At 41.7% G+C, this 57,671-nt stretch carries 51 protein-coding genes, 8 tRNA genes, 4 pseudogenes and 1 other annotated feature (2 of these 64 running past the window's edge); of the genes and pseudogenes, 59 read left to right on the top strand and 4 right to left on the bottom strand.

Annotation, left to right across the window (positions count from 1 at the left end):
• From C7E02_RS12725 to C7E02_RS12670, 12 genes and pseudogenes are all read left to right on the top strand, one after another.
• On the top strand, nt 1-546 hold the 3' end of the coding sequence (locus tag C7E02_RS12725) for a THUMP domain-containing class I SAM-dependent RNA methyltransferase (protein ID WP_105309733.1). It extends 609 nt beyond the left edge of the window; 546 of the gene's 1,155 nt are visible here — the last part of the coding sequence; the start codon falls outside the window, past its left edge; its stop codon occupies nt 544-546.
• A gap of 23 nt (nt 547-569) precedes the next feature.
• A complete protein-coding gene (rdgB, locus tag C7E02_RS12720) occupies nt 570-1,193 on the top strand; it encodes an RdgB/HAM1 family non-canonical purine NTP pyrophosphatase (RefSeq protein WP_105309732.1) in 624 nt (207 codons plus the stop codon).
• Nucleotides 1,194-1,266: 73 nt separating this feature from the next.
• A complete protein-coding gene (locus C7E02_RS12715) occupies nt 1,267-1,746 on the top strand; it encodes a metallophosphoesterase (RefSeq protein WP_029732501.1) in 480 nt (159 codons plus the stop codon).
• Between the two features lie 169 nt (nt 1,747-1,915).
• A tRNA-Pro gene (locus C7E02_RS12710) sits at nt 1,916-1,990 on the top strand.
• Nucleotides 1,991-1,997: 7 nt separating this feature from the next.
• Nucleotides 1,998-2,068 (top strand) — tRNA-Gly (locus C7E02_RS12705).
• A 66-nt stretch (nt 2,069-2,134) separates the two neighbouring features.
• Nucleotides 2,135-2,205, top strand: a tRNA-Gly gene (locus C7E02_RS12700).
• Nucleotides 2,206-2,253: 48 nt separating this feature from the next.
• Nucleotides 2,254-2,327: transfer RNA gene (locus C7E02_RS12695), tRNA-Arg, on the top strand.
• A gap of 71 nt (nt 2,328-2,398) precedes the next feature.
• Nucleotides 2,399-2,472: transfer RNA gene (locus tag C7E02_RS12690), tRNA-His, on the top strand.
• Between the two features lie 14 nt (nt 2,473-2,486).
• Nucleotides 2,487-2,558, top strand: a tRNA-Gln gene (locus tag C7E02_RS12685).
• Nucleotides 2,559-2,565: 7 nt separating this feature from the next.
• A tRNA-Lys gene (locus C7E02_RS12680) sits at nt 2,566-2,638 on the top strand.
• 56 nt (nt 2,639-2,694) lie between these two features.
• Nucleotides 2,695-2,775, top strand: a tRNA-Leu gene (locus C7E02_RS12675).
• Nucleotides 2,776-2,895: 120 nt separating this feature from the next.
• Nucleotides 2,896-4,851: pseudogene (locus tag C7E02_RS12670) on the top strand (bifunctional metallophosphatase/5'-nucleotidase).
• A gap of 190 nt (nt 4,852-5,041) precedes the next feature.
• On the opposite strand, the gene C7E02_RS12665 reads toward C7E02_RS12670, so the two are convergent.
• Nucleotides 5,042-5,914, bottom strand: a complete 873-nt coding sequence (locus tag C7E02_RS12665; RefSeq protein WP_105309731.1) for a hypothetical protein — start codon at nt 5,912-5,914, stop codon at nt 5,042-5,044.
• Between the two features lie 251 nt (nt 5,915-6,165).
• On the opposite strand from C7E02_RS12665, the gene C7E02_RS12660 reads away from it, so the two are divergent.
• Nucleotides 6,166-7,149, top strand: coding sequence for a radical SAM protein (locus C7E02_RS12660; protein ID WP_105309730.1), 984 nt, complete (start codon nt 6,166-6,168; stop codon nt 7,147-7,149).
• Nucleotides 7,149-8,018, top strand: coding sequence for a DMT family transporter (locus tag C7E02_RS12655; RefSeq protein ID WP_105309729.1), 870 nt, complete (start codon nt 7,149-7,151; stop codon nt 8,016-8,018). Before C7E02_RS12660 ends, C7E02_RS12655 begins: the two co-directional genes overlap by 1 nt.
• Nucleotides 8,019-8,131: 113 nt before the next feature.
• Here C7E02_RS12655 and C7E02_RS12650 read toward each other — a convergent pair whose 3' ends face one another.
• On the bottom strand, nt 8,132-8,401 hold the full coding sequence (locus C7E02_RS12650) for a glutaredoxin domain-containing protein (RefSeq protein WP_005338570.1): 270 nt from the start codon (nt 8,399-8,401) through the stop codon (nt 8,132-8,134).
• Between the two features lie 474 nt (nt 8,402-8,875).
• Nucleotides 8,876-9,466, bottom strand: a complete 591-nt coding sequence (locus C7E02_RS12645; protein WP_105309728.1) for a TlpA family protein disulfide reductase — start codon at nt 9,464-9,466, stop codon at nt 8,876-8,878.
• Between the two features lie 448 nt (nt 9,467-9,914).
• On the opposite strand from C7E02_RS12645, the gene C7E02_RS12640 reads away from it, so the two are divergent.
• The 16 genes and pseudogenes from C7E02_RS12640 to C7E02_RS12565 all read left to right on the top strand — a co-directional run bounded on the left by C7E02_RS12640 (nt 9,915) and on the right by C7E02_RS12565 (nt 23,126).
• The gene (locus C7E02_RS12640; protein WP_021841943.1) at nt 9,915-11,300 is read left to right on the top strand and encodes a dicarboxylate/amino acid:cation symporter; all 1,386 of its coding nucleotides are present in this window, start codon (nt 9,915-9,917) and stop codon (nt 11,298-11,300) included.
• A 3-nt stretch (nt 11,301-11,303) separates the two neighbouring features.
• Nucleotides 11,304-11,798, top strand: coding sequence for a hypothetical protein (locus C7E02_RS12635; RefSeq protein ID WP_105309727.1), 495 nt, complete (start codon nt 11,304-11,306; stop codon nt 11,796-11,798).
• 20 nt (nt 11,799-11,818) lie between these two features.
• Nucleotides 11,819-13,324, top strand: coding sequence for a hypothetical protein (locus tag C7E02_RS12630; RefSeq protein WP_242978817.1), 1,506 nt, complete (start codon nt 11,819-11,821; stop codon nt 13,322-13,324).
• Nucleotides 13,325-13,628: 304 nt separating this feature from the next.
• Nucleotides 13,629-14,915 (top strand): aminotransferase class I/II-fold pyridoxal phosphate-dependent enzyme, encoded by a 1,287-nt coding sequence (locus C7E02_RS12625; protein WP_105309725.1) that lies wholly within the window; start codon nt 13,629-13,631, stop codon nt 14,913-14,915.
• Between the two features lie 323 nt (nt 14,916-15,238).
• Nucleotides 15,239-16,444, top strand: coding sequence for an ATP-binding protein (locus tag C7E02_RS12620; protein WP_105309724.1), 1,206 nt, complete (start codon nt 15,239-15,241; stop codon nt 16,442-16,444).
• A gap of 212 nt (nt 16,445-16,656) precedes the next feature.
• Nucleotides 16,657-16,806: a 50S ribosomal protein L33 gene (gene rpmG, locus C7E02_RS12615; RefSeq protein WP_005332089.1), complete on the top strand. Its 150-nt coding sequence runs from the start codon at nt 16,657-16,659 to the stop codon at nt 16,804-16,806.
• A gap of 21 nt (nt 16,807-16,827) precedes the next feature.
• Nucleotides 16,828-17,034 (top strand): preprotein translocase subunit SecE, encoded by a 207-nt coding sequence (gene secE, locus C7E02_RS12610; protein WP_005338558.1) that lies wholly within the window; start codon nt 16,828-16,830, stop codon nt 17,032-17,034.
• Nucleotides 17,035-17,061: 27 nt separating this feature from the next.
• The gene (gene nusG, locus C7E02_RS12605; RefSeq protein ID WP_005332091.1) at nt 17,062-17,577 is read left to right on the top strand and encodes a transcription termination/antitermination protein NusG; all 516 of its coding nucleotides are present in this window, start codon (nt 17,062-17,064) and stop codon (nt 17,575-17,577) included.
• Nucleotides 17,578-17,639: 62 nt separating this feature from the next.
• The gene (gene rplK / locus C7E02_RS12600; RefSeq protein ID WP_005338556.1) at nt 17,640-18,065 is read left to right on the top strand and encodes a 50S ribosomal protein L11; all 426 of its coding nucleotides are present in this window, start codon (nt 17,640-17,642) and stop codon (nt 18,063-18,065) included.
• A 147-nt stretch (nt 18,066-18,212) separates the two neighbouring features.
• Nucleotides 18,213-18,905, top strand: coding sequence for a 50S ribosomal protein L1 (gene rplA, locus C7E02_RS12595; RefSeq protein ID WP_005338554.1), 693 nt, complete (start codon nt 18,213-18,215; stop codon nt 18,903-18,905).
• A gap of 135 nt (nt 18,906-19,040) precedes the next feature.
• Nucleotides 19,041-19,187, top strand: a sequence feature (ribosomal protein L10 leader region).
• A gap of 45 nt (nt 19,188-19,232) precedes the next feature.
• On the top strand, nt 19,233-19,769 hold the full coding sequence (gene rplJ / locus C7E02_RS12590; RefSeq protein WP_005338552.1) for a 50S ribosomal protein L10: 537 nt from the start codon (nt 19,233-19,235) through the stop codon (nt 19,767-19,769).
• Nucleotides 19,770-19,858: 89 nt separating this feature from the next.
• Nucleotides 19,859-20,233 carry a 50S ribosomal protein L7/L12 gene (gene rplL / locus C7E02_RS12585; RefSeq protein ID WP_005338550.1) on the top strand — a complete coding sequence of 125 codons (375 nt, stop codon included), beginning with the start codon at nt 19,859-19,861 and terminating at the stop codon, nt 20,231-20,233.
• A 383-nt stretch (nt 20,234-20,616) separates the two neighbouring features.
• The gene (gene rbsK / locus C7E02_RS12580) at nt 20,617-21,501 is read left to right on the top strand and encodes a ribokinase (RefSeq protein ID WP_005338548.1); all 885 of its coding nucleotides are present in this window, start codon (nt 20,617-20,619) and stop codon (nt 21,499-21,501) included.
• 87 nt (nt 21,502-21,588) lie between these two features.
• A complete protein-coding gene (locus tag C7E02_RS20490; RefSeq protein ID WP_081472130.1) occupies nt 21,589-21,708 on the top strand; it encodes an RbsD/FucU domain-containing protein in 120 nt (39 codons plus the stop codon).
• Nucleotides 21,709-21,817: 109 nt separating this feature from the next.
• Nucleotides 21,818-22,093, top strand: a pseudogene (locus C7E02_RS12570) (substrate-binding domain-containing protein); the annotation flags it as partial.
• 19 nt (nt 22,094-22,112) lie between these two features.
• Entirely contained in the window at nt 22,113-23,126 is a 1,014-nt protein-coding gene (locus tag C7E02_RS12565) for a LacI family DNA-binding transcriptional regulator (RefSeq protein WP_105309723.1), read from the top strand.
• A gap of 127 nt (nt 23,127-23,253) precedes the next feature.
• Here the strand turns inward: C7E02_RS12565 and argH are convergent, their stop codons facing one another.
• Nucleotides 23,254-24,984, bottom strand: coding sequence for an argininosuccinate lyase (gene argH, locus C7E02_RS12560; RefSeq protein WP_105309722.1), 1,731 nt, complete (start codon nt 24,982-24,984; stop codon nt 23,254-23,256).
• Nucleotides 24,985-25,321: 337 nt separating this feature from the next.
• On the opposite strand from argH, the gene C7E02_RS12555 reads away from it, so the two are divergent.
• The 29 genes and pseudogenes from C7E02_RS12555 to C7E02_RS19820 form a co-directional block, all read left to right on the top strand.
• Nucleotides 25,322-25,852, top strand: a complete 531-nt coding sequence (locus C7E02_RS12555) for a TRAP transporter small permease (RefSeq protein ID WP_105309721.1) — start codon at nt 25,322-25,324, stop codon at nt 25,850-25,852.
• Nucleotides 25,853-25,857: 5 nt separating this feature from the next.
• On the top strand, nt 25,858-27,174 hold the full coding sequence (locus C7E02_RS12550) for a TRAP transporter large permease (protein ID WP_105309720.1): 1,317 nt from the start codon (nt 25,858-25,860) through the stop codon (nt 27,172-27,174).
• 14 nt (nt 27,175-27,188) lie between these two features.
• Nucleotides 27,189-28,205 carry a TRAP transporter substrate-binding protein DctP gene (gene dctP / locus C7E02_RS12545; RefSeq protein WP_105309719.1) on the top strand — a complete coding sequence of 339 codons (1,017 nt, stop codon included), beginning with the start codon at nt 27,189-27,191 and terminating at the stop codon, nt 28,203-28,205.
• A gap of 27 nt (nt 28,206-28,232) precedes the next feature.
• Nucleotides 28,233-28,622, top strand: a complete 390-nt coding sequence (locus tag C7E02_RS12540) for a GrdX family protein (RefSeq protein ID WP_105309718.1) — start codon at nt 28,233-28,235, stop codon at nt 28,620-28,622.
• A gap of 24 nt (nt 28,623-28,646) precedes the next feature.
• Entirely contained in the window at nt 28,647-29,933 is a 1,287-nt protein-coding gene (locus C7E02_RS12535; protein ID WP_105309717.1) for a glycine/sarcosine/betaine reductase component B subunit, read from the top strand.
• 10 nt (nt 29,934-29,943) lie between these two features.
• Complete coding sequence (locus tag C7E02_RS12530) at nt 29,944-31,245, top strand: glycine/betaine/sarcosine/D-proline family reductase selenoprotein B (RefSeq protein WP_105309716.1); 1,302 nt, start codon at nt 29,944-29,946, stop codon at nt 31,243-31,245.
• Nucleotides 31,246-31,254: 9 nt separating this feature from the next.
• The gene (locus C7E02_RS19220) at nt 31,255-31,425 is read left to right on the top strand and encodes a hypothetical protein (RefSeq protein ID WP_158683033.1); all 171 of its coding nucleotides are present in this window, start codon (nt 31,255-31,257) and stop codon (nt 31,423-31,425) included.
• Between the two features lie 311 nt (nt 31,426-31,736).
• Nucleotides 31,737-35,609 carry a DNA-directed RNA polymerase subunit beta gene (gene rpoB / locus C7E02_RS12525; protein ID WP_005338542.1) on the top strand — a complete coding sequence of 1,291 codons (3,873 nt, stop codon included), beginning with the start codon at nt 31,737-31,739 and terminating at the stop codon, nt 35,607-35,609.
• A gap of 14 nt (nt 35,610-35,623) precedes the next feature.
• The gene (rpoC, locus tag C7E02_RS12520; RefSeq protein ID WP_022278959.1) at nt 35,624-39,298 is read left to right on the top strand and encodes a DNA-directed RNA polymerase subunit beta'; all 3,675 of its coding nucleotides are present in this window, start codon (nt 35,624-35,626) and stop codon (nt 39,296-39,298) included.
• Nucleotides 39,299-39,729: 431 nt separating this feature from the next.
• Nucleotides 39,730-39,972 (top strand): Fur family transcriptional regulator, encoded by a 243-nt coding sequence (locus tag C7E02_RS12515; protein ID WP_005338537.1) that lies wholly within the window; start codon nt 39,730-39,732, stop codon nt 39,970-39,972.
• A 19-nt stretch (nt 39,973-39,991) separates the two neighbouring features.
• Nucleotides 39,992-40,204, top strand: a complete 213-nt coding sequence (locus C7E02_RS12510) for a FeoA family protein (protein ID WP_005330360.1) — start codon at nt 39,992-39,994, stop codon at nt 40,202-40,204.
• 13 nt (nt 40,205-40,217) lie between these two features.
• A complete protein-coding gene (locus C7E02_RS12505; RefSeq protein WP_005338535.1) occupies nt 40,218-40,436 on the top strand; it encodes a FeoA family protein in 219 nt (72 codons plus the stop codon).
• A gap of 34 nt (nt 40,437-40,470) precedes the next feature.
• A complete protein-coding gene (gene feoB, locus C7E02_RS12500; protein ID WP_105309715.1) occupies nt 40,471-42,657 on the top strand; it encodes a ferrous iron transport protein B in 2,187 nt (728 codons plus the stop codon).
• Between the two features lie 99 nt (nt 42,658-42,756).
• On the top strand, nt 42,757-42,978 hold the full coding sequence (locus tag C7E02_RS12495) for a FeoB-associated Cys-rich membrane protein (RefSeq protein ID WP_105309714.1): 222 nt from the start codon (nt 42,757-42,759) through the stop codon (nt 42,976-42,978).
• Nucleotides 42,979-43,157: 179 nt separating this feature from the next.
• The gene (locus tag C7E02_RS12490) at nt 43,158-45,533 is read left to right on the top strand and encodes an endonuclease MutS2 (protein WP_105309713.1); all 2,376 of its coding nucleotides are present in this window, start codon (nt 43,158-43,160) and stop codon (nt 45,531-45,533) included.
• A gap of 24 nt (nt 45,534-45,557) precedes the next feature.
• Nucleotides 45,558-46,262, top strand: a complete 705-nt coding sequence (locus tag C7E02_RS12485) for a response regulator transcription factor (protein ID WP_105309712.1) — start codon at nt 45,558-45,560, stop codon at nt 46,260-46,262.
• A gap of 32 nt (nt 46,263-46,294) precedes the next feature.
• Nucleotides 46,295-47,707: a sensor histidine kinase gene (locus C7E02_RS12480; RefSeq protein ID WP_105309711.1), complete on the top strand. Its 1,413-nt coding sequence runs from the start codon at nt 46,295-46,297 to the stop codon at nt 47,705-47,707.
• Nucleotides 47,708-47,768: 61 nt separating this feature from the next.
• Complete coding sequence (locus tag C7E02_RS12475) at nt 47,769-49,049, top strand: S1C family serine protease (RefSeq protein WP_105309710.1); 1,281 nt, start codon at nt 47,769-47,771, stop codon at nt 49,047-49,049.
• 109 nt (nt 49,050-49,158) lie between these two features.
• Nucleotides 49,159-50,100, top strand: a complete 942-nt coding sequence (locus tag C7E02_RS12470) for a 3'-5' exoribonuclease YhaM family protein (RefSeq protein WP_005338523.1) — start codon at nt 49,159-49,161, stop codon at nt 50,098-50,100.
• A gap of 110 nt (nt 50,101-50,210) precedes the next feature.
• Nucleotides 50,211-51,605 carry a 23S rRNA (uracil(1939)-C(5))-methyltransferase RlmD gene (gene rlmD, locus C7E02_RS12465; protein ID WP_105309709.1) on the top strand — a complete coding sequence of 465 codons (1,395 nt, stop codon included), beginning with the start codon at nt 50,211-50,213 and terminating at the stop codon, nt 51,603-51,605.
• Nucleotides 51,606-52,025: 420 nt separating this feature from the next.
• Nucleotides 52,026-52,163: pseudogene (locus C7E02_RS20485) on the top strand (helix-turn-helix domain-containing protein); the annotation flags it as partial.
• A 4-nt stretch (nt 52,164-52,167) separates the two neighbouring features.
• Nucleotides 52,168-52,869: a class I SAM-dependent methyltransferase gene (locus C7E02_RS12455; RefSeq protein ID WP_105309708.1), complete on the top strand. Its 702-nt coding sequence runs from the start codon at nt 52,168-52,170 to the stop codon at nt 52,867-52,869.
• Nucleotides 52,870-52,947: 78 nt separating this feature from the next.
• Entirely contained in the window at nt 52,948-53,661 is a 714-nt protein-coding gene (locus C7E02_RS12450; RefSeq protein WP_105309707.1) for a lantibiotic protection ABC transporter ATP-binding protein, read from the top strand.
• Nucleotides 53,654-54,385 (top strand): lantibiotic immunity ABC transporter MutE/EpiE family permease subunit, encoded by a 732-nt coding sequence (locus tag C7E02_RS12445; protein WP_004853398.1) that lies wholly within the window; start codon nt 53,654-53,656, stop codon nt 54,383-54,385. The genes C7E02_RS12450 and C7E02_RS12445 overlap by 8 nt, the downstream gene beginning before the upstream one ends.
• Nucleotide 54,386: 1 nt before the next feature.
• The gene (locus C7E02_RS12440; protein WP_005330844.1) at nt 54,387-55,127 is read left to right on the top strand and encodes a lantibiotic immunity ABC transporter MutG family permease subunit; all 741 of its coding nucleotides are present in this window, start codon (nt 54,387-54,389) and stop codon (nt 55,125-55,127) included.
• A gap of 14 nt (nt 55,128-55,141) precedes the next feature.
• Nucleotides 55,142-55,804, top strand: coding sequence for a response regulator transcription factor (locus C7E02_RS12435; RefSeq protein ID WP_105309706.1), 663 nt, complete (start codon nt 55,142-55,144; stop codon nt 55,802-55,804).
• Entirely contained in the window at nt 55,792-57,168 is a 1,377-nt protein-coding gene (locus C7E02_RS12430; protein ID WP_105309705.1) for a sensor histidine kinase, read from the top strand. The genes C7E02_RS12435 and C7E02_RS12430 overlap by 13 nt, the downstream gene beginning before the upstream one ends.
• A gap of 125 nt (nt 57,169-57,293) precedes the next feature.
• Nucleotides 57,294-57,464, top strand: a pseudogene (locus tag C7E02_RS19825) (helix-turn-helix domain-containing protein); the annotation flags it as partial.
• A gap of 142 nt (nt 57,465-57,606) precedes the next feature.
• On the top strand, nt 57,607-57,671 hold the 5' end (the start) of the coding sequence (locus C7E02_RS19820) for a CD1845 family protein (RefSeq protein WP_242978815.1). It continues 211 nt past the right edge of the window; 65 of the gene's 276 nt are visible here — the first part of the coding sequence; the start codon lies at nt 57,607-57,609; its stop codon lies off the right edge, out of view.

Genomic DNA, 57,671 nt, shown 5'->3' with positions numbered 1-57,671 from the left:
ACATTTCCGATTGAAGCGGCTATGATGGCAGCCAATATTGCTCCGGGAATGAATCGTTCTTTTACAGCTGAATCTTGGATGAATATTATACCGAAAAAGGTCTGGTATGACACGATTGATGAGGCAAATGATTTGATTCAGGATGATGTCAAGGTGGACATTCAGGGATACGATCTGGACAGTTCTGTAATTAAGATCGCAAGACGCAATGCCAGAGAGGCGGGAGTGGATCATCTGATACATTTTCAGGAAAGAGACGTTAAAGATCTGCATCACCCGAAAAAATATGGTTTTGTGATTACCAATCCACCGTATGGTGAGCGATTGGAGGATAAAAAGGATCTTCCGGCCCTTTACAGAGCATTTGGTGAGAGCTTTAAGCATTTGGACAGCTGGTCTGCCTATATGATAACTTCTTATGAAGAAGCTGAACGATATTTTGGACGCAAGGCGGATAAGAATCGTAAGATTTATAATGGAATGTTGAAGACTTATTTCTATCAGTTCCTTGGACCGAAACCGCCAAAAAAGCTGAGGGAGAAGTAGGAAAAACCAGAGGAGAATTGAAGATGGACACAATTATATTTGCGACAGGTAACAAAAATAAAATGATAGAGATCCGTATGATTCTAGCAGATCTTGGCTGCAAGATCTTGTCCCAGAAAGAAGCCGGAATCCAGGCGGATGTAGTAGAGGATGGACAGACATTTGAGGAAAATGCGTTAATTAAGGCGACGACGATCGCGGATATTGCACGGAAGATGCCGGAGTATAAAAATGCAGTTGTTCTGGCGGACGATTCCGGATTGGAAATCGATGCGCTGAATAAAGAACCGGGAATCTATTCGGCACGCTATATGGGTGAGGATACGTCTTATGATATTAAGAACCAGGCGCTGATAGACCGGCTTGAGGGAGTGCCGGATGAGAAGCGTACGGCAAGATTTGTATGTGCGATAGCGGCGGCGCTTCCAAACGGAAGTACGGAAGTTGTACGAGGAACGATGGAAGGCCGTATTGGTTATGAGATCACAGGGGAAAATGGATTCGGATATGATCCGATCTTTTATCTGCCGCAGTTTGGCTGCAGCAGTGCGGAACTTGAACCGGAGAAGAAAAATGAACTGAGCCATCGCGGAGAAGGACTTCGCAAAATGCGCAAAATATTGGAAGAAAAGCTGGAAAGCAAATAGAAGATATAACCAGACGAAAGAAAAGGCAGCTAGAAGAATACAGTAAAAGAAAAGACAGGAAGACAAAAGAAATATGAAAATTGTGATAGTAAGTGATACACATGGTTCCAGAAAGAATATTGAAAATGTTTGTGAGTGTAATCCGGATGCAGATATGCTGATCCATCTTGGTGATGTGGAAGATGATGAAGATTACATAGAAGCTATTTTTGAGTGTCCAACGCATATTGTGGGTGGAAACAATGATTTCTTTTCAAGACTTCCGAGGGAGGAAGAATTTGAACTGGAAGGACATCATATCTTTATTACGCATGGACATGCATATTATGTCAGCATGGGAGAGGCGCATTTGCAGGAAGAAGCGCGCCGCAGAGGTGCGGATATTGTGATGTATGGGCACACACATGTGCCGGCACTTACAATAGACGCTGATCTTGTGACGCTGAATCCGGGCAGCCTGACTTATCCGAGGCAGCAGGGACGACAAGCTACCTACATGGTGATGAAATTAGAAAAAGGAAAACAGCCTGAAGTAGAGCTTAAAACTGTGTAAAGATATGAACTCAATAAGTCTGGAAAGCCCGATTTTACGGGCTTTCCGAAGTATGGAAGACGCTTTGAAGAATTTTTTGAAAAAAGTTTAAAAAAATTGTTGACATATAGAGGGGGCTTATGTATAATACTATTTGTGTCACGGAGATAACGACGCGGAAACAAAAAAACGGGGTGTGGCTCAGCTTGGCTAGAGCGCCTGGTTTGGGACCAGGAGGTCGCAGGTTCGAATCCTGTCACCCCGATTGATATGCGGGTGTAGTTCAATGGTAGAACACCAGCCTTCCAAGCTGGATACGTGGGTTCGATTCCCATCACCCGCTTTCTTAAAGCCTGAAAGCTTTGAGAGCGGTTCTGGTAAAGAATGAATCGAAGAAAACAATTAATACGCGGGTGTAGTTCAATGGTAGAACACCAGCCTTCCAAGCTGGATACGTGGGTTCGATTCCCATCACCCGCTTTCTTGAAGCCTAAAAGCTTTGAGAGATAGTTCTAATAGAGCTAGATTGAGTCTGTAGCTCAGCTGGATAGAGCAACGGCCTTCTAAGCCGTAGGTCGAGGGTTCGAATCCCCCCAGGCTCGTTAGAACCACAGAAAATAGAATAGTGCTAAGTGTACTAAGTTGGACAAGCATAGTTCGATAAGTGTATATGGTGGGTATGGTGCAGTTGGTTAGCGCGCCAGATTGTGGTTCTGGATATCATGGGTTCGAGTCCCATTACCCACCCTTTTTTATTTTATTGGGCTATCGCCAAGCGGTAAGGCACAGGACTTTGACTCCTGCATTCGTTGGTTCGAATCCAACTAGCCCAGTTTTTATGGGCGTGTAGCTCAGGTGGTAGAGCACTTGACTTTTAATCAAGTTGTCCGGGGTTCGAATCCCCGCACGCTCACTGTGAATATAACGCAAACTTAATGGGAATTAGGTATTGCGTTTTTATTTTCTTATGCGGATGTGGCGGAATTGGCAGACGCGCTAGACTTAGGATCTAGTGTCCCCGACGTGCAGGTTCAAGTCCTGTCATCCGCATTTTTATGCAAAACCTCGGAATAATAATTTCTGAGGTTTTTTGCGTTGACGAGCTTATAAAAAATATAGTATGATTACTAGAAATAGTAGAGAACGAAAGAATTGATAAAGGAGAGACATATGCAGAGAACGAAAAAGATAACCGCATTTGTACTTGCGATTGCTCTTTGCGTGGGGATGCTGCCGACACTTGGGGTGAATGCAAAAGCCGCGGACACGGGTAAACATCTGGACGTATTATTTACACATGATACGCATTCACATCTGAACAGTTTTTCTACGATCGTTGATGGAAAACAAGAAGAGGTCGGAGGATTTGCAAGGCTCAAGACTTTAATTGACGAGCAGAAAGAAAAAAACCCGGATACGCTCTATCTGGATGGTGGAGATTTTTCTATGGGAACGTTGATCCAGACGGTGTATGAGACAGAGGCGGCAGAGCTTCGTATGCTAGGCTATCTTGGATGTGATGTGACGACCTGGGGAAATCATGAGTTTGACTATCGTTCCAGTGGACTTGCTAATATGCTGAATACTGCAAAGGCTTCCGGTGAAAATGTTCCGTCACTGGTCGTTTGTAATGTGGACTGGAGCGCTATGGAGAAAGCGGGCTTAACGGAAGGACAGCAGCAGATTAAAGATGCATTTGAGAACTACGGTGTGAAAGATTATGTAGTTGTACAGAAAGGTGATGTCAAAATAGCAGTTTTTGGTGTATTTGGTAAAGATTCGCTGGATTGCGCGCCAACATGCGAACTGCTTTTTGAAGATCCGATCGAGGCTTCTAAGAAGACGGTGGAAGAGATTAAGAAAAATGAGGACGTGGATATGATTGCCTGCGTATCTCATAGTGGTACCGTGGAAGATGAAGATAAATCTGAAGATGAGATTCTTGCGAAAAATGTGCCGGATATAGATTTGATTATCAGCGGACACACACATACACAATTAGATGAGCCGATTCGGCACGGAGATACTTATATTGTTTCCTGTGGAGAATATGGAAGAAATCTTGGAACGATTTCCATGACGCAGAAAGATGATGGACGCTGGGACGTGGATACTTACGAGTTGATTCCGGTTACGGATGAGATAAAGGCGGATGCTGCAACACAGGAGCGGATTGATAAACTGATGGAGACGGTTGATACGAATTATCTGTCACATTTTGGATATACAAAAGATCAGATTCTTGCGGAAAATGATATTGAATTCAGCAGTGTGGACGATATGTATAATAAGCATGAGGAGCTGAATCTCGGAGACATCATGTCTGATGCATATGTGTATGCGGTGGAAAATTCTGAGTACTACGACGGTGATCCGGTCGATGTGGCGGTTGTTCCGAGCGGAACAGGACGTGATACTTATACAAAAGGGGATGTCACGGTCGAACAGGGCTACAATTCATTTTCACTTTGAATTGGGGAGGATGGGGTGGCGGGGTATCCACTGATCAGCGCTTATCTGACAGGAAAAGAATTGAAACTTGTGGCGGAAATTGATGCGTCTGTTTCAGATTTTATGACGATTGCCAGACTTTATTGTAGTGGTCTTAACTTTACATACAATCCGCATCGCATGATACTTAATAAAGTGACAGATTGCTATCTGATGAAAGCACAGGGGGAAGGAAACAGAGAAGAGATAGAAGATGACAAGCTGTATCATGTGGTGACAGACCTATATACAGGGCAGATGCTCGGTGCTGTCATGGACACATCTTATGGACTGCTGTCTATTACGCCGAAGGACAAAGATGGAAATCCAATCGAAAACCTGGAAGATCAGGCAATTATGGAAGGCAATCAGGAGCTGAAAGCATGGGCTGCCATCGCCAGATATATGGAGTCCTTTGATGATACAGATGGTGATGGTATTGCAAATGTGTCGGAATATTATAATGAAAAACACGACCGCAAGGTTGTGGAAGACAGCTGGAATATTATTGATCTTGTAAAACATCCGAATAAATTTTCGGCTATCATAGCGGGCATTTTTGTACTTGTAATTGTGCTGATTATTTTGCTCATATTGCTGATTAGAAGAATTGTGCGGAAGATAAAAACTAATTGAATGAAATGGATTTAAATGATATACTAAACTAAGAACAACCACCCTCTAAACTTTGACGAGTTGGGTGGTAATTCCATGATTACTTAAACTAATGAAGTCAACCCCTTGTGGCGGTTGTTCTTTTCTATTTTTAATATAGCATATATTGAAATTAGTTTCAAGAAGTTTATAAAAGATACAGTTTTGAATCTTATCTTACTATAATTTTCCTGACCACACAGCTTACTACTCCTGCAATGCACAGTGGCAGTAGTGTGGCTTTCAGACCACCGTAAATAGACAGTCCTCCTTGTACACCGGTAAGCCAGCTTGGAGAACTTGGAATCAGGTGACTGAACATGGCGGCCAGATAGGAACCGGCGTAAATGATAACAAAGGACAAAAGCCCGCGTCCGGTATCCAGACGATTGTTGTGTCTGCTTCTGGCGCGTGTACGGCTGGCAGCCCAGAAGAAGTTGAGCAGTTCATAACCGACCAGCACAGCTCCGACAGCCAGGTATGCGATCAGTGTGGTATCTTTCGTCTGTCCGAGTAACAGGATTTTTCCATAAGAACCGGCGTTACTTAAAAATGCTTTCAACAATATCAGGATGATGAGAGCGATTAAAATCAGTGTGGCTGCCCGGAGAATGGTTCCAACTAATTTTTTAGTCGCGTTAATGCCGGTCTTAGCAATATTTGCAACCGGTTTTCCTACATTGGGCAGTCCGCGACGCTTTTTCTTCTTGGATTTTTTGGAATCCGGATCCTGTTTGTCGTTGCGCTTTTTCTTTTTTGAATCTCTGCCGTTGCTGTTATAGTCATCATCATAATAATTGTCATCATAATCGTCGTCATCATCATAATCATAATTGTCATCATAATCGTCGTCATCATCATCATAATAATCATCATAATAGTCGGTGTCGCCATCATAACCGTCATAATCGTCGTAATCATCGTTATTATCAGAACTATCTTCACTCAAATAGCTCCCAAGATCCTCCAGATCTTCATATACAACTTCGAAATCATCATCGAAGTAATTGTCAAATTCATTTGTCTGTTTCTTTTTGTTTCCCATAATCACTTATACCTCCCTGTGAGCAACTCATATTTTATAATGAATGCAAAAGGGACTCAAGAGATGTCACACAATCTTCACGAAACCGTAAGAAAATCTTCAGAAATGCGGAAAATGAGTGAGGACAGGGCATTGATTTTGGGAAAATTGTGTTATAATATGAATACCTGTGGATAAGTGCAATATGTATGCACTCAAGAAGGTGGAATCTTACGGATTTAAAAGTAGTAGGTTGAATTGGAGGTAATGGTATGGAATATGAAGGTAGAATTTGTCGTGCGCCAATGGAACGTGCATCTTACATGCTGCCGGTCATGGTCGGATGCTCTTATAATAAATGTAAATTCTGTAATCTGTTCAGAGATTTAAAATATCGTGAGCTGCCGCTTGAGCAGGTCGAAGAGGAACTGCAACGAGTGAAGAATCTGGGAGGAAATCCAAGAAAGATATTTCTTGGAGATGGTAATGCATTTGGATTGAAAATGGATCGTCTGCGTGCGATACTTGATTTGATCGATAAATATTTTCCAGATTGTCAGATGATCAACATGGATGCGACTGTAACAAGTATCCGGCTGAAAAGTGATGAGGAACTTCAGGAATTATATGACCGCAAGGTGAGACATTTATATCTGGGGATTGAAAGTGGTCTGGATGATGTGTTGAAGTTTATGAGAAAAGAGCATACCCAGGATCAGGCGTATAAAGAAATCGCAAGAATCCAAAGAGTCGGATTGATTTTTGATGCACATGTTATGTCTGGTGTTGCCGGTAAAGGCAGAGGTCAGGAAAATGCAATTGCTCTGGCAGAGTTCCTGAACAAGACGCAGCCGGATCGTATTGTTAACTTCTCTTTATTTCTTCATAATCAGGTTGCACTTTATGAAGATATCAAATCCGGAGCATTTATTCCGGCAGATGAAGTGGAAAATATGGAAGAAGAGCGTACATTGATTGGGCTTCTGAAAGAAGGACCGGACGGACATCAAATGCTTTATGATGGATTTAATGACTTCCTGGAACTTCGTGTGAAAGGGAAAGCTCCGAAAGATGCACCACGTATGATCGAGAAGCTGACAGAGGCAATTGAAAAATATAAAGACGAGCCGCCGATTTATGCCTATGTAAGAGGTGACTGTCCGGATCTGTCTATGTGTGACGGTGGGCGTTGGCTGTGGGAGATGGATGACAGTAAGCTGGCACAGTATAATGAAAAGGAAAAGAAGCTGAGCTGATGAATACAAGAGTAAAAGGATTCATATATTTATTGCTGTCCGCAGTCTACTTTGGTTTTATGCCATTGCTTGTGAAAGTGATCTGCGCGGATGGAAGCACGATAGTGGGAGCATTATTTTTAAGGTTTGCCCTGGCAATCATTCCGCTGTACATTTACCTGAAAGTGCGGAAAGTTCCGATGGAGCTATCTGTGAAGAAAGGAAAAAAGATTTTGTGTGTGACGGTGTTTGGATATGGAATCACAGCGCTTCTTTTGTATAGTGCGTACGATTATATGCCGTCAGGTATGGCGACGGTCATTCATTTTGGATATCCGGTTTTTGTGTTGCTTGGCAGTCTGATATTCCTACGAAGACGTGTGCCTAAGATGAAAATTGTGTGTGTTGGTCTGTGCATGATCGGTATTTTCCTGTCCTATGCAGGAAGCGGCGGTGAGGCAAAGCCGATGGGATTTGTTTTTGCGCTTATATCCGGAATGACGTATGCATTTTACATATTATATCTGGAAGTGGGCGGGCTGCAGGATATCCCTGCTATGAAGATGATATTTTATATGAATATTGTTGGCTCCATTATGGTATTTTTGATTGGAAAAGTATCGGGAAGTTTTGTACTTCATATGAATGTAAACGCATGGATCGCGGCATTTGTTCTGTCCCTTGGCGCAGCATTTATCGGAGTGGGATTTTTTCAGTATGGCGTACAGTATGTGGGAGCCCAGGATGCGGCAATTTTAAGTACATTTGAACCGGTGACCAGTATGATCGTGGGGATTTTAGTCCTGCATGAGAGTGCAAGTCTTTCGTCGATGGCAGGCTGTATACTGATTCTTATATCCGTGACGGCAACTGCGTTCGCTAAGTCATGATAGATTTTTTGAATAGTGATAGAGAAAAAGAACGAAAAGTATTAGAATAAGCATGCTTTTCGCTCTTTTTTTTGTTGGCAGCGTTTGCTATTAAGGGAAAAATGTGGATTTATTTAAACTTCTTCCTCTGCCCGTTTTACGACTTCGTCGATGTCCAGTGACAGGCTTCCGTCCTGGAACTGGAAGCAAGGAACGCCGACCCAGTGGTTTTCCTTTACTTCATCAAAGATCGGGTTTGTGTCGCGGAGTGTGAGGAAACGTTTCAGATATCCGATATTGTCGGAAAATTCCATATACAGATACTGGATTCCTTTCTCTTTTAAAATTTCTTCTGCCTCGACGCAGTCCGGGCATGCTTTTGTTCCATACATTACAACTTTCATGTGTAACTCCTTTCTTAAAAAAATTTTCCCTGTCTGCTATACGGGTTTGCAAAATATTCAAGTCGAACATCCGTGAGACTTGGCGCGTGATTCTGGTCAGCAAAGCTGACATATTCCTATCAGAATCACTGCGCATCCTTGCGGAGCGTTTATCTCAGTCGGAGACCTAACTCCCACTGAGACAAATTTGCTATTACTCACCACCTGAGGGACGCCACTGAAAAAGTCCTTATTTTGCGCAAAGCAGCACAAGATAAAGTGTATTTATATGTTTTACGCTACTATATATTGTATGTAAAAACAGTTTTTCAGTGGCGTCCCTGAAGAGGTGGGAGTCTTCTCGACTGAGATAAAGTGCTAAGTGTACTGCTTGCTTTGTGCGGTCTGAATTCATGTGTGTTTAAACTGGCTTTAGATTCATCGGACTTGAGCCAGACTATCTAAATTGCTTGTGAGTCTGGAGTCTGCCGTGAATTAGTTTGCTTCGTAAGCTTCCTGTAAAGCACGGCGCAGCTTCGTGTACTGGCTGGCTGCATCTTTTGCTCCGAGAAATGTCTCGGTAACAAGTCCGTCTTTTCCTACTATAACTGTGTAAGGGATACCGGCACTCGGATAAAGATTACTGATATTGCTTTCGGTGTCGCAGGCAACCGGAAATGAATAATTCTTTGCCTCGATAAATGTATCAATAGTATCTTCATCTTCGCCTACATTTACTCCGACAATTACAATCTGGTCACCATACTCTTCATAAAGCTTCTCGATGGCGGGCATTTCCTTGACGCAGTTGCTGCACCAGGTCGCCCAGAAGTTCAAAAGAATGACCTGTCCTTTTTTATCGGAGAGGGTAAATGTTTCGCCGTTATTCAACTTGGCGGTAAAATCCGGTGCTTCACTTCCGCCTGTCATCTCCTGATGAAGAGCAGAACTTCGTTTTCCGCTTTTCGTTCCAGAAGATGTATCATTTGTCTGACCGCCTGAGCATCCGATTAGAACAAAGACAGAGAAAAAACACAGACAAAAATAGAACAGTAGTTTATAAAATTTTTTGAAAAATTTATACATGCTTCGTGTCCGCCTCCTGTGATTTTGCTAAATATATCAGCTGGGAGTCAATCCCCCAGCTGATATAGCCACCGGCAGGATTTCAGAGGTGCGCGGTAGAAGTATGTCATGCAATTGCATGACGCGCACCTCGCAGCAAGAATGCCGAGGCATTCTTGAATGCAATTTCGTACAAATGAAGTATACAATATTTTCTCTACAATATACAAGATGTACAAAGGAAAAGCTTTATTGAAAAAAAGAATATATAGAGATGCTTTTATCAAAAATCTTTATTGGACAAATGAAGGATATCAGATGTATGATTATTCGGGATTTGTATGTGACTGCCTGAAACAATATGACAGATGGAAGGCGGGGACATACATTTTTATAAGGACATAGAATTCCTTATCAGTAACTATAAGTATTTCTAATCTAAAGGAGAAGAAAAAGGAGGTTTTTCAAAATGGATGCACTTTTAAGTGTGAACTGGATAGCTCTTCTCGTACTTATGATCGCTCTGCTTTCTTTTAAAGCACTGAACTGGATCGCGTACAGAGTGAACTGGACAGTTGTAATTCTGATCAGTATGGTCATTGGTGCTGTCATTGGAGTAGTATTTGCTTCAGAGGGGAACACATACCTTGTGTGGCTGAATTTAATTGGACAGGCTTATGTAAAACTGATCAAAGCTTTGGTAGCACCGGTAATTTTAGTATCGGTTATTTCAGGACTGATTTCTCTGAACGATAAAGAGAAGATGAAAAAAATCGGAACGAAATCAGTATTCTGGCTTCTTGTAACATCTGTAACAGCCATTGTTGTCACACTTGTTGTTGGGGCAGTGACTAATATTGGTAAAGGAGCAGGTGCAGTGTTCGCAGACATTTCCAGTGTCACAGATGCGACTCTGAGCGCTTACCAGGAGATGGAGACATCTTTTGATACCATTCTTCTGAATCTAGTTCCAAGCAATATCGCAGCAGATCTTGCAGCAGATAATATCGTAGCAATCATTATTATTGCGGTTGCAGTTGCAGTTGCTTATGTAAGCATTTCTTCAGAAGAGGGGGAAGATAAAGTTCTTGTGATCAAGAAACTGATCGAGGCAGTTAAAAAGGTCATTTTCAACATTCTTGAATATGTGATTGATCTTACACCATACGCAGTGCTTTGCCTGACAGCATGCTCTGCAAGTCAGCTCTTAAGCGACAAAGAGGCGCTGGTACAGCTCGTACTTCTTGTTGTGATGGTGTTTGTTGCATGTCTTATCCAGTCATATGTTGTCAATGCGGTAATCTTGAAATCATTTGCCAAGGTCAATCCGCTGAAGTTCTTTAAGAAAACATTTGACGCACAGGCAACAGCATTTACAACAACAAGTAGTGTTGGAACAATGCCAATCACAATCGACAGACTAATCCGTAAAGTTGGTGTTGATGAGGAGGTCGCAAACTTTACAGCACCTCTTGGAACAACAATCGGTATGGCAGGATGTACATGTGTATGGCCGATTCTTCTTGCAATGTTCTACCTTAATGCAACAGGTCAGAGTTGGGGAGTAAGCCAGTACCTTGTTATGTGCTTTATGTGTCTGGTGCTTTCCCTTGGAAGCGCCGGAATGCCGGGAGTCGGAGTTATCACAGCAGTATCTCTGTTCAGTGCAGTAAACCTGCCGATCGCAGCAGTAGTACTTCTGATTCCAATCAACAATATTACAGATATGGTACGTACTCTTACAAATGTTACAGATGCCAGCGTATGTGCGGCAGTTGTAGCACGCCAGAATGGACTTCTGAATGATGAAGTATTTGCAAAAGAGGACGAGAAATTAGAGAAAGGAGAGGCATAAATCATGAAAAAATCAACCATCGCATTAATCGTAGCTGCAGTTGTATGTCTTGGCCTCTCAGCATTCTCAGCAAAAGCTTCTGTTATAAGAACGAACGAAGCGATTGAAGAAATTGGAGAGGTTACTTACTCAGAAGATTGCAAGGCAAAGATTGACCGTGCAGTGGAGTACTACAACGCACTCGACAAAAACCTGGACCTGCAGGGAAAAGTGAATAAAGAAGATATGAAAAATTTCGATGCTGCTAAAATTGAGTATGCACGTCTGGCAATCAAAGCTGCCAGTGTTGCAGATGCAAGAAAAGTGCCGGAAGGATATACTTCTGATGATATTAAGAAATTTGTAACAGAGGCACGCGAAGTCGTAGACAGCTATCTGAGTGCTGACCAGACAAGTATGGTACCAAACTATGCGGACCTCACAGAACTGGAAAAAGAATATACTTCAACAGGTGGATCTGGCGGATCTGATGAAGAAGTATCCGTTCCGATGTGCTAGGAAGACAGAGAGGAGATTTAATGATGAAAAGAAAAATGATCTCGGCTGTTCTTGCTGCGGTAATGACAGTCGGAATGATAACAGGATGTGGAAGCAGCCAGACAACAACAGAAAACAAAGCTGACAAGGCTGATAAGCTTGAGAGCCAGACAGACCTTTCTTCTACAGATTATGATTTTGAAAAAGAATATGCATATGGAGATTTTAATGCACATTCAAGAGCTGACGAAGATCGTCAGGACGGAATCGATACATTTGAAGACAAAGATATCGTATTCCAGGATATTACGTACGATCAGCTCATCGACATTCTTGGCAGTGAGGGAAACTACATGATTCAGCTTAGCGGATCATGGTGCCACAACAGCCGCGCAATGAGCCCGTTTATCAACAAATATGCAAAAGAGTACGGTATTGATACAGTATACTCTTATGACTTTAACATCAACAATGGTGATGATGGATCTTTATTTGTTCGTATGTCTAATGAGAAGACAACACCGGGGACAAAGTTGAATTATATGTATGGTGAGATGGTTTCCAGATATCTGACAAACTTAGATGACTGGGTAGAGTATCCATCTACACATGCAACAGCTCTTTCTTATACAAATGCAGATGGCAAAGAGGTTACAGTTGGAAGACTTCAGCAGCCAATCGTATTTGTATACAACAAAGACAACAAAGTAGATTACAGCAATTCCGGAAACGGAAGCACTTCATGCCCGATCATGTATGCATTTGAGAAAATGGTTGAGCGTGATTCAAAGGGGATCTACACAAAGAGATTCGATGATGACGGAAATCCGGTTCTTGATGAGAATGGTAACCAGATCCGTGATTATATTACGGATGAGTATGATGCAAGTGTAAAAGAGATGTTCGATTTTATCAAAAATAACAATATTGAACTTTCTACATATTCAAAAACAGATCACTTGCGCGATGTATTTAACAGCTATGGAAGCGAGATCTTCTCAGCAGACCAGCAGATTAATGTATATCCGGTGACATACAGACAGCTGAAATGGCTTCTGAATGAAGACGGAAATGCAATGGTTATGATCGGCGGCGCCGGAGATGAGAAAACACGTGCCGTTATCTCAAGAGTGAATGACTATGCAGTAAAGAATAACGTCCGCGTATATCTGTATGATCCACAGGTGGACGGAGATGTGACAACAGGACGTTGGGGATACAAGCAGTCTATGAATATCCTTGATGAAAATGCAATCGTGAATCTGATGTACACAGACCTTGTAAAGGGTGCGCTTACAAACCTTGAAGTTGCACATTCTATGTCTGACGGTACAGCACTGATCCAGGAGCCATTCCTGTTCGCATTCAACAAAGATGCTAAGGACGCTGACGGATTTACAGCACCGATCAAAGCATGGGCTGAGCTGACATATACTCAGGATCCGGAGACAAGATTCTACATTGGTAAAGAGGCTAATCAGAAATCCTGCGACAGCAGTATCGAGTCTGTATTTGCAGCTTATGCCGGAGAAGAGGCAGCAGAGTAAAGCATTGCAAATGTGTCTGCCTAAAGATGAGGATTTGAGAGTGCGCCTATAATAAGAATGGATATAAATTAAGAAGACAGTCGTTTTGCGCTGAGGCGCAGGATGGCTGTCTTCTTAGTTATAAAATGTGTGATGGTTACTGTAAATGACGGAATGATATTGGCAAAATGCATATGGAGACGAAAGAATAAGCATTTTCTTTATAAAATTAGTAGAAAATGCAAGTTTATGTTGTAATTTCTTCAAATTTTGGTAAAATAGCATATAGCGAAAAAGATAACATAAAAAGCAGGAGGAATGCCGTATGAAACCGTATAGCAAGTTGACGAAAGAAGAGCTGAAAAAGTTAAAAGGCCAGTTAGAGAAACAATTTGAAGAAGTGAAAGCAAAAGGAATACATTTGGATATGTCCCGTGGTAAACCGTCAAAAGCACAGCTGGATCTGAGTAATGGTCTGATGGACGTGTTGAATGGGAACAGTGACCTGGTAAGCTCTGATGGAGTAGACTGCCGTAACTACGGTGTTCTGGATGGAATTACAGAGGCAAGAAAATTACTGGCAGATATGTCAGAAGTGCCAGAGAGAAATATTCTGATCTACGGAAACTCCAGCCTGAATGTAATGTTTGATACAGTATCAAGAGCTATGACTCATGGTATCATGGGAAGCACACCATGGTGCAAATTAGATAAAGTAAAATTCTTATGTCCGGTTCCGGGATACGACAGACATTTTGCGATTACAGAGTATTTTGGAATTGAAATGATCAATGTACCGCTTCTTCCGACAGGTCCGGATATGGATATGGTAGAGAAATTGGTGGCAGAAGATCCTGCAATCAAAGGAATCTGGTGTGTGCCGAAGTATTCTAACCCGACAGGTGTATCTTACTCTGATGAGACAGTCAGAAGATTTGCACACTTGAAACCGGCAGCAAAAGACTTCCGTATCTTCTGGGATAATGCATATTCAATCCATCATCTTTATGATGACAAGAGAGACGTTATCCTTGAACTGTTAAATGAATGTATCAAAGCAGGCAATCCGGATATGGTATTCAAATTTATTTCCACATCCAAGGTTTCTTTCCCTGGATCCGGAATTGCAGCACTTGCTGCATCCAGAGCGAATATCGAAGATGCTAAGAGCTTTATGAAGTTCCAGACAATCGGACATGACAAGCTGAACCAGCTCCGCCATGTAAGATTCTTTAAAGATATGCCGGGAATGTATGAGCATATGAGAAAACATGCTGCTATCCTTCGCCCGAAATTCGAAAAGGTTGAAGATGTTCTGGAGAAAGAAATTGGCGGACTTGGAATCGGAACATGGACAAAGCCACTCGGCGGATATTTTATTTCTTTCGATTCAATGGATGGCTGTGCAAAGGCAATTGTGGCAAAAGCAAAAGAAGCTGGTCTGATCATGACAGGTGCCGGAGCAACATTCCCATACGGAAAGGATCCAAAAGACAGCAATATCCGTATTGCACCTTCCTTCCCGACAGTTGAGGAACTTGCACAGGCATCAGAAATCTTTGTACTCAGTGTAAAACTTGTCAGCGTAGAGAAACTGCTTGGAGCAAAATAAGATAATTCAAGAATGCCGAGGCATTCTTGCTGCGAGGTGTGGGAGTGCAAAGCACAGAACAATCCGCAGGCATCATAGTTGGGGTTTTTGCCCCAACATCATATAATAAGAAGATAGAGCCCCTGTAAGAACGAGAAAATCTTACAGGGGCTTTTGCATAGAAAAATATTTACAACATATAATAGAAAGAAAATAAAATATTGTTTCGCAAATAGCAAAGAATGGCAAAAACTAATGAGAAATAAAAAGTTTTTACCATTTATAGTAAAAAGTATTGATTTTTAAATAAAAGATACATTATAATGTAAAAAAGAGGTGATATCATGATTGTAGAAAGAAAAGAATATCTGGATAAATTGATTTCGTGGAAGGATAAGCGGATCATAAAAATTGTGACCGGGGTACGCCGCTGTGGAAAGTCTATGCTTTTGAAAATATATCAGAATTATTTGAAAAATCAGGGAATTGACGAAAACCAGATAATCGCGATTAATTTTGAAGATTTAGATTATGAAGAATTGACGGATTATAAAAAGCTATATGCCTATTTGAAAGAACGATTGATAGAAGGAAAAATGACATATATTTTTTTGGATGAGATACAGAATGTCGAAAATTTTCCGAAGGTACTGGACAGCTTGTATATAAAGGAGTATGTAGATATTTATGTGGCCGGTTCTAATGCGTATATGTTGTCCAGTGAAATTGCGACCATGATTTCAGGCAGATATGTGCAGATTGAGATGCTTCCACTGTCGTTCAAGGAATATGTGGAGAGTACGGGAAGTATGAATGACAGAGGAATCAAATATGCGGAATATTTGCAGAACAGTTCATTTCCGTATACGCTGGAGCTGAAAAATCAGCCGGAGCAGATCCGGGAATATCTGGAAGGTATTTACAATACGATTGTTGTGAAGGATATTGTCAGCAGGAAGAAAGTAACAGATACGATGATGCTAAAAAGCGTGCTGCGCTTTGTATTTGACAATATCGGGAATCCATTGTCGTCCAAAAAGATTGCAGATACGATGACTTCAGAGGGCAGAAAGATTGATACGAGAATGGTAGAAAAATATCTGGAAGCCTTCAGTGAAAGCTATATTATTTATCAGGCAAAGCGCTACAATATAAAAGGAAAGCAATATTTAAAAACGCTCGAAAAATATTATGTCGTAGATATCGGCCTGCGGTATATGCTGTTGGGAAACAGACAGGTAGATGCAGGACATATTCTGGAAAATATTGTGTATCTGGAACTATTGCGGCGTGGCTATGAAGTTTATGTTGGCAAGATCGATACATTTGAAGTGGACTTTGTGGCACAGAAAAGTCAGGAAATGATTTATTATCAGGTCGCGTTATCCGTACATGATGAAAAAACATTACAGAGAGAATTGCGCCCGCTTCAGGCAATCCGGGATCACTATCCGAAAATGATTCTGACGATGGATGAAGAGCCGGAAGAGCAGTACGATGGAATCCGACGTATAAATGCAAGAGACTGGCTGCTTGGGATCATAGAATAGAGTGTAAGACTAGATTCAGCCCAATGTGGAATTTACTTTTTTATTTAACGGGTACGAAATGTCAAAAGAAAAAAGGCTTGCTTTTTATCTCGCAGTATGGTACACTATCCTAGCGAATGGAAGTAGGTCTTTTTTTTATGCCTAAAAACTAGGTAGCCTCGCAAGCTACCAAGCAACAAGTTAACAAAGAAATATAAAGCGAGGTGGAAGTTGTGCGTACAAGAATCACATTAGAATGTACAGAATGCAAGCAGCGTAACTACAACATGACTAAGGATAAGAAAACTCATCCTGAGCGCATGGAGACTAAGAAGTACTGCAAGTTCTGTAAGTCACACACATTGCATAAGGAGACAAAATAGTCGTAAAGGAGTGTGTACGTCATGAGTGAGAAATCTCAAAAGACTCAGAAGAAGAACTGGTTCAAAGGTCTTGACGCAGAGTTTAAGAAAATCATTTGGCCAGACAAGCAGACACTTGTAAAAGAGACGGCGGCAGTAGTTTCCGTATCCGTAGTGCTGGGAGCAATCATCGCATTAGTTGATTTCCTGGCTCAGCATGGAATTGACATTCTGGTCAATCTGGGCTAGACACTAACGAGCAGGAAAGGTGAGTTTATGTCAGAAGCAAAATGGTATGTAGTTCATACCTATTCCGGGTATGAGAACAAAGTAAAAGCCAACATTGATAAGTCGGTTGAGAACAGACATCTGGAGGATCAGATCCTTGAAGTCAGAGTTCCGCTGCAGGACGTTGTTGAACTTAAGAACGGAGTGCAGAAGGTATCTCAGAAGAAGATGTTTCCGGGATATGTATTGATTCATATGATTATGAATGATGATACCTGGTATGTTGTGCGTAACACAAGAGGTGTGACAGGATTTGTAGGTCCGGGATCTAAGCCGGTACCGCTTACAGATGCAGAGATGGCACCACTTGGAATTCAGCAGGACAACATTGTAGTAGACTTTGAAGTCGGTGACACCGTACAGGTTGTTGCCGGTGCGTGGGCAGATACAGTCGGAGTGATCCAGGCTATGAACGCGCAGAAGCAGAGTGTTACAATCAATGTTGAGCTGTTCGGTCGCGAAACACCGGTTGAAATTAGTTTCGCAGAAATTAAACGAGTGTAACGTAAATACGAAACGTGGGAGGGGCCGTATGGTTCCGCCATTACCACAAGGAGGTAATTGAAATGGCAAAAAAAGTAGAAGGTTATATTAAATTACAGATTCCTGCCGGCAAAGCAACTCCGGCACCACCGGTTGGACCAGCTCTTGGACAGCACGGTGTAAACATCGTTGAATTCACAAAGCAGTTCAACGCTAAGACAGCAGATCAGGGAGATATGATCATCCCTGTAGTTATCACAGTTTACAACGATAGAAGCTTTAGCTTCATCACAAAGACACCACCGGCAGCAGTTCTGATCAAGAAAGCATGCAACATCAAATCAGGATCTGGTGTTCCGAATAAGAATAAAGTTGCTACAATCACAAAAGCTCAGGTAGAGGAGATCGCTAAGACAAAAATGCCAGACCTGAACGCAGCAACTGTAGAGGCAGCAGCCAGCATGATCGCTGGAACATGCCGTTCTATGGGAGTAACTGTAGTAGACTAGTCCCTGGTTGTTCTTTAAGACGGGCGAGGCCAAGCGCGGTGTGCGCGCGGACGAACCTGACGAAAAGAATTTCCTTGATAATGATGAAACTGAAGTAAATGGATGTGGGAGGGTTATCCCGACATTACCACTAGGAGGTTATTTATAATGAAAAGAGGAAAGAAATACGTTGAGGCTGCAAAAGCTATCGACAGAGGAACACTCTATGATGTAGCAGACGCAGTAGCATTGGTTAAAAAAACTGCAGTAGCAAAATTTGATGAGACAATCGAGGCTCATATCAGAACAGGTTGTGACGGACGTCACGCTGACCAGCAGATTCGTGGAGCAGTTGTACTGCCACACGGAACAGGCAAAAAGGTTCGTATCCTTGTATTTGCTAAAGACGCTAAAGCTGAGGAAGCTAAAGCAGCTGGAGCAGATTTCGTAGGCGGAGACGAGCTCATTCCAAAGATCCAGAACGAGAACTGGTTCGAATTCGACGTAGTTGTAGCTACACCAGATATGATGGGCGTTGTTGGACGTCTCGGACGTGTACTTGGACCTAAAGGTCTCATGCCTAACCCGAAGGCTGGTACAGTAACAATGGACGTTACAAAAGCAATCCAGGATATCAAAGCTGGTAAGATTGAGTACAGACTTGACAAGACAAACATTATCCATGTACCAGTAGGTAAAGCTTCCTTTACCGAAGAGCAGCTTGCAGACAACTTCCAGACGCTGATCGATGCAATCAATAAAGCTAAACCGGCAGCAGTAAAAGGACAGTACCTTAAGACTGTAACTCTTACTTCTACAATGGGACCTGGTGTAAAGATCAACCCAATGAAGCTGGCATAAGCATTTCTGAATTCATACAGAAATATGGACTCCCCAGAAAGAGAAATCTTTCTGGGGAGCTTTTTTGGTGTGAAAAAATAACCAAAAAAGGATATTTAATACGAAAAAATAGTTGACAAACGCAAGAGTGTATGATAATCTATTCAAGGACTGCCGAAGACAGTAGGTGTGCGATGCACGTAAGGACAGAATACAAGGACGCCTACCGAGGGATGATCGATACAAAATGTATGATTTGCAAACCTCTATTGTCTTAGGATATAGAGGTTTTATTTTATATCTATCGGCGGTGTATAACCCAAAATCTAATAAGGAGGTGCACCATTCGTGGCAAAAGTTGAATTAAAACAACCAGTAGTACAGGCTATTGCAGAGGACATCAAAGATGCAGCAAGTGTTGTATTAGTTGACTACCGTGGACTGACTGTTGCTGAGGACACAGCTCTTCGTAAACAGCTCAGAGAAGCAGGTGTAATCTACAAAGTTTGTAAGAACACAATGATGAAGAGAGCTTTTGAAGGAACTGATTTCGCTGCTTTAGATGAGCACTTGGAAGGACCAAGCGCTATCGCAATTTCTAAAGACGATGCAACAGCTCCGGCAAGAATCATTTGCAATTTCGCAAAAGATGCTAAGGCTCTTGAGTTAAAAGCAGGTGTTGTAGAAGGCACTCTTTATGATGTGAACGCTCTTAACGAGTTAGCTAAGATTCCATCAAGAGACGTACTTATTTCCAAATTGCTTGGAAGCTTACAGTCACCTATCACAAATCTTGCTCGTGTACTTAATCAGATCGCAGAGCAGGGTGGAGCTGAGGCTTGTGAAGCAGCTCCAGCAGCAGAAGAAGCTGCAACAGAGGAGTAAGAGTAGATAATACTCGCCCCTGTCTGATCTCGCAGAGACGGACATAAAACTATTTCATAATAAAAATGTTAAAAATGGAGGAAAATAAAATGGCAAAGTTAACAACAGCAGAATTTATCGATGCTATCAAAGAGTTATCTGTATTAGAGTTAAATGATCTTGTAAAAGCTTGTGAAGAAGAATTTGGCGTATCCGCAGCAGCAGGTGTTGTAGTAGCAGCAGCTGGAGCAGAGGGTGGAGCAGCAGAGGAGAAAGATGAGTTCGACGTAGAGCTTGTATCCGCTGGTGCAGCTAAAGTTAAAGTTATCAAAGCAGTTCGTGAGATCACAGGTCTTGGACTGAAAGAAGCTAAAGAGTTAGTAGACGGAGCTCCAAAGGTAGTTAAAGAGGGTGCTTCCAAAGCAGAGGCTGAGGACATCAAAGCTAAACTTGAGGCTGAGGGTGCAGAGGTTAACCTTAAATAATTTCAAATTTCAGATTTTTAAAGGCCGTTCCAAGAGGGGCGGTCTTTTTCTGTTGTCAAGCATACGACAAAAAGGTCCGGTGGACCTTTTTTAGTGCAATTTAGGGAAACAAAAACGCCGAGGCATTCTTGATTTTGAAGTGGAAGAGTATATAAAATCATCTCAAGAGAAAAAATAATAAAGAAACTTATGCAAGCTGCATAATAACATTTTGCAGAAAATATGCAATACCGCTGAAATTACCAAATGTAATTGACGGCGGCATTTTTTGTTACTATAATGTAAATTAATGAAACGGGTTTCAGAACTACGTTTCAAAACGTATAGAAGAGAACAAGCGAGATACGAGAATAAAAAATGATAGGAAAAGGAGAGAAAGAGTTATGAAACTGGCAGTTGTAGGAAGTATTAACACAGACATGACTGTAACAGCAGAGAGAATTCCACTTAAAGGTGAGACATTGATGGGCGACAGTTTGAGTTATATCCCGGGTGGAAAAGGTGCGAATCAGGCAGTTGCGATGGCAAAGCTTGGTGCTGAAGTCGAGATGTTCGGCTGCGTTGGTAATGATGACAATGGACGCAGAATGTTGGACAATCTGAATCGTGTTGGCGTAAAGACAGAGCATATCCAGGTTCTGGAAGGCGTGCCGACAGGAATTGCGATGATTACAGTTGGTGAGAGTGACAATACAATTATTGTTGTTCCGGGAGCAAATGGGAAAGTTGACAAGGCTTATGTGGATGGAATCAAAGACGAACTGGTGAAATATGACATGGTAGTTCTTCAGCATGAGATTCCGCTTGAGACAGTTCATTATATCGCAGAGTTTTGTTACGAAAAAAATATTCCAGTCGTACTGAATCCGGCACCGGCAGCAGAAGTGCCGATGGATATCATCGACAAAGTTACATACGTGACACCAAATGAGCATGAAGCAGTGCTGATTTTTGGAGACGAGTTGAGTACAGAAAATCTTTTGAAGAAGTATCCGGAGAAGCTTGTGATTACACAGGGATCCCGAGGAGTGTCTACATGCCTGAAAAATGGAGAAGTACTGACAGTACCTGCAAGAAAGGCAAATGTGGTGGATACGACAGGAGCAGGAGATACACTGAATGGGGCATTTTCTGTAAGAATTGCAGCAGGTGATGATATGAAGAGTGCTCTTACTTATGCGAATGTAGCGGCAAGCCTTTCCACGGAAAAATTCGGTGCACAGACAGGAATGCCGACAGCAGAAGAAGTTGAAAAGGAAATGAAGTAAATATCCATAAAATATGACAGGAGATATAGACATAGACATGAAAAGACATGGTATTTAAATAGTGCTATTTCAAGAGTGCTTTCTTATATGGGGCACACAGTCCGAATCTGTATCGAGGACTGCGGACTTCCAATCTCGGACGAGACAGAGAGAATTGATCTTGCACTGAAATTTGGACAGCCGAGATTTCTGGAAAGATCATTATAGATGGAAGAGAAACTCAAAATAAGAGTCCACAGTAGGCAATGAAAAATGGTATCAATGTTAACCGCACAAAACTGATTACTTATGCAATCTCAGGATGTATGTCAGCACTGTCCAGGCTGATTCTGGAATTCAGGGTGTATTTGCGCACAATGATGAGATGGCACTTGGGGCTGTAGAGGCAATCGGAAGCAGAAAGATTGTCGTAGTCGGATTTGATGCGACAGATGATGCCCAGGCAGCGGTCAAAGCTGGAAAAATGGCAGCTACTGTAGCACAGAAACCGGACCTTATGGGTGCAACAGCAGTTGAGACCGCTCAGAAGATTTTAAATGGAGAAACAGTAGACAAAGAGATCCCAGTCGAGGTAGAATTAATTACAAAGTAAGACTAAGGGGAACGAATCATTGACTAGCATAAGAGAAGTGGCAAAGCTTGCAGGGGTGTCACCTGCGACAGTGTCCCGTGTGATGAATGGGACGGCCAACGTAAATGAAGAGAAGAAAAAACGCGTGGAGGCAGCGATTAAGGACACAGGATTTCAGCCAAATGAACTGGCGAGAGCTTTGTATAAGAAGTCATCGAAGATGATCGGGATGATCGTGCCGGATATTGAAAACCCGTTTTTTAGTGAGCTTGCGAAAGCGGTGGAAGATACAGCATATCAGAACGGATACCGGATTCTTCTTTGCAGTTCGGGTGGAGACGAAGAGAAGGAGGCTGTAAACATTCAGATGTTCAATCAGCTCCGGGCAGATGGAATCGTTGTGATGACGAACTGCGCAGAGACAGGGAAAGTGTTGGCGGACTGTCCGATACCGGTCGTCCTTGTTGACCGCAAGCTTGATGGATTTAAAGAAAATGCATTAATTGAGGCGGACAACTACAAAGGCGGCTGTCTGGCAGCAGAGCATCTGGTGAAATGTGGCAGCAAGAATATTGTCTGTATGAAAGAGCCGACCGGTTATTCCAGCGGGCGCAGACGATACGAAGGTTATCTGGATGTGTGTAAAAAATATAATCTTAAAGAACAGAGTGTGGACTGTCGTTATAATTATGAGAGTGGACTTCGGGCAGCAGAAGAGATTCTTAAGAAGTATCCGGAAGTTGACGGGGTAGTTGCGGGAAATGATATTGTAGCAATGTCGGTATATAAGGTGTTCACAAGACACGGAAAGAAAATACCGCAGGAAGTTCAGCTTGTAGGATTCGATGATGTCGGGTTCGGCGAATTATTTATTCCAGAGCTGACGACTATACATCAGCCGATCCGGGAGATGGGACACTTGGCGGCGGAGATTATTCTCAAAGCTGTGAATGGGGAATCTTACGAGAAGAAAAATGTATTTGACGTGAAGCTTATCGAGCGGGAGACAACAAAAAACAATAGAAAATGTTCGCATGAGAGTAGAGAAAGGTAACACAAGAGATTATAGAAAAGAAGTGAGTACAGGGAAAACCCGATGCTCACTTTTTTAATGTCAATTATATAACAAAAAAGGTTCTGACCGAATACACAAAGTATGTTTCACTGACAAATTTTTGAATTTAATCTATGCTTAAAATTTGATTAATCTGCTCTTGACGGTAATTTCTGGAAGCGCGCAATGATGTTCGGATTGTGTTTAACTGGTCGGTATCCTTTTGTAAAGCAATCTGTGCAGATTGCAGCATTGTCTGACATGCCTGGGATGATGGTGAACCGGAGCTTTGTTTTCGTTGGATAGATACGATTGGAGACTGAAGTTTCATCAGTTCCTCATGGGTAAGGGAAGTCTTTTTGCCGGAAATTTTTATACTTGCATTGTTCAAAATACGTAGGCTGATCGGAGCATCTGCAATTCCGTTACGGCTTTTAGAAATGTTAGAAATGATGTTGTGTGCGCTTCGGAAAGAAATGTGATCTTTCTGAACAAGAAAATCAGCAATGTCAGTAAGGACAGAATCGTTGTGTGCAGTAAAAACTTCCATGCGGTCATAGTGGAATGTTATGTTGTCCAATGTCCCAATAAATAGTTCTAAAATTCCCCTTAATTCATTTGTCATCTGCCAGTATGGTGTCATGCATTCAAACAGATCGCGAGAGTGACTGAAAGAGGTGCCTTTTAAACACATAAGTATATCCATATATGAGCTGGTCAGATGAGATGTTTTGCTTCGGATGTGTTCCAAAGACAATGCATTTTTCTTTTGGGGCATAATGCTGCTACAACAGGAATAGGCATCAGAGATGGAGAGGTAGCTGCATTCTGCGGATGACCAGGTATAAAGGTCCTGTGCAAACCGTGAAAGTGTTGAACCCAGAGTAGAAAAATGGGAGGCAAGCTCTAGTAAGTAATCTCTGGATGCAACTGCATCCAGGGCATTGACGATAATACCATCAAATCCAAGAAGTGAAGCGGTATATTCGCGGTCGATAGAAAATGAAGTTCCAGCCAGTGCACAGGAACCAAGAGGAGATTGGTTCAATGTTGGATAGGCAGAAAGAATTCGATTAAAATCTCGGTCTACTGCTTCTGCTATGGCAAGAAAATAAAAATCCAGTGTAATGGGCTGGGCTGGCATGCAGTGGGTATAGCCGGTAAATATTTTTCCTTGGTTTTGTTCGGCAAGAGTTCTTAACTGTTGCATAAAATAAAGCAGACGATCAAGGAGTATAAGAAGCTCATCACGGATACTCATACGAAGAATGGTAGGAGTCATGTCGTTGCGGCTACGTGCTACTTGCATTTTGCCGTTTAATTCTGCACTGAGATTACGAGTAATATATTCTTCGAAATTTAATAGATAATCTTCATTTACTGGATTATATCCGATTGTCTGTGGGTGCATCTCCATAAGCGGAATGATGAACTGCAAAAGAGAACGGGCCTCATCTTTGGTAAGAAGTCTCTGTTTGTGCAGCATGGTAATGTGGGCGATATTGGTCAGAAGAAGATTTTTGTAACAATGCTCCATATCGCTTTGCAGGAATGGAGAATAAATGTATTGGCAGACAATATTGCTTGGTTGAAAATTTAAGTGGTTTCTGGCTGTTGTGGCTTGGGTAACGTATGTACCGGAGCCCTGTTTTTTTGCCAATAGACCGGCAGAGACAAGGCTGTCGACTGCCTGACGGATGGTTGTGCGGCTGACGCCGAAAAACTGACAGAGCTCTGGCTCTGTCGGAAGTTTCTGACCGACTTTCCATTCACCGTTTTCTATTTTTTTGCGAATCGAGTTTTCGACCTGATAATACAGTGCGATTCCTTTTTCTGGATTTTGTATACTGTTTTTCACTTAAAACCTCCCGAAAATATAAAGAATATCAAATTTTTACAAAGATTATGTTTTTTTTCATAATTGATTATAGTACTTATTTTGAGTAAATTCAAATGCAAGCGCGCTTATTGTGAAAAAATCGTTATTGTTAAATGATGATTTAGATAATTAACAAAATATAAAAATCTTAAAAAGGCCTGAAAATAAAGGGGAAATGAAAAAATAATATAGAAAATCTATAAAAAGACTGCGAATATTGACATGATAAATAGAAAAATGTACTATATTCGTATCTTAAGAATGATGAAATGCATTTCAAAAGTAACATGGCAATAAAGGATGAAGGAGGTAGTTTATGGATGAGAAAAAAGGAATTGCAAAGATTGCAAAATACTTTGTGAATTTCCAATATGGTTTATCGATCGTGATGGCGCTGTTGCTTCTTGCTATGATCGGCTATGAAGTTGTTATGCGTTATGTTTTTAAATCATCTTTGATGGGAGTAGAAGAAGTTATGGTATTTCCAATCATCTGGCTGTATATGCTCGGTGGAGCCAATGCTTCTTATGAAAAAAGCCATATTGAATGTGGAATTTTAACTCTTTATATTAAAAAAGAACATTCAATGCTTATATTTAACCTTGTAAAACGAATCATCTGCGTAGTAATACTTGCATGGATTACTTATTGGTCTTTCTATTATTTTTATTATTCACTGACGACTTGGAAAGTGGCAGATATTACATATGCACCAATGTTCTTCGCGAACCTGGCAATGACAGTTGGTTTTGTGCTGATGCTGATTTATGCAATCCGTGATGTGATTCAGGTTACAAAAGATTTGAAAGCATATAACAAAAAAGTGGAAGGAACGAAGGAGGTGTAGCGATTATGATGGAAAATGCTTTGCTTATTATTTTACTGGATATAATACTTCTTGTATTTTTGCTTATGATGAGTATTCCTCTTCCGGTATGTTTCTTGGGAGCGCTGATGTTCTTAAGTGCATTTGGAAATGTATCCATGAAAACAATGCTTGTGTGGGTGTTCTCCCAGTCAACCGGAACTGTTCTTCTTGCCAGCCCGCTATTTATTCTAGCCGGAACGTATATGGGCGGCAGTGGTATAGCCAAGCGGCTTCTAGATTGTGCGGATTCATTTATCGGACATATCAAATCCGGACTTGGAACAGTAGCAATTGTTGTATGCGCAGTTATGGGAGCGATTTCTGGTAGTGGATTTACAGGAGTTGCAGCAACTGGTCCTATCATGATTCCTAGAATGGAAGAACAGGGATATGAAAGAGGTTATGCGACAGCACTTGTTACAGTATCTTCCGTACTTGGACTTCTGATCCCGCCAAGTGTAGTCATGATTATGTTCGGATGGGTTACAGAGACATCAATTCTTGCATGTTTTCTTTCTACATTAGGACCTGGACTTTTGATTACGGCGTTATTTATCGTAATACATGTAATCTGGAGCAAAAAGTTTGATTTAAAAGTACTGGAGAAAAAGCCAGTCGATGAATATCTGAAAAATGTAGGTTCCAAGACATTTAAGGCGATTCCGGCACTGATTATGCCATTGATTATCCTTGGTGGTATTTATGGTGGTGTATTCACAGCAACTGAAGCGGCAGCGGTAAGTGCAATTTACGCGATTCCTGTAGGAATCTGGGTATATAAAGCCTGTACAATTAAAGGATTCCTTCAGATGACAAAAGAAGCATCCAGTACAATTGGTTCTATCATGGTCATGATTGTATGTTGTCTGATGCTTAGCCGTGTATTTACTATTTACAGAGTGCCGTCACTGGTGCTCGACCTTCTGATGGGAATTACAACAAACAAATATCTGTTACTTTTTATTATTGATATTTTCCTTTTCCTCGTTGGAATGATTGTAAACGATACAACAGGAGTCCTGATTTGTGCACCGCTTCTGATGCCAGTCATGACACAGCTTGGAGTCAGCCCGGTACATTTTGCGGCAATCATGGGCGTAAACCTGGCAATGGGAGGAGTTACACCACCATATGCAAGTATTCTTTACCTTGGAATGCGAATAGGAAAAGCGGAATTTCATGAAATCTTAAAACCGACTATGACATTTTTAATTCTTGGTTATGTGCCGGTTGTATTTCTTACAACATATATTCCGGATCTTGCACTTGCAATTCCTAGAATGTGCGGATTCAGTGTTTAGAGGAGGTGCTTCAGATGAAAATGAGAAAACGGTTAATTGCAATTTCGTTAGTTCTTGTAATGACAGCGGGACTGGCAGCGTGTGGAAACAAGACAAATCAGAATGGTGAGCAGAATTTCTTCTTAAAACTGAGCCATTACCGTGCAGAAGGTTCCGTCGCAGATGTGGATATTAATAAATTTGCGGATGAAGTAAATGCAGCAGATGATTCTCTGGAAGTCTGGGTATACCCGGCAGCACAGCTTGGAGATTACACAACAGTACAAGAACTGGTAAGTATCGGAGATGTGGAAATGCAGTTTGCGACACTTGGAACAAGTGTGGATAAATATCTTGGAATCACAAGTGCACCGTATATTTGTTCCAACTGGGATGATGCTTATAAGATTTTTAATAGAGACAGTGAATTCACAGCTACGATCGCAGAGCATCTGGCAGATCAGAATATAAAGCTGCTATCCGTATATCCGCTTTATTTTGGAGGCGCTATCATGAATAAAGAAGTTGATGATCCGGCATCTATGAAAAATCAGGGAATCAAAGTTCGATGCCAGACAATGAAAGGACCTGAGCTTGTAACAACAATGCTTGGATATATTGCAACACCAATGGCGTTGAATGATTGTTTTACATCGTTGCAGACAGGTGTTATCGATGGAATGATTGGTTCTGGTGCTGAAGGCTATTATAGCAGTTACAGGGATGTGGCAAAGTATTATCTTCCGTATAATGACCATTTTGAAGTATGGTATCTCTACATTAATATGGATAAATGGAATGAAATGTCTAAAAAACAGCAGGAAGTATTACAGACAGCAGCAAATCATCTGGAAGACGAAAGATGGAAAGAAGCGCCGACCCAGACAGAAGAATATGAACAGAAGCTGGAAGATTATGGTGTTCAGATCATTAATTTTACAGATGAAGAGTTAGATGCTTTCTATGAGAGATGTCAGAAAGAAGTATGGCCGAAGCTGACAGAGCTTTATGGACAGGAAGCAGTTGATATGGTACAGAATCTTACAAAATAAAAATATTTTGGAACAGGAGGAGCGGACATGTTGGAATCCTTTCGAATCATTACAAATAATCCGGCGGTCGTAGAAAAAAATTATGCAGAAAATGAATATTATGATGTGGATGTTCTGAAATTATTTCAGATGGTTGCCGGTGAGACCGCCAAAGGTTACCGCCTGCTTAGCCACCCGCTGACAAGTAGTGTGCGGCCGGATATTACTCCGTATAAAACGGTTTTTTTATCAAAAAGCAGAGGCTGTGTGGATGCGGAATCCCAAATTTTGATTGAACAAGCCATTGCCTATGCGGAAAGATTGTATGAGATTCGGGAGATTCCAATTTATCAAAGGTGGGATGACAAAGCAAAAAATGATTTTCAGTTGATTGACTTGTCTATTACGGAACGGGCATTGGAAATCGCTGGAGCTTAAGAAAGAAGATTGGGAGGAAGCAATATGAAACTGACGTTGAATAAATTTTATGTCAAAGATATTCAGTTTGTAGATGAGAGCAGTTATAAAGACGGAGTACTCTATATATGTAAAAGAGAACTGGCAGAATATCTGATGGAAGACAGCAATATCGCAGCTGTGGATTTTGATATCGCAAGACCTGGAGAATCGGTAAGAATTATTCCGATTAAAGATGTAATCCAGCCGCGTTACAAACAAAGTGGAACTGGACAGGTATTTCCAGGATATGTTGGAAGTGTTGAGACTGTAGGCAATGGAGAAACAAATGTACTTGAAACTTGCTGTGTGGCAACTTCCGGACAGATTGTAGCATTCCAGGAAGGGATTATAGACATGTCCGGACCGGGAGCTGATTTTAACAGCTTTTCAAAAATGAACATTTTGGTGCCACTGATTACACCGGTACCAGATCTTCACAAACATGTACATGAGGCAACAGTACGAATTGCAGGACTTAAAACAGCAGCCTATATGGCAAAGCAGACATTAAATCTTGAACCAGATGAGACGGAAACATTTGAGCATGAGTCCATACTGGAAATGGGTGTAAAATATCCGAATCTTCCAAAGGTTGCCTATGTGGATATGGTTCAGTGCCAGGGGTTGATGCACGATACTTATGTTTATGGATTAAATGTAAAAGGCATTCTTTCGACCATGATTGATCCGCTTGAAATTCTAGACGGTGCAATTGTGAGTGGAAATTGTGCGGCACCGGGACATAAGAATGCAACAATCCATCATGAGAATAATCCGATTGTGTTAGATCTTCTTCGTAGACATGGAAAGGATATTTGTTTTGTAGGAGTGCTTTTGAGTAATGAAAGTGCAATGTTAAATGAAAAGAAGCGGGCAGCCTATTATACAAGTAATCTGTCAGAACTTCTGGGAGTAGATGGAGTTATTGTAAGTGAAGAAGGAGGAGGAAATCCAGAGACGGATTTGATGCTCAACTGCAAATTTCATGAACGCAAGGGAATTAAGACAGTTCTTGTTACAGATGAGTATTGCGGAAGAGATGGGTCTTCTCAGGGACTTGCGGATGTGACACCTGAAGCCGATGCAGTTGTAACGAATGGAAATGGTAATCAGTTTGTTACTTTGCCGAAGATGGATAAAGTAATAGGAAACCAGGAAAATGTAAGAATCATTACCGGTGGAAATTCTGAGAGTATCAATGCAGATGGAACAGTGTCAGTAGAAATCGCGGCAATTATGGGATCCTGTTGTGAAATGGGATATGAACATATGATGACAAAATTAAGATAGGAGGTGCGACATGAAGAAAATCGTTTATTATGTAAATCAATTTTACGGACAGATTGGTGGAGAAGAGGCGGCAGACCAGACGCCGATCGTAAAAGAAGGAAGTGTCGGACCAGCTGTTGTAATGCAGGAGGCACTGAAAGATATTGGCGAGGTTGTCGCAACAATCGTTTGTGGTGATAATTATTTCGCGGATCATCAGGATGAAGCTCTGGAAGAGATATTAAAAGTAGTAGAAGAAAAGACACCGGATCTGTTTGTTGCCGGTCCTGGATTTAATGCAGGCCGTTATGGGTTAGCGTGTGGAACAATTTGTGATGCAGTGGCTGCAAAATATAAAATTCCGGTACTTACCGGTCTTTATCCGGAAAACCCGGGAGCAGAAATGTTCCATAAGACAGTATATATAGTAGAAACTCCGATTTCGGCAGCAGGTATGAGAAAAGTTATTCCTGTTATGGTAAAGCTTGCGAGAAAGATGCTGACCGGTGAAGAAATTGGATTCCCAGAGGAAGAAGGATATATTCCTCGGGGCTTTCGAGTAAATGTTCACACAGAAAAGACAGGAGCAGTTCGTGCGGTAGATATGATGATTGCAAAACTGAAAGGTGAACCATTTACAACAGAGTTGCCGATGCCTGTATTTAATAAAGTACATCCGGCCCCGGCAGTGGCAGATTTAAAACATGCAAAGATTGCGCTTGTAACATCTGGAGGAATTGTGCCAAAGGGAAACCCGGACCATATTGCATCTGCAAACCCAGATAAGTTTGGAATATATGATATTGCGGAACTTACAGATCTTACCGGAGATAAGTTTATGACAGTTCATGGTGGTTATGATCCGGTATATGCAACGGAAGATCCGGACAGAGTTGTTCCGCTTGATGCACTTCGGGCTATTGAAAAAGAAGGCGGAATCGGCGAAGTATTTGGCAAATTGTATTCGACAGTAGGAAATACAACAGCAGTAAGTAGTGCCAAGAAATTTGCAGAGGAAATTGCGGCTGATATGAAAAAGAACGAGGTGTCAGCAGCAATCCTGACTTCCAATTGAGGAACCTGTACTCGTTGCGGTGCAACGATGGCGAAGACATTGGAGAGTCTTGGAATCCCAACGGCACATATTTGTTCAATTGTTCCAATTTCGGAAGCAGTAGGTGCAAACAGAATTATTCCGGCTACCGGAATTCCGTATCCGACTGGAAATCCAGAATTGCCGGCAGACGAAGAATTTACAGTAAGAAAGAAAATGGTTCAGAAAGCGCTTGATTCTCTGAAGACCACGATTGAAGAACAGACAGTGTTTGAGTAGGTGATTCGTATGATTAAAAAGACATTTTTCCCAATTGCATTTTTCTTTATTGCAATCTCGTGGATAGCGGCGGAAAAGAATATGGATATATGGTGGATTCCTGTTACAGCTGGAATCGGAATTGTATTCTTCCTGCTGGATCGGATTTTTAAACCATGGCAGGAAAGTAAAAATCGATAAATATTGATATAAAAACAAACCCTCAGAAGTAAAAGTTTAAACGCCCCCTTTTCCATTTTTATTTAAACTTTTAAACTGAGGGTTTGCATTTTAGGGGAAAATAGTGTACAATTGAAAATAATATGGAAAAATATGATTTTGCTCTTGACAATAAAAAGGGCTTTGTGCTATAGTAAAAAATGCGCTATTGTGGAAAGTTATGCCATGATATTGCACGAAAAACTGAGTCACAAAGCTCTTTTTCGTCGTTTTAGCGATAACAGGGCATTTTGCGGACCACAAAAAAAATAAGAGGAGAGTGAAACGTCAATATGGAAAAGAACAGAATTCGTCCCATGAAAAGCGGAAAAAGCTCACGAATGAGTTATTCCAGACAAAAAGAAGTTCTTCAGATGCCGAACCTGATTGAAGTGCAGAAGGATTCTTATGATTGGTTCCTTAAGTCAGGATTGAAGGAAGCATTTGAAGATATTTCCCCAATTACAGATTATAGCGGTAAATTAAGCCTGGAGCTTGTTGATTTCACACTGTGTGAAGATGATGTGAAATACAGCATTGATGAGTGTAGAGATCGTGATGCAACTTATGCAGCACCGCTGAAAGTCAGAGTAAGACTTCATAATAAGGAGACGGATGAGATTAACGAGCATGAGATCTTTATGGGAGATCTGCCGCTGATGACACGTACTGGTACATTTGTAATTAATGGTGCGGAGCGTGTAATCGTAAGTCAGCTGGTACGTTCCCCTGGTATTTATTATGCAATTGCACATGATAAGCTGGGTAAAAAGCTTTATTCCTCTACTGTCATTCCGAACCGTGGTGCATGGCTGGAGTATGAGACAGATTCCAATGACGTTTTTTATGTTAGAGTAGATAGAACAAGAAAGGTGCCGATCACAGTACTTATTCGTGCTCTTGGAATCGGTACAAATCCGGAGATCATTGAACTCTTTGGTGAAGAACCGAAGATTATGGCAAGTTTTGAGAAAGATGCTGCAACAAACTATCAGGAAGGACTTCTTGAATTATATAAGAAGATCCGTCCGGGTGAGCCACTTGCCGTTGACAGTGCAGAAAGTTTAATCACAAGTATGTTCTTCGACCCAAGACGTTATGATCTGGCGAAAGTAGGACGTTATAAATTCAATAAAAAGCTTCTTCTCAAGAACCGTATTTCAGGACATGTTCTTGCGGAGGATGCAGTAAGCCCGATTACAGGCGAGGTAATCGCTGAGGCTGGAACAAAGGTGACAAGAGAAATTGCAGATCGGATCCAGAACGGAGCTGTTCCGTATGTATGGATCGACAGACCGGAAGAAGAGAGAAATGTCAAAGTTCTTTCTAATATGATGGTAGATCTGAAGGAAGTTGTTGACATTGATCCGGAAGAGGTCGGTGTAACAGAACTTGTTTACTATCCGGTACTTGCAAATCTCCTTGAGGAAACAGCAGGAGATATCGATGAGCTGAAAGCGGCTATCAAGAGAGATATCCATGATCTGATTCCGAAGCATATTACAAAAGAAGATATCATGGCTTCTATTAACTACAATATGCATCTGGAGTATGGTCTTGGTAATGATGACGATATCGACCACTTGGGTAACAGACGTATCCGTGCGGTAGGAGAACTTCTTCAGAACCAGTACAGAATCGGTCTGTCCAGAATGGAAAGAGTCGTAAGAGAGAGAATGACAACTCAGGATCTGGAAGGAATTTCGCCACAGTCCCTGATCAACATAAAGCCAGTAACTGCAGCGGTAAAAGAATTCTTCGGATCTTCTCAGCTGTCACAGTTCATGGATCAGAACAACCCGCTTGGTGAGCTGACTCACAAGAGACGTCTGTCTGCCTTAGGACCTGGTGGTCTTTCAAGAGACCGTGCCGGATTCGAGGTTCGAGATGTACATTATTCCCACTATGGAAGAATGTGTCCTATCGAGACGCCTGAGGGACCTAACATCGGTCTGATCAACTCACTGGCAAGTTATGCAAGAATTAACGAGTATGGATTTATTGAAGCTCCATATCGTAAGATTGACCACTCCGATCCGGAGAATCCGCGTGTAACAGACGAAGTTGTTTATATGACAGCGGATGAAGAGGATAACTATCATGTAGCACAGGCCAACGAGACACTGGATGAGGAAGGACATTTTGTTCATAAGAACGTATCCGGTCGTTACCGTGAAGAGACTCAGGCTTATGAGAGAAAAGCATTTGACTATATGGACGTATCTCCTAAGATGGTATTCTCTGTTGCTACAGCTTTGATTCCATTCCTTCAGAATGACGATGCTAACCGTGCGCTGATGGGATCCAACATGCAGCGTCAGGCAGTACCGCTTCTTATGACAGAGGCACCGGTAGTCGGAACAGGTATGGAAGAAAAAGCTGCTGTTGACTCAGGAGTATGTGTAGTCGCTGAGGAAGCAGGAGTTGTTGAGCGTTCAACATCAGCAGAAATCCAGATCCGCCAGGATGATGGAAAACTGAAAAAATATAAACTTACAAAATTCCTTCGAAGCAACCAGAGCAACTGCTACAATCAAAGAGCAATTGTATTCAAGGGTGACAGAGTGGAGAAAGGCGATGTGATCGCTGACGGTCCGTCTACATCTAATGGTGAGCTTGCATTAGGAAAGAACCCGTTGATCGGATTCATGACCTGGGAAGGTTACAACTACGAGGATGCGGTTCTCTTAAGTGAGAGACTTGTTCAGGATGATGTATATACATCTATCCATATTGAGGAATATGAGGCAGAAGCCCGTGACACCAAGCTTGGACCAGAGGAAATCACTCGTGATATCCCGGGTGTCGGTGATGATGCGCTTAAGAATCTGGATGACAGAGGAATTATCCGCGTCGGTGCTGAGGTCCGTGCCGGAGATATTCTTGTTGGTAAAGTTACTCCTAAGGGAGAGACAGAGCTGACAGCCGAGGAGAGACTGCTTCGTGCAATCTTCGGTGAGAAAGCACGTGAGGTCAGAGATACATCTCTGAAAGTACCTCATGGTGAGTACGGTATCGTAGTAGATGCCAAGGTATTTACAAGAAGCAACGGCGACGAGATGTCACCGGGAGTGAACCAGTCTGTTCGTATCTATATCGCTCAAAAGAGAAAAATCTCTGTTGGTGATAAGATGGCCGGACGTCATGGTAACAAGGGTGTCGTTTCCCGTGTACTTCCAGTAGAAGATATGCCGTTCCTGCCAAATGGCCGTCCGCTTGATATCGTGTTGAACCCGCTGGGTGTGCCTTCACGTATGAATATCGGACAGGTCCTTGAGATTCACCTGTCTCTGGCAGCGAAAGCACTTGGATTCAACATTTCTACACCTGTATTTGATGGTGCGAACGAGATAGATATTATGGATACTCTTGATCTGGCAAATGACTATGTCAACTTAAGCTGGGAAGAGTTTGAAAAGAAACATAAAGAAGAGCTGCTTCCGGAAGTTCTGGATTATCTGTATGAGAACAGAGATCACAGAAAACTCTGGAAAGGTGTTCCGATTTCACGAGATGGTAAAGTTCGTCTTCGTGACGGAAGAACAGGAGAGTATTTTGACAGTCCGGTAACAATCGGACACATGCATTATCTGAAACTGCATCACCTGGTTGATGATAAGATTCATGCACGTTCAACAGGTCCTTACTCACTGGTAACACAGCAGCCATTAGGTGGTAAAGCACAGTTTGGTGGACAGCGTTTTGGAGAGATGGAGGTATGGGCTCTTGAGGCTTATGGCGCATCTTACACACTGCAGGAGATCCTGACTGTGAAGTCTGACGATGTAATCGGCCGTGTGAAGACATACGAGGCGATCATCAAGGGCGAGAACATTCCGGAACCAGGTATTCCGGAGTCATTCAAAGTACTTCTGAAAGAGCTTCAGTCTCTCGGACTGGATGTTCGTGTACTTCGTGATGACAATACAGAGGTGGAGATTATGGAAACTTCCGATATGGGAGAGACCAGCTTCCGCTCACTGATCGAAGGAGATGGAAAATATCGTCGTGATGAGGAAGACTTCGGCAAACACGGTTATACAACTCAGGAGTTCCAGGGAGAGGAACTTGTAAATGAGGAACTGGAAGAGGACGAAGACGATTACGATTCAGATTATGACGACGATAGTTTTGATGACTATGATGACATGTCAGATGATGAATAGAAAGGGGTGCCTGTATGCCAGAAAATAGTAAAGAACAATCATATCAGCCAATGACTTTTGATGCAATCAAAATCGGGTTGGCATCACCTGAAAAGATTCTGGAGTGGTCAAAAGGCGAAGTAACAAAGCCTGAGACTATTAACTATAGAACCTTAAAACCAGAGAGAGATGGTCTGTTCTGTGAAAGAATTTTTGGACCAAGCAAAGACTGGGAGTGTCACTGCGGTAAATACAAAAAAATCCGTTATAAAGGTGTTGTTTGTGACCGTTGTGGTGTAGAGGTTACTAAGGCAAGTGTACGTCGTGAACGTATGGGACATATTGCCCTGGCAGCCCCGGTATCTCATATCTGGTACTTTAAAGGAATCCCGAGCCGTATGGGATTGATCCTTGACTTATCTCCAAGAACACTGGAGAAAGTATTATATTTTGCTTCTTATATCGTACTTGATAAAGGCGAGACAGACCTGCAGTATAAGCAGGTTCTGTCTGAGCAGGAGTATCAGGAAGCAAGAGAATCCTGGGGAAAAGGTTTCCGTGTTGGAATGGGAGCTGAATCTATCTTAGAGCTTCTTCAGGCAATCGACCTTGAAAAAGAATACGAAGAGCTGACAGAAGGCCTCAAAGGCGCTACCGGACAGAAACGTGCAAGAATCGTAAAACGTCTGGAAGTTGTAGAAGCTTTCCGTGAGTCTGGAAACAAACCGGAATGGATGATCATGACAAATGTTCCGGTTATCCCGCCAGATCTTCGTCCAATGGTACAGCTTGATGGTGGACGTTTTGCAACATCTGACCTGAATGATCTGTACAGAAGAATTATCAATAGAAATAACCGTCTGAAACGCCTTCTTGAGTTAGGCGCTCCAGATATTATCGTAAGAAATGAAAAGAGAATGCTTCAGGAAGCGGTAGATGCCCTGATCGACAACGGCCGTCGCGGACGTCCGGTAACAGGACCTGGAAACCGTGCGCTGAAATCTCTGTCCGATATGCTGAAAGGTAAATCCGGACGTTTCCGTCAGAACCTGCTTGGTAAGCGTGTTGACTACTCTGGACGTTCCGTTATCGTCGTAGGACCGGAACTTAAGATTTATCAGTGTGGTCTGCCGAAAGAGATGGCAATTGAGCTGTTCAAGCCATTTGTTATGAAAGAGCTTGTTCAGAACGGAACTGCACACAACATTAAAAATGCTAAAAAGATGGTTGAGAGACTTCAGCCAGAGGTTTGGGACGTCCTTGAGGATGTCATCAAAGAGCATCCGGTTATGTTGAACCGTGCACCTACACTGCACAGACTTGGTATTCAGGCATTTGAGCCGATCCTTGTAGAAGGTAAGGCTATCAAGCTTCATCCACTTGTTTGTACAGCGTTTAACGCCGACTTCGATGGAGACCAGATGGCTGTCCATCTTCCGCTTTCCGTAGAAGCACAGGCTGAGTGTAGATTCTTACTGCTCTCACCAAACAACCTCCTGAAACCATCTGATGGTGGTCCGGTAGCCGTTCCTTCACAGGATATGGTACTTGGTATTTACTATCTGACTCAGGAAAGACCAGGTGCAGCAGGAGAAGGTAAGATCTTCAAGAGTGTAAATGAAGCAATCCTTGCTTATGAGAACCAGGCAATCACACTTCACTCTAAGATTAAAGTACGTGTGACAAAGACAATGCCAGGTGGAGAAGAATTGACAGGTATTGTAGAGTCTACACTTGGACGTTTCATTTTCAACGAGATCATCCCACAGGATCTTGGATTCGTTGATCGTGAAAAAGAGGAGAACAAACTCCTTCTGGAGATTGATTTCCACGTAGGAAAGAAACAGTTAAAGCAGATCCTTGAGAAAGTTATCAATACACACGGAGCAACTGCAACAGCAGAAGTTCTGGATGCTGTAAAAGCAATTGGATATAAATATTCTACAAGAGCTGCCATGACCGTATCTATTTCCGATATGACGGTACCTCCACAGAAACCACAGATGATCCAGCAGGCACAGGATACTGTAGACCGCATCACTAAGAACTTCAAACGTGGTCTCATCACAGAGGAGGAGCGTTACAAAGAAGTTGTAGAGACATGGAAGGCAACTGACGACAAACTGACAGAGGCACTGCTTTCTGGTCTTGATAAATACAATAACATCTTCATGATGGCTGATTCCGGAGCCCGTGGATCTGACAAACAGATTAAACAGCTTGCAGGTATGCGTGGATTGATGGCTGATACAACTGGTCATACAATCGAGCTGCCTATCACTTCAAACTTCCGTGAAGGACTTGACGTACTGGAGTATTTCATGTCTGCCCATGGAGCACGTAAAGGTATGTCTGATACAGCTCTTCGTACAGCCGATTCAGGATATCTGACAAGACGTCTTGTTGACGTATCTCAGGAGCTGATCATTCATGAAGTAGACTGTGCAAAGAAAGATGCACCGATTCCTGGAATCTTTGTAAAAGCATTCATGGATGGAAAAGAAGAAATCGAAAGTCTTCAGGAGCGTATTACAGGACGTTACCTGTGCTATGACATTGTAGATAAAGATGGCAATGTTCTTGTTAAGAAGAACCATATGGTAACACCAAAACGTGCAGAACTGATCTGCAAGAAGGGTGTAAATGAGAACGGAGAACCATTAACACAGATTAAGATCCGTACAATCCTTACATGTCGCTCACACAGTGGCGTATGTGCAAAATGTTATGGAGCCAACATGGCAACAGGTGAGCCGGTACAGGTTGGAGAGGCTGTCGGAATTATTGCTGCTCAGTCAATCGGAGAGCCTGGTACACAGCTTACAATGAGAACATTCCATAATGGTGGAGTTGCCGGTGGAGATATCACACAGGGACTTCCTCGTGTCGAGGAGCTTTTTGAGGCAAGAAAGCCTAAGGGACTTGCGATCATCACAGAGATTGCAGGAACTGCGAATTTGAACGACACGAAGAAAAAACGTGAGATTATCGTAACAAATCATGAGACAGGTGAATCAAAAGCATATCTGATTCCTTATGGATCACGTATTAAGGTAGCAGACGGAGCAGAACTTGAGGCCGGTGATGAGCTGACTGAAGGTAGTATCAATCCGCATGATATCTTAAGAATTAAAGGCATCCGTGCAGTTCAGGATTACATGATCCAGGAGGTACAGAGAGTTTACCGTCTGCAGGGTGTTGAGATCAACGATAAGCATATCGAGGTTATCGTTCGCCAGATGCTTAAGAAAATCCGTATCGAGGAGTCTGGAGATACAGAGTTCCTTCCGGGAACAAATGTAGACAGACTTGAGTTCGAGGATGTGAATGAGGTACTGGAGGCAGAAGGAAAAGAGCCTGCAATCGGAGAGCCGATCATCATGGGTATTACGAAGGCTTCTCTTGCAACCAATTCCTTCCTGTCAGCCGCTTCTTTCCAGGAGACAACAAAGGTTCTGACAGAGGCAGCAATCAAAGGAAAGATCGATCCACTGGTAGGTCTGAAAGAGAACGTAATCATCGGAAAACATATCCCGGCTGGTACAGGTATGAGAAAGTATCGTGATATCAGACTGAATAGTGAGTTATCTATGGATGACGATCTGTTCTTTGAAGAAGGATTAGATGATGATGACGATTTAGATATTCTGGATACAGATTTTTCAGATGACGATTTGTTAGAAGAAATTAAACTTACAACAGAAGAATAAGACTTGCGTAAGAGTTTTGAATGAAAGTACCGCCGCACGGATTTGTGCGGTGGTACTTTTTTTGTATAATAGGAAATTGCATTTCCTATTATACAAAAAGCCTCCGGCAGGATGCGCACTGCGGCGTATACTGAAGATGTCGCAAGCGACCACCGCAGGCGCTAGAATGTGCCCAGGCACATTCTTTGTTCTTGCCAAGCATATGACAAAAAGATACCTTGATAATACCTTTAGGCTGCCCTTGCTGGAGCAGCCTGAAGTGCAATTATGCACAAAAAAATAGGAATGAAGCGTGAAAGATTAATAGAAAACATAAAAAAGATAGTCAAGGCAAACTTTTTGATAAAACATTATTGACAATGATTATCATTAACAATATAATGAATGATGGAAATGATAATCAGTTTCAAATCGTGCGAGGTAATATATATATGAGCCAAGAAGAGAGATTTCAAGAAGTATTAAATCAATTAAAGAAAGCTGGCTATCGGATTACCGAACAGAGAAAGCTTCTTTTACACATTATATTGAATAATGAATACTCCTCTTGTAAGGAGATTTATTATGCAGCAAAGAAGCAGGACGACAAAGTCGGAATTGCAACTGTGTATCGTACTGTGCAACTGTTGGAAGATATGGAACTGATCCATAAAGAGATGGTTGTGAGAATTTAGCGAGAAGAAGGAGTGGATTATGATGCCGTTAACGATGTTAAATCCAGGCGAAAGTGCATCTATCGTCCGGGTAGGCGGAAATGAAGAAACAAAAAGATTCCTGGAGAATCTCGGATTCGTAGCTGGAAGTGAGGTGAAAGTTATTTCCAGTAACGAGGGTAACATAATTGCCCAGATCAAAGAATCACGAGTTGCAGTCAGCAAAGGAATTGCTAATAAAATAATGGTCTAGGAGGAACGGGAGAATGACTTTAAGAGATGTGAAAGTTGATCAGACAGTATCCGTAGTAAAGCTTCATGGAGAGGGAGCTACAAAAAGAAGAATTATGGATATGGGAATCACAAAAGGAACCAGCATTTATGTCCGTAAAGTAGCACCACTTGGTGATCCGGTGGAAGTTACTGTACGTGGATATGAATTGTCTCTGAGAAAAGCAGACGCAGAGATGATCGAAGTTAAATAACCAATTAGAGAGTAAAACAGGAGGATGTAAAAAAATGGGAGTGAAGATAGCACTTGCCGGAAACCCGAATAGTGGTAAGACAACACTTTTCAATGCTTTGACAGGTTCCAATCAGTTCGTTGGTAACTGGCCTGGAGTTACTGTTGAGAAAAAAGAAGGAAAATGGAAGGAAGACAAAGAAGTTGTAATTATGGACCTTCCAGGTATCTATTCTTTATCACCATATACATTGGAGGAAGTTGTAGCCAGAAATTATCTGATCACAGAGCGTCCGGATGCAATCCTGAATATCGTAGACGGAACAAACCTGGAGCGTAACTTATACCTTACAACTCAGTTACTTGAGCTTGGTATCCCGGTTGTTATGGCAATTAACATGATGGATATTGTACGCAAGAATGGTGATGAGATCAACACAAAGAAACTTGCTGAGAAACTTGGCTGCGAAGTTGTAACAATTTCTGCTCTGAAAGGTGATGGAATCAAAGATGCAGCTTCAAGAGCAGTAAAGCACGCCGGACAGAAAGCCGGACAGGAATCTGTGCATGAGTTCGCACCGGAAGTTGAGAACTACCTGAATGAGATTGAAGGCAGACTTGGATATGAAATTCCGGAAGAGCAGAAAAGATTTTACGCGATCAAATTATTTGAGCGTGACGATAAGATCAAAGACGCTATGAAAAATGCACCGGACGTTGAAGATATCATTGCTCGTGCAGAGAAAGAGATGGATGACGATGCAGAGAGTATCATCACAAATGAGAGATACAGTTTCATTGGTTCTATTATCGGAGACTGCTTAAAGAAGAATAAAACACAGGAACTGACAACATCTGATAAGATTGACCGTATCGTAACAAACAGATGGCTTGCACTTCCAATCTTTGCAGCAGTTATGTGGCTTGTATATTATGTGTCTGTAACAACAGTAGGTTCCATATTGACAGACTGGACAAATGATACATTGTTTGGTGAGTGGATTATTCCGGCAGCTCAGAGCTTCTTTGAAGGAATCGGATGTGCGGACTGGTTAACAGGTCTGATCGTAGACGGAGTTATCTCCGGAGTTGGTGCTGTACTTGGATTCGTACCTCAGATGCTTGTATTATTTCTTTTCCTTGCATTCCTTGAGTCTTGCGGATACATGGCACGTATCGCATTCATCATGGACCGTATTTTCCGTAAGTTCGGACTTTCCGGAAAATCATTTATCCCGATGCTGATCGGAACAGGTTGTGGAGTTCCTGGAGTTATGGCTTCCCGTACGATCGAGAATGACCGTGACCGTAAGATGACTGTTATGACAACAACATTTATCCCTTGCGGAGCGAAACTTCCAGTTATCGCCCTGATCGCCGGAGCACTTTTCGATGGTGCTTCATGGGTAGCACCAAGTGCTTACTTTGTTGGTATCGCAGCAATCATCTGCTCTGGTATCATCCTGAAAAAAACAAAGATGTTCGCAGGAGATCCGGCGCCATTTGTAATGGAGCTTCCTGCATACCATATGCCGACAGTTGGCAACGTTCTTAGAAGTATGTGGGAACGCGGCTGGTCATTTATCAAAAAAGCTGGTACAATTATTACATTATCAACAATCGTTGTTTGGTTCTTATTGAACTTCGGCTGGACAGATGCTGGATTCGGAATGCTGAACTTCGATGGACTTGAGGGAGCAGCCATGGAGGCAGCTCAGGCAGAGTGTGTCCTTGCTAAGATCGGTAACTTGATTGCATGGATCTTCGCACCTCTTGGATGGGGAAACTGGAAGATGGCAGTTGCTGCAATCACAGGACTGGTAGCAAAAGAAAATGTTGTAGGTACATTCGGACAGCTCTTCGGATTTGCAGAAGTTGCAGAAGACGGACAGGAAATCTGGGGAACACTTGCAAACAGCATGTCACAGATCGCAGCTTACTCATTCCTCGTATTCAATCTTCTGTGTGCACCTTGCTTCGCAGCAATGGGAGCTATTAAGAGAGAGATGAACAACGCAAAATGGTTCTGGTTCGCAATCGGATATCAGTGCTTACTTGCTTACCTCGTATCTCTTTGCATCTTCCAGTTTGGTACACTCTTCACAGGTGGCGGATTCGGTATCGGAACAGTAGCTGCAATCGTAATTCTGATCGGTTTCCTTTACATGCTGCTCCGTCCTTACAAAGAGAGTACATCACTTAAGGCTAAAACCGTTTCAAGTGTAAAAGCAGCATCAAAATAATGATTATAATGTCGAAAAGTCTTTCTTCACCTGTGCTTGCACAAAGGTGAAGAAATGACCTTGAGACATAACATAAATAAGCAGAAAGAAGGGGATTTTATGATGGCATTGGCAGCACAGACAAGTATTTTATCTACAATGATTGTAGCGCTTGTAATAATTGCGATTGTAGCATGGATTATAAGAGGCATGATACAAAAGAAGAAGAGAAGTGGTACATTTGTCGGATGTGATTGTGGGTGTGCCAATTGTCCACACTCCTGTCATAATCCAAAGAATAGTAATAGTCAGAGTGGCTGTGGCGGCTGTGGCGGGTGCTAGTCTGGAAAATGTATGACTTAGATTTAAGTCATATGATGTAAAATAATCTTATGTGTGAATAAATGTGTGAATAGACAGGGAAATCCTTGCAGATGAGTTTCATTTGCAGGGATTTTCTTTTGCGCTTTGCTCTTTTCAATGGGACACAAATAGGGTAAAATAAATGCTAGGTGAATATGATGAATAAGAAATCTTTATACAAATTAGAATACAATAAAATAATTGAAAAACTGACAGAGCACGCAGGTTCTTTTGGAGGCCAGGAGCGTTGCAGAAAATTAAAACCAAAGACGGAAATCTCTGAAATTGAGAGAATGCAGGAAGAAACGGCCGCAGCATTTACACGGATCGTAAAGAAAGGACGTCCATCTTTTGGAGGCTGTAGTCCGGTAAGTGAATCTATGATGCGTCTGGAAATCGGAGGAACACTTGGAAGTGGGGAGTTGCTTCGCATATGTAAGGTTCTGGAGACAGCAGGACATGTGAAGAATTACGGGCGCCATGACAATGCAGATGATATGCAGGATATATTGGACGGATACTTTGAACAGCTTGTTCCTGTATCTATTTTGTCCACGGAAATCCGCAGATGTATTCCGGCAGAAGATGAGATTAGTGATGATGCAAGTCCGGAGCTTAAGAGAATCCGTCGTGCTATGGGGCAGATTAATGATAAGGTTCATGCAACATTGTCTTCCATGGTGAATGGTTCACTCCGCACATATTTGCAGGATCCGATTATTACGATGCGTGGGGATCGTTACTGTATCCCGGTCAAGGCCGAATACCGTGGTCAGGTCCCGGGAATGATCCATGACCAGTCATCAACAGGTTCTACTTTATTTATCGAGCCGATGGCAGTTGTAAAGCTGAATAATGATCTGAAAGAATTATATGGAAAGGAACAGGAAGAAATTCAGGTCATTCTTGCCAGGTTGAGTGCAGACGCAGCAGAATATGTTTCTGAAATCCGTACGGACTATGCAACATTGACAGAGCTTGATTTTATATTTGCAAGAGGAGCTCTTGCATTGGATATGAATGCCAGCAAACCGATGTTCAACCAGGAGAGAAGGATCCGTATCCGGGAGGGAAGACATCCGTTATTAGATAAGAAGAAAGTCGTTCCGATCAGTCTGACACTGGGCGGGGATTTTGATCTTCTGATTGTGACAGGACCGAACACCGGTGGTAAGACTGTGTCACTTAAGACAGTTGGATTATTCCAGCTCATGGGACAGGCAGGTCTTCACATTCCGGCACTGGATCGTTCTGAACTGGGTGTATTCCGTGAAGTTTATGCAGATATCGGTGATGAGCAGAGTATTGAACAGAACTTAAGTACATTCTCATCACATATGACAAATGTAGTGTCATTTATCAAGCAGGTGGATGAAGATTCACTTGTGCTTTTTGACGAGCTTGGAGCTGGAACTGACCCGACTGAGGGTGCGGCACTGGCAACAGCAATATTGAATCATTTGCATTGTCAGGGAATCCGTACTATGGCGACTACGCATTACAGTGAATTAAAGGTTTATGCCTTGTCCACACCAGGGGTAGAAAATGCGAGCTGTGAGTTCGACGTGGAGACACTTCGCCCGACGTATCGACTGCTTCTTGGAATCCCAGGAAAGAGTAATGCATTTGCAATTGCAGGAAAACTGGGACTTCCGGACTATATTATCGAGGAAGCAAAGGCACATTTGACAGAGCAGGACGAATCTTTTGAGGACTTGCTGACAGATTTGGAGAGCAGCAGACGAACCATCGCGAAAGAACAGGAAGAGATTGCGGCTTACCGCCGTGAGCTGGAGGCTCTGAAGCAGGAGACGGCGCAGAAGAAAGAAAAGCTGGAAGAACAGCGTGACCGCATTTTACGAGAAGCAAATGAAAAAGCACATGCGATTCTGGCAGATGCCAAAGAGACAGCAGATGAGACAATGCGTAACTTTCATAAGTTTGGAAAGGCCAATGTTTCGGCAACGGAGATGGAAAAAGAGCGTGAGCGCCTGAGAAAGAAGATGGAGAAGACACGCGAGGGCATGACAGAGGAAGTGAAGAAGCCGAAGAAGCAGTATAAGCCATCTGATTTTAAATTAGGCGAGACAGTTAAAGTTCTGAGCATGAATCTGACCGGAACAGTGCATTCACTGCCAGATACAAAAGGCAACCTTATGGTTCAGATGGGAATTCTTAGCTCAAAAGTACACATTTCTGATCTGGAGATTGTTGATGAGAAGCCGGCATATCTGAAAAAGACTGCCTCAAGAACAAGCAAGGGTAAGGTGAAGATGGGCAAATCTTTGTCCGTAAGCCCGGAAATCAATCTGCTTGGAAAGACCGTTGACGAGGCGGTCGCAGAGCTGGATAAATATTTGGACGATGCGTCTCTGGCACATTTGACAAGTGTGCGCGTGGTACACGGAAAAGGAACCGGAGCTTTAAGAGCGGGCATCCACCAATATCTGAAACGTCAGAAGCATGTGAAATCTTACAGATTAGGAGCATTTGGCGAAGGAGATGCCGGAGTGACGATTATAGAATTAAAATAATGCAAAAATCAGGGAGAATAAATAATGGTTAATAAACAGAAAATTTTGATCGTGGATGACGATGAGGCAATTGCAGAGCTTGTATCTTTGTATCTTGCAAAAGAATGTTTTGACACGATGATGGTTCATGACGGGGAGAAGGCACTTGTAGCATTCGACACCTATCACCCGAATCTGGTACTTTTAGATTTGATGCTTCCGGGTATTGACGGGTATCAGGTCTGCCGCGAGATCCGTGCGCGGGCAAATACACCGATTATCATGCTTTCCGCAAAAGGGGAGGTTTTTGATAAGGTGCTTGGTCTGGAGCTTGGAGCCGATGACTATATTATGAAGCCATTTGATTCAAAAGAGCTTGTGGCGCGCGTAAAAGCAGTACTCCGCCGTTATCAGGCAGTGCCGAAACCAGAGGTTCCTGCAGTAGATAAGGGAAAATGTGTGGAATACCCGGGAATCGAGATCAATCTGACGAATTATTCTGTTCTGGTCGATGGGAAGAATGTAGAGATGCCGCCGAAAGAGCTGGAGCTTCTTTACTTCCTGGCATCTTCGCCAAATCAGGTGTTTACAAGAGAGCAGCTTTTGGATCAAATCTGGGGATATGAGTATATTGGAGATACCCGTACGGTTGATGTGCATATTAAGCGTTTGCGCGAGAAGATCAAAGATCATAATGGCTGGAAACTTGCCACCGTATGGGGCATTGGATACAAGTTTGAAGTAAAGTAACAGATCAGGAAACCACATAGAAGAGGCATTGTATGAAAAGTACATTGTATTTAAAATTTATCATCATATATATGATTTTCGGGTTCATGAGTTTGTTCACAGTAGCAACGCTTACAAGAACATTGACAGAAGAACCTCTTGAACGGGATCTGGCTGCGGGTGTTTATCAGGAAGCGAACCTGGTGGCAAATGAGTATCTGCCACGTTATTTCCTTGAACAGATTGATGAAAGTGCTGTCCATACACAACTTGTTGGAATGGAAGCGCATCTGGACGGGGCAGTCTGGTTCGTAGACCGGGAAGGTAATATGATCACTTCCGCACATTCCGACGGATATCCGACAGCACCGACTGCGATTGAAGATTTTAACCCGGCAGAAATTGGCAGCGCAAAGTATGAAGTCGGAACATATCACGATTATTTTAAAGAAGATATGATCACAGTCATTGCACCGGTTGTACATGGATATTCCACACAAGGGTATCTGCTGATACACAAAAGCATGACTCAGATTGGACAATTACAGATTACATTAATGAATGCAGCGTATATCACACTTGCAGTCATCTATCTGTTGTCATTTTCCATTTTGCTTGGAATTCAGTTTATCGTGTACAGACCGCTCTGCAAGATAACCGAGGCAGCGAAACAATATGCGTCCGGTAATCTGGACTATGAGATTCCTGTGAACACAGAAGATGAGATTGGTTATCTGTCAGCATCGCTGAACTTTATGTCTTCCAAGCTTCGGGATATGGAGGATTATCAGAAGAAATTTGTGGCAAATGTGTCACATGATTTCCGCTCTCCTTTAACATCGATCAAAGGGTATGTAGAGGCAATTGCAGATGGGACAATCCCGCCGGAAATGCAGGGGAAATATCTGAATATCATTTTATTTGAGACAGAGAGGCTGACCGATCTGACCAAGGATCTCCTTACGTTGAATGAATTCGATACGAAGAATTTATTACTGGATAAAGTTCCATTTGACATTCATGAAATGATTAAAAATGTGGCAGCCTCCTTTGAGGGACGTTGCACGCAGAAAAAGATTTCTATTGAGCTGGTCTTTGCCAGAAAGCATTTGAAAGTAGTAGCAGATAAGCGAAAGATTCAGCAAGTGCTCTACAATTTGCTTGATAATGCGATCAAATTCAGTGACCAGGATTCAATCATTACGATTGAAACGACCGAACGTGGGGATAAGATCTACACGTCGGTCAAAGATTATGGAATTGGAATTCCGAGAAATGCACTGAATAAGATCTGGGAGAGATTTTATAAATCCGATCTGTCCCGTGGAAAAGATAAAAAAGGAACCGGCCTTGGGCTTGCAATTGTCAAAGAGGCGATACAGGCTCACGGTGAAAATATTAATGTAGTCAGTACAGAAGGTGTCGGTACCGAGTTCATTTTCTCGTTGCCGAAGGCAGAGGGATAAGGTATACTGTAAATATCTTCTTTGTTGAATATAAGGTTTGTAAAGGAGCCTGCGTGTACGCATGAAAGATGAGAAAGAACCATTAGAGCAAAAGCAGAACTCGGAAGAAGAGGAGTATTCTTTTTTACAGGAAATCATTAAAGATGAGGCAGGAGATCAGGCGAAGTGGAAACACGACGTCCTTAGAAGGATTCAGTTAGGATTAATATTCGGACTGGTGGCCTGCTTTACTTTTTTTGCGTGCAAACCGTGGGTGGAGAAGAGATTTGAAGAAGATCCGACGGAAGTAACAATTCCACAGGACGAACAGCAGGAAGAAAATCAGACACAGCAGGAAGAGGAACAAGGCCAGGAACAAAAAACCGTTCTGACAACAGAAACCTATCAGGAAATGCTGAATAATCTGAAGCAGGTGTCAGGAGAAGTGAGAAAAAGTGTTGTAGAGATTCAGGGCGCTGTTACAGAAGAGGAATTTTCGAAAGATCAGGAAGATAAGGAAAAGAGTATTTCCGGAATGATCGTGGCAGATAATGGTCAGGAACTTCTGATTCTCGCAGGAGAGCTTCCGGTAAAAGACGCGAAGATCATCCGTGTTACATTTTCCGGAGACAGTCAGTGCGATGCCATCCTGAAGAGCCGGGATGCAGGGCTGGGACTGTGTGTTTATGCAGTTCAGAGAAAGAATATTGCGGATGATGTATGGGCACAGATTGAGACCGCGACACTTGGCGGCTCAAAAGTTGTGTCCGAAGGCGATACAGTTATTGCTGTCGGGAAATTGTATGGCCGTGATACGATTGCCGGATATGGTGTGATCGAGTCTGGCGAAAATTATCTGGATAAGGCAGATGGACAGTATCAGACCATTTATACGGATGTGGCAGGAGATATTTCCGGAAGCGGAGTTCTTGTGAATATCCGTGGAGAGGTGATTGGAATTATCAACACTTCTGTCAGAACAGACGATCAGACAAATAAGATTTCCGGATATGGAATTTCTGATATCAAAGATGTGATAGAATTACTTTCTAATGGGAAAAATGTACCATATCTTGGAGTGTCCGGTGTAGAGGTAAGCAGCGAGATGCAGGGACAGGGAATTCCACAAGGTGTTTATGTGAAAGAAGTCGATGCAGGATCTCCGGCTATGGCAGCAGGAATTCAGAGTGGTGATATCATTACCAATATTGCAGATACAGATATCATCAATCTTCTTGGTTATCATAATACGCTTATGAAGCAAAATGAGGGAGATAAAATTCTTGTTCGTGGAAAACGTCAGGGAACCGGAGGAGAATATGTGGATATTGACTTTGGAGTCACAGTTGGGTATAAACAGTAAGGAATACTATGCGAAACTATGATGGTGTGTTGCAACAATAACAGAAAATAGTGAACAGATGCCAGCGGAAGCTGACTGATATAAAATTAAGAAAAGAAAGGCACGAATTATGAGATATATTGATACTCTTGTAGAAGGAGAAACAATTCGAAATATATATTTATGTAAAGGAAAGAGATCCGCAGAGACTCGGAATGGAAAGCCGTATGACAATCTGATACTTCAGGATAAGACAGGAACTCTGGACGGAAAAGTCTGGGATCCGAATTCCAATGGAATTGCTGATTATGATGAGAAAGATTTCATTGAAGTATTCGGAGATGTCATCAGTTATAATAACAATCTTCAATTGAACATCCGCCAGATCAGAAAAGCACAGGAAGGCGAATACATACCTGCAGATTATATGCCTTCGACAGAAAAAAGCGTAGATGGGATGTACGAAGAACTGCTTTCCTACGGAAGACAGATCAGCAATCCGTATCTGCGTGGAGTGATTGAGTATTATTTTGAAAAAGACGAGAAATTCATTCGCACATTCAAAGGACATTCCGCAGCAAAGAGTGTACACCACGGATTTGCCGGAGGACTCTTGGAGCACACATTGAGTGTTGTGAAATTCTGCGAGTATATGGTTGGACAGTATGATATTCTCAACAAAGACCTGCTTTACACAGCAGCTATGTGCCACGATATCGGAAAGACAATTGAGTTGTCACCATTCCCGGAAAATGATTACACAGACGATGGACAGCTTCTTGGTCATATCATTATCGGAATCGAGATGATCGATGATGCAATCCGCGAGATTCCAGAATTCCCAAAACAGCTTGCAAGTGAGCTGAAACACTGCATCGTGGCACACCACGGAGAGTTAGAATACGGTTCCCCGAAAAAACCGGCACTGGCAGAAGCCATGGCACTAAATCTTGCCGACAACGCAGACGCCAAGATGCAGACATTAAAAGAAATATTCAAAGACAAAAAAGCCGGAGAGTGGCTTGGATATAACAGATTGTTCGAGTCAAACTTAAGAAAAACAACAATATAGTAATGTAATGGGGACGTAGCAAAACGTAAAAATACTACGTCCCCACCAGTGATTAAGGGTGTCCCTTTTTGTAAAAAGGGGTGCCCCAATTCTTATTATGAGGTATGAATATGCAGAAAAATGATTTGGTTACAGTGGCAATTGAAGATATTGGTGTCGGGGGAGAAGGCATTGGTAAAGTAGATGGGTATACTTTATTTATAAAAGATGCGATTATCGGTGATGTGGTTGAAGCCAAGATTGTGAAGGCAAAGAAGAACTACGGTTATGCAAGACTTATGAATATTGTTACGCCGTCTGAAAATCGTGTAGAAAAGCCAGCGTGTCCGATGGCGAGAAGATGTGGTGGCTGCCAGATTCAGGAGATGAAGTATGGAGCCCAGCTTTCATTTAAAGAAGGAAAAGTCCGTGGTAATCTGGAACGAATCGGAGAAGTCCCGACAGAACTTCTTGACAAAGTTATGCAGCCTATTGTTGGCATGGAAGAGCCATTTCATTATCGAAATAAAGCGCAGTTCCCAATTGGAACAGACAAAGAAGGACACATTATCACTGGATTTTACGCAGGAAGAACACACAGCATCATTCCGAATACAGACTGTACACTGGGTGTAGCGGTCAATCAGAAAATTCTCGAGATTATTCTGCATTTTATGGAGAATAATCACATTTCTGCATACGACGAGGAGAAGCATAAGGGGCTGGTGCGTCATGTGTTGATCCGTTATGGATTCAAAACTGATGAAATCATGGTTTGTCTTGTGATGAATGGGGAAAAACTGCCACACGCAGAAAAACTTGTGGATAAATTATGTGAAATCTCAGGAATGACAAGCATCACAATCAGTGTGAACAAGGCAAAAACTAATGTCATCATGGGAAATGAAATAAAACTGCTCTGGGGGCAGACGTACATCACGGATTATATTGGAAATGTAAAGTATCAGATTTCCCCTCTGTCATTTTACCAGGTGAATCCGGTCCAGACAGAGAAGTTATACGGACTGGCACTGGACTATGCAGATTTAAATGGAAATGAGACGGTGTGGGATCTCTACTGTGGAATCGGAACCATTTCCCTGTTCCTTGCTCAGAATGCAAAGCAGGTATATGGGGTGGAAATCGTACCGCAGGCCATTGACGATGCAAGGAATAATGCGAAGATCAATGATATTACGAATGCGGAATTCTATGTAGGCAAGGCAGAGGAAGTTCTGCCGGAATATTACCGTGAATATCAGGAAAGTCATGGAGGAGAGACTGCCCATGCAGATGTGATCGTTGTGGATCCGCCACGCAAAGGCTGCGAGGAATCATTGCTACAGACCATTGTAGACATGCAGCCAGAAAAAGTTGTATATGTTAGCTGCGACAGCGCCACACTGGCAAGAGATGTTAAGTTCCTAAGAGAAAGCGGATATGAACTAAAAAAAATCACGCCAGTTGATCAATTCCCGAACACCGTGCATGTGGAGACGGTTGTTTTATTGTCCAAACCAGGATAATAGTTGGATGATTCGATGACTGGAAAGTAAAGAATTATTATATAAGTCAACGAATACTGGGAAGCAGATGACTAGAATTTGAAGAAGTGTTATATAAGTCAATACATGCTTGACATTTGTTGACTAGATCTTAGAATAGTACAATCAAAGTCAAAGTGTAGCCAGTAAATTGATGACTTAGACAAGAAATTTTGCAATAATTGGTCAGAGCGGTAAATGGTATTCGTAATATGGCAGAAGAGATTGTGTTAAATGAATTGATTTACAGGTAAACAAAGAGCTGAACAGGTAGGAAGAAAAATCCTATTTGTTCAGCTTTGGTGTTTATAAGGGGTCAAAGAAGAAGCATATTACAATTCTACTGCTAGTCGATTGATTTATGCATACTCCCATTATAATATGTGTGCAGGAGGTGGATGTATGTATCAAATTAGTAATGAAAAATTCGGTTTATTTGTAACCGAATTAAGAAAGAAAAAGAATTTAACTCAAAAGGATTTGGCTGAAAAATTATATGTATCAGATAAAACGGTCAGCAAATGGGAACGTGGATATTCAGAATATGTCATGGGTAGAAGATACCAACAGACAAGTAGATTTTCTAATCAAGCAGTTACAGTTAAAAGGGACGGAAAAAATACTTGATCTTGCATGTGGATTTGGTCGGCACTCACTGGAGTTTGCCAGACGTGGGTATGATGTTACCGGTATTGATATTACACCGGCGTACATAGATTATGCAAACGAGCAGGCAAAAAAAGAAAATTTGAATGTAAAGTTCATTTGTCAGGACATTCGCACGATTACATTTGATAAGGAATATGATGTTGTGCTGAATATGGCGGATGGAGCAATAGGATATCTTGAAGACGATGAGGAAAATCATAAGATTTTTTCTGTCATTGCGAAAGCATTAAAAAATGGTGGAAAGCACTTTATGGACATCATGAATGGAAGCTATGCCAAAACACATTTCCCTTGCAAGTTATGGGATGCAGGAGAAAAGGGACTTACATTATCTGCTTTTGAATGGGAGAAGGATAGAAAAACGCTGATATATGGGCAGGTAGACTATATGTATGGAGAAGCACTTTATAAGCCTGAAATGAAAGAAGGAAATCCTATAAGGTTATATAGTTTGGATGAAATCACGGAGATATTCTGTAAATTAGGACTTCGTATTTGTAACAGCTTTGCTGATTTCAGTGGAAAGCCGAGTTCTGATAATGATATTCAATTGATGGTTTATTCCATACGGGAATAAATCTTCATCAAATCTTTATTTTTTTCTGTTAGGTTATATTTCAGTAAGAAATGAAATATAGAAGGAAGGATAGTAAAGATGGAAATGATGTTACAGACACAAAATCTATGTAAATATTTTAGAAAACAGAAAGCGGTAAATAATGTTTCACTTAATATCGAAAAGGGACAGATTTATGGACTGCTTGGACCGAATGGCGCTGGTAAATCTACCACATTGAAAATGCTGACCGGTATGATGAAACCAACTGCAGGAAAGATTTACTTTGATGGAAAACTTTTGGATAGGAAAGATTTATCAAAAATAGGAGCGTTAATTGAAAATCCGCCTATTTATGAAAATCTTTCCGCCAGAGAGAATTTGAAGGTAAGACAATTATTGCTTGGTACAGATGAAAACAGAATTGATGAGGTCTTGCAGATTGTATCACTTACAAACACCGGAAAGAAGAAAGCAGGACAGTTTTCTTTGGGGATGAAGCAAAGACTAGGCATTGCAATGGCATTGCTTGGAGAACCGGAACTTTTGATATTGGATGAACCTACGAATGGATTAGATCCAATAGGCATCGAGGAATTACGAGAGCTGATCCGGTCTTTTCCGGAACAGGGAATCACTGTAATTCTCTCCAGTCATATTCTCTCAGAGGTACAGTTACTTGCAGATAAAGTCGGGATTATTTCAGGTGGAATCTTAGGATACGAAGGAGCATTAAAGCAGGGAGATAATCTTGAAGATTTGTTTATGAAGGTGGTAAGAAAAAACCAGAAAGCAGGTGAAATCCATGGTTAATATTATAAAAGCAGAACATCAAAAAGCCAAAAGAACCATGCGAAAAAAGTTTATCTGGGGATTTCCTCTTCTTACATTTGTCATGGCATTTATATTTACTCTTGGGATGACAAATGCTTATGCAGAAAGTGTTTGGAACTGGTGGTATACACTTTTGCTGCCTGGGATGATTGCTCTATTTTGTTATCTTTCTGTGGCGCAGGAGAAAAAGATAAAATACTATCATTTAATGACTATTCCCACAGACAGAAGAAAATTGTTGCTGGGGAAAATTATTTATATTGGGTACATGATTTTGTTTTCTAATGTGATTGTGTTTGCAGGAGCAACGCTTGGAGGCTTTCTTCTAACGACACATGTTCCAGTTGGAGGAGCGTTGATTGCAGTATTGTTTCTGACGGTTTCTGAGTTATGGGAGATTCCGGTAGCTTTATTTTTAAGTGAACGATTTGGAATGATTGTAAACCTGTTCGTCTGCCTATTTATTACCGTCAGCGGTGTGGTAATATCACAAACCAGAATCTGGTATGTACTTGTTTCTGCAATCCCTATGCGAATGATGTGCCCGTTGCTTCATGTTTTACCAAATGGACTTGCCGCAGAAGCAGGGAATCCTCTTTTGGATACGGGAGTCATTGTTCCGGGAATGTGTCTCTCAATCATCTGGTTTGTTTTTGTAACGGTTCTGTTTTTGAAATGGTTTGAGAGAAGAGAGGTGAAATAAGATGATTGGAAGATCTCTTAATGCAGACTTGCGAAAGATGAAAGGAACATCTGTGATTCTGGCACACTTACTGATTCCGATTATAACCAGCGTTATATTTTTAATATATTACTTTTTTTCACCATGGAATGAAAATATGAAAGTGATTGCATTTTATCAGGCAATAGGAGCAGGACTTCCGGTACTTATTGGAATTTTTACAGCAAGTGTGATGGAACAGGAACAAAATGCAGGTGATTTTCAAAATCTGTTGTCTTTACCGGATAAACCTGCAGCATTTTTATCGAAACTGTTGATGCTACTGGTTTTGTGTCTGTGCTCTATCCTATTGACAGCAATCATATTCGGAATTGGATTTGGAAGAATCGCATCAAGCGATATCGAAATCATGAAAGGATGTATATTTGCAGCATTGCTGCTGTGGGGAAGCAGTGTTCCACTTTATCTGTGGCAGCTGATTCTGGCTTTTCAGTTTGGAAAAGGGGTATCCATTGGAGCAGGGATTATATCAGGACTAATTAGTGCATTGATGCTTACCGGACTTGGAGATTATGTGTGGAAATATGTATTTGTCTGCTGGACGGGTAGAGTACCATATACTTATCTGCAATCTGTATTGGGAGAAACTAGTGTAGGTGAATGGTTGTCATTCATACCAGGTTGCTTAATATTTACAGGGATTAGTATGGTATACTATTTTTGGTGGGTAAACCACTGGGAAGGAAACAGAATATCGGAATAGAATCGAGGGAAACTATGGCAAAAATACTGGCAGTTGATGATGAACCGGCAATTTTGGAAATGATAGAAAGCATTTTGAATAAGGATGGACATCTGGTTACCAAAGTAAGTAATCCGCTGAAACTTAATATGGAAGAATTACATCGTTATGACCTGATTTTACTTGACATTATGATGCCTAGAATGGACGGCTTTGAATTATGCAAAAGAATCAGGGCACTTGTGGATTGTCCGATTTTGTTTCTTACCGCAAAAACGGAGGAAAAAAGTCTGGTGAACGGACTTTCTTTAGGAGCAGATGATTATATTTCAAAGCCATTTGGAGTGATGGAACTTCGGGCAAGGATCAATGCACATCTTAGAAGAGAGCACAGGGAACATTCTGTCCGGATGGTTTTGGGGAGGGTCTGTATTCAGATGTCTCAAAAGAAACTATTGGTTGATGATAAGGAACTTCCTCTTACGAAAGCGGAGTACGAAATTTGTGAATTCCTGGCTAAAAACAGGGGACAGGTTTTCTCGAAAGAACAGATTTTAGAAGAGGTCTTTGGTTTTGACAGTGAGAGTAATGACAGTACCATTATCACGCATATCAAAAATATAAGAGCAAAATTTGCGGATTATGATGATACACCGATAAAAACAGTCTGGGGGATTGGATATAAATGGGAAGAGTAAAGAGAAGCAATGCACTCAGCTGGATTTTTATGAGATATGTACTGGTCATGCTTGGATCATTAGTAGGTTTGGTGATTGTTGCTTGGCTGCTGCTGTACCTTTTGATTAGTGTGGGCTGTATCTATCCGGCGAATTATGCAGAGCAAAAGATTAATGAAGCATATGATACGATTTTACGTGCGGATAAAGTAACTGCTGAGATGATTCCTGCACTTTGTGATTATGTAATCTTTTCAGAGAATGGAGAGAAAATAGGTGGAGATCTGTCAGAACAATACGAACAGATAGCATGGAATGTTGCAAAGCACGGAAACGCATCCGGGAAATATTTTTATAAAGTAATTGTAAGGGAAAATGAATATGTTGTATTGCAATATCGCCTGACACCTCAATATCATTCAGCTTTTTTGAGGGAGCATTTTATAGGACCACAGAATGTGATGAGTATTATGTCAGTGATTGGAGCGGTAGCGATTATCATCATTCCGTCCATACGTTTTGGAAAAAGAATCAAAAAGCAGATGCAGCCTGTATTAGACGCAATCAGACAAATAAAGGATCAAAATCTGGAATATGAGACATCCTGTTCCGGTATCAAAGAGTTTGATGACTGTTTATCGGCAATCGATGATATGCGAGATGCATTGCGAGAATCTTTAGAAAAGCAGTGGAAAACAGAGCAGGAAAAGAAACAACAGATGTCTGCTTTGGCGCATGATATTAAAACACCTCTTACGATTGTACGGGGAAATGCAGAACTACTTTCAGAGACTGAACTGACCACAGAACAGAAGAATAATATCACTTATGTTTTGAATGGCACAACACAGATACAAAGTTATGTAAAACAGTTGATAGATGTCACAAAATCATGGAATTGCAGTGATGTTACCTATACAACGGTGAGGTTAGAAGATTTTTTCGCAGATATAAAGGAACAGGCACTCGGACTGGTAGAAATCTATCACCAGAAAATAGATTGGAAGGCGGGACAAAGTGATAAAAAGGTAACGATTGCTTATGATCCAATGTTCCGGGCCGTAATGAATATGATTCAGAATGCAGTGGAGCATACAAAAGAAAATGGAATCATTTATATTGACGCAAAGGAGCAGGATGGCCGGCTGACATTCATTGTGGAGGATAGCGGATCAGGATTTACAAAAGAAGCATTATTGCATGGCACAGAGCAGTTTTTTATGGATGACACAAGTAGAAATGGCGAAGCCCATTATGGGATGGGACTATTTTTTGCAAAAACTGTGGCTGAAAAATATGGTGGAGGTATTAAACTTTCAAATTCTGAAAATACAGGTGGGGCGAGGGTAGAAATATTTTTCCTGAGTAGTCAAGAAACAAGCTAAATAGACCGCAATTAAGCTATGTAAAAGAAATTTTACATGCTTTTATCTAATATGTAAAAGCCTTTTGATAGACATTACTACTACGTTTGCTGTAATCTCATAGAAGAAAGGGGGAATACAGAATTATGATAGCTGATAAAATTAAAAATGCTCGTACTATAAAGAAACTTACACAGGAACAGGTTGCTGAAGACCTCAATGTTTCCAGGCAGACTATTTCTAACTGGGAAAATGGAGTCTCTGTTCCAAATATTAATACACTTATTCTAATAAGTGAGAAATTTGATATTCCAGTTGATGAAATGTTAAAGTCAGGAGACGTTGTTGAAAAAATTGGTAACAATAAAACTCCTTTCAAAAAAGATAGAAATTATAGTATTGTATTTTTAACTATTGGTATTTTAGGGCTGATTAGTATACCTTTTGAAATGTCTGCTGATGATCGTAACTGCACCGGTCATTTTGGCGTTGACGCTTTTTGTCTGGCTCTGCATGGGGCTGAT

Origin of the sequence: Dorea sp. Marseille-P4042, assembly GCF_900290215.1 — a bacterium.
Taxonomy (GTDB): domain Bacteria; phylum Bacillota; class Clostridia; order Lachnospirales; family Lachnospiraceae; genus Dorea; species Dorea formicigenerans.
The sequence above is the reverse complement of the archived record's forward strand: the minus strand, read 5'-3'. Positions and strand labels throughout refer to the sequence as shown.

Bases quoted from the DNA above. Each gene is read 5' to 3' on its own strand.
- rdgB (WP_105309732.1), top strand. From the start codon at position 570: ATGGACACAATTATATTTGCGACAGGTAACAAAAATAAAATGATAGAG.
- C7E02_RS12715 (WP_029732501.1), top strand. From the start codon at position 1,267: ATGAAAATTGTGATAGTAAGTGATACACATGGTTCCAGAAAGAATATT.
- C7E02_RS12665 (WP_105309731.1), bottom strand. From the start codon at position 5,914: ATGGGAAACAAAAAGAAACAGACAAATGAATTTGACAATTACTTCGAT.
- C7E02_RS12660 (WP_105309730.1), top strand. From the start codon at position 6,166: ATGGAATATGAAGGTAGAATTTGTCGTGCGCCAATGGAACGTGCATCT.
- C7E02_RS12655 (WP_105309729.1), top strand. From the start codon at position 7,149: ATGAATACAAGAGTAAAAGGATTCATATATTTATTGCTGTCCGCAGTC.
- C7E02_RS12650 (WP_005338570.1), bottom strand. From the start codon at position 8,401: ATGAAAGTTGTAATGTATGGAACAAAAGCATGCCCGGACTGCGTCGAG.
- C7E02_RS12645 (WP_105309728.1), bottom strand. From the start codon at position 9,466: ATGTATAAATTTTTCAAAAAATTTTATAAACTACTGTTCTATTTTTGT.
- C7E02_RS12640 (WP_021841943.1), top strand. From the start codon at position 9,915: ATGGATGCACTTTTAAGTGTGAACTGGATAGCTCTTCTCGTACTTATG.
- C7E02_RS12635 (WP_105309727.1), top strand. From the start codon at position 11,304: ATGAAAAAATCAACCATCGCATTAATCGTAGCTGCAGTTGTATGTCTT.
- C7E02_RS12630 (WP_242978817.1), top strand. From the start codon at position 11,819: ATGATGAAAAGAAAAATGATCTCGGCTGTTCTTGCTGCGGTAATGACA.
- C7E02_RS12625 (WP_105309725.1), top strand. From the start codon at position 13,629: ATGAAACCGTATAGCAAGTTGACGAAAGAAGAGCTGAAAAAGTTAAAA.
- C7E02_RS12620 (WP_105309724.1), top strand. From the start codon at position 15,239: ATGATTGTAGAAAGAAAAGAATATCTGGATAAATTGATTTCGTGGAAG.
- secE (WP_005338558.1), top strand. From the start codon at position 16,828: ATGAGTGAGAAATCTCAAAAGACTCAGAAGAAGAACTGGTTCAAAGGT.
- nusG (WP_005332091.1), top strand. From the start codon at position 17,062: ATGTCAGAAGCAAAATGGTATGTAGTTCATACCTATTCCGGGTATGAG.
- rplK (WP_005338556.1), top strand. From the start codon at position 17,640: ATGGCAAAAAAAGTAGAAGGTTATATTAAATTACAGATTCCTGCCGGC.
- rplA (WP_005338554.1), top strand. From the start codon at position 18,213: ATGAAAAGAGGAAAGAAATACGTTGAGGCTGCAAAAGCTATCGACAGA.
- rplL (WP_005338550.1), top strand. From the start codon at position 19,859: ATGGCAAAGTTAACAACAGCAGAATTTATCGATGCTATCAAAGAGTTA.
- rbsK (WP_005338548.1), top strand. From the start codon at position 20,617: ATGAAACTGGCAGTTGTAGGAAGTATTAACACAGACATGACTGTAACA.
- C7E02_RS20490 (WP_081472130.1), top strand. From the start codon at position 21,589: ATGGGGCACACAGTCCGAATCTGTATCGAGGACTGCGGACTTCCAATC.
- C7E02_RS12555 (WP_105309721.1), top strand. From the start codon at position 25,322: ATGGATGAGAAAAAAGGAATTGCAAAGATTGCAAAATACTTTGTGAAT.
- C7E02_RS12550 (WP_105309720.1), top strand. From the start codon at position 25,858: ATGATGGAAAATGCTTTGCTTATTATTTTACTGGATATAATACTTCTT.
- dctP (WP_105309719.1), top strand. From the start codon at position 27,189: ATGAAAATGAGAAAACGGTTAATTGCAATTTCGTTAGTTCTTGTAATG.
- C7E02_RS12540 (WP_105309718.1), top strand. From the start codon at position 28,233: ATGTTGGAATCCTTTCGAATCATTACAAATAATCCGGCGGTCGTAGAA.
- C7E02_RS12535 (WP_105309717.1), top strand. From the start codon at position 28,647: ATGAAACTGACGTTGAATAAATTTTATGTCAAAGATATTCAGTTTGTA.
- C7E02_RS19220 (WP_158683033.1), top strand. From the start codon at position 31,255: ATGATTAAAAAGACATTTTTCCCAATTGCATTTTTCTTTATTGCAATC.
- rpoB (WP_005338542.1), top strand. From the start codon at position 31,737: ATGGAAAAGAACAGAATTCGTCCCATGAAAAGCGGAAAAAGCTCACGA.
- rpoC (WP_022278959.1), top strand. From the start codon at position 35,624: ATGCCAGAAAATAGTAAAGAACAATCATATCAGCCAATGACTTTTGAT.
- C7E02_RS12515 (WP_005338537.1), top strand. From the start codon at position 39,730: ATGAGCCAAGAAGAGAGATTTCAAGAAGTATTAAATCAATTAAAGAAA.
- C7E02_RS12510 (WP_005330360.1), top strand. From the start codon at position 39,992: ATGATGCCGTTAACGATGTTAAATCCAGGCGAAAGTGCATCTATCGTC.
- C7E02_RS12505 (WP_005338535.1), top strand. From the start codon at position 40,218: ATGACTTTAAGAGATGTGAAAGTTGATCAGACAGTATCCGTAGTAAAG.
- feoB (WP_105309715.1), top strand. From the start codon at position 40,471: ATGGGAGTGAAGATAGCACTTGCCGGAAACCCGAATAGTGGTAAGACA.
- C7E02_RS12495 (WP_105309714.1), top strand. From the start codon at position 42,757: ATGATGGCATTGGCAGCACAGACAAGTATTTTATCTACAATGATTGTA.
- C7E02_RS12490 (WP_105309713.1), top strand. From the start codon at position 43,158: ATGAATAAGAAATCTTTATACAAATTAGAATACAATAAAATAATTGAA.
- C7E02_RS12485 (WP_105309712.1), top strand. From the start codon at position 45,558: ATGGTTAATAAACAGAAAATTTTGATCGTGGATGACGATGAGGCAATT.
- C7E02_RS12480 (WP_105309711.1), top strand. From the start codon at position 46,295: ATGAAAAGTACATTGTATTTAAAATTTATCATCATATATATGATTTTC.
- C7E02_RS12475 (WP_105309710.1), top strand. From the start codon at position 47,769: ATGAAAGATGAGAAAGAACCATTAGAGCAAAAGCAGAACTCGGAAGAA.
- C7E02_RS12470 (WP_005338523.1), top strand. From the start codon at position 49,159: ATGAGATATATTGATACTCTTGTAGAAGGAGAAACAATTCGAAATATA.
- rlmD (WP_105309709.1), top strand. From the start codon at position 50,211: ATGCAGAAAAATGATTTGGTTACAGTGGCAATTGAAGATATTGGTGTC.
- C7E02_RS12455 (WP_105309708.1), top strand. From the start codon at position 52,168: ATGTCATGGGTAGAAGATACCAACAGACAAGTAGATTTTCTAATCAAG.
- C7E02_RS12450 (WP_105309707.1), top strand. From the start codon at position 52,948: ATGGAAATGATGTTACAGACACAAAATCTATGTAAATATTTTAGAAAA.
- C7E02_RS12445 (WP_004853398.1), top strand. From the start codon at position 53,654: ATGGTTAATATTATAAAAGCAGAACATCAAAAAGCCAAAAGAACCATG.
- C7E02_RS12440 (WP_005330844.1), top strand. From the start codon at position 54,387: ATGATTGGAAGATCTCTTAATGCAGACTTGCGAAAGATGAAAGGAACA.
- C7E02_RS12435 (WP_105309706.1), top strand. From the start codon at position 55,142: ATGGCAAAAATACTGGCAGTTGATGATGAACCGGCAATTTTGGAAATG.
- C7E02_RS12430 (WP_105309705.1), top strand. From the start codon at position 55,792: ATGGGAAGAGTAAAGAGAAGCAATGCACTCAGCTGGATTTTTATGAGA.